At 43.7% G+C, this 57671-nt stretch carries 41 protein-coding genes and 1 pseudogene (1 of these 42 running past the window's edge); 18 read left to right on the top strand and 24 right to left on the bottom strand.

Annotation, left to right across the window (positions count from 1 at the left end):
* Positions 1-940 carry the 5' end (the start) of an ABC-F family ATP-binding cassette domain-containing protein gene (locus H6F77_RS09250; protein ID WP_190487649.1) on the bottom strand. 974 nt of this gene lie to the left of the window's left edge, so the window shows 940 of its 1914 coding nt (coding positions 1-940); its start codon is at positions 938-940; its stop codon lies off the left edge, out of view.
* A 148-nt stretch (positions 941-1088) separates the two neighbouring features.
* On the opposite strand from H6F77_RS09250, the gene H6F77_RS09245 reads away from it, so the two are divergent.
* Together H6F77_RS09245 and H6F77_RS09240 are read left to right on the top strand one after the other, a co-directional pair.
* Positions 1089-1694: a transglutaminase-like domain-containing protein gene (locus H6F77_RS09245; protein ID WP_190487605.1), complete on the top strand. Its 606-nt coding sequence runs from the start codon at positions 1089-1091 to the stop codon at positions 1692-1694.
* 4 nt (positions 1695-1698) lie between these two features.
* Complete coding sequence (locus H6F77_RS09240) at positions 1699-2592, top strand: alpha/beta fold hydrolase (RefSeq protein WP_190487603.1); 894 nt, start codon at positions 1699-1701, stop codon at positions 2590-2592.
* Here the strand turns inward: H6F77_RS09240 and H6F77_RS09235 are convergent.
* Positions 2589-3170: a hypothetical protein gene (locus H6F77_RS09235; protein WP_190487602.1), complete on the bottom strand. Its 582-nt coding sequence runs from the start codon at positions 3168-3170 to the stop codon at positions 2589-2591. The two genes, H6F77_RS09240 and H6F77_RS09235, sit on opposite strands and share 4 nt — an antisense overlap.
* Positions 3171-3269: 99 nt before the next feature.
* Here H6F77_RS09235 and H6F77_RS09230 point away from each other — a divergent pair, with 99 nt between their 5' ends.
* Together H6F77_RS09230 and H6F77_RS09225 are read left to right on the top strand one after the other, a co-directional pair.
* On the top strand, positions 3270-4355 hold the full coding sequence (locus H6F77_RS09230) for a hypothetical protein (RefSeq protein ID WP_242022017.1): 1086 nt from the start codon (positions 3270-3272) through the stop codon (positions 4353-4355).
* A gap of 33 nt (positions 4356-4388) precedes the next feature.
* A complete protein-coding gene (locus tag H6F77_RS09225) occupies positions 4389-5084 on the top strand; it encodes a DUF547 domain-containing protein (protein ID WP_190487600.1) in 696 nt (231 codons plus the stop codon).
* A gap of 27 nt (positions 5085-5111) precedes the next feature.
* Here the strand turns inward: H6F77_RS09225 and H6F77_RS09220 are convergent, their stop codons facing one another.
* Together H6F77_RS09220 and H6F77_RS09215 are read right to left on the bottom strand one after the other, a co-directional pair.
* Positions 5112-5843, bottom strand: a complete 732-nt coding sequence (locus H6F77_RS09220) for a TIGR04283 family arsenosugar biosynthesis glycosyltransferase (protein WP_190487598.1) — start codon at positions 5841-5843, stop codon at positions 5112-5114.
* Positions 5843-6160, bottom strand: coding sequence for a carbon dioxide-concentrating mechanism protein CcmK (locus tag H6F77_RS09215; RefSeq protein WP_190487596.1), 318 nt, complete (start codon positions 6158-6160; stop codon positions 5843-5845). The genes H6F77_RS09220 and H6F77_RS09215 overlap by 1 nt, the downstream gene beginning before the upstream one ends.
* Before the next feature lie 131 nt (positions 6161-6291).
* Between H6F77_RS09215 and H6F77_RS09210 the strand changes: the two genes are divergently transcribed.
* Positions 6292-7641, top strand: a complete 1350-nt coding sequence (locus tag H6F77_RS09210; protein WP_190487594.1) for a cytochrome P450 — start codon at positions 6292-6294, stop codon at positions 7639-7641.
* A 172-nt stretch (positions 7642-7813) separates the two neighbouring features.
* Positions 7814-8557, top strand: coding sequence for a bifunctional 2-polyprenyl-6-hydroxyphenol methylase/3-demethylubiquinol 3-O-methyltransferase UbiG (gene ubiG / locus H6F77_RS09205; RefSeq protein ID WP_190487590.1), 744 nt, complete (start codon positions 7814-7816; stop codon positions 8555-8557).
* A gap of 134 nt (positions 8558-8691) precedes the next feature.
* Here the strand turns inward: ubiG and H6F77_RS09200 are convergent, their stop codons facing one another.
* On the bottom strand, positions 8692-10083 hold the full coding sequence (locus H6F77_RS09200) for a carotenoid oxygenase family protein (RefSeq protein ID WP_190487588.1): 1392 nt from the start codon (positions 10081-10083) through the stop codon (positions 8692-8694).
* 132 nt (positions 10084-10215) lie between these two features.
* On the opposite strand from H6F77_RS09200, the gene H6F77_RS09195 reads away from it, so the two are divergent.
* The gene (locus H6F77_RS09195) at positions 10216-10950 is read left to right on the top strand and encodes a Mut7-C RNAse domain-containing protein (RefSeq protein ID WP_190487586.1); all 735 of its coding nucleotides are present in this window, start codon (positions 10216-10218) and stop codon (positions 10948-10950) included.
* 65 nt (positions 10951-11015) lie between these two features.
* Here the strand turns inward: H6F77_RS09195 and H6F77_RS09190 are convergent, their stop codons facing one another.
* Both H6F77_RS09190 and H6F77_RS27370 read right to left on the bottom strand, forming a co-directional pair.
* Entirely contained in the window at positions 11016-22265 is an 11250-nt protein-coding gene (locus H6F77_RS09190; RefSeq protein ID WP_190487583.1) for a CHAT domain-containing protein, read from the bottom strand.
* A 682-nt stretch (positions 22266-22947) separates the two neighbouring features.
* Positions 22948-26259, bottom strand: a complete 3312-nt coding sequence (locus H6F77_RS27370; protein ID WP_199321251.1) for a class I SAM-dependent methyltransferase — start codon at positions 26257-26259, stop codon at positions 22948-22950.
* A 122-nt stretch (positions 26260-26381) separates the two neighbouring features.
* On the opposite strand from H6F77_RS27370, the gene H6F77_RS09175 reads away from it, so the two are divergent.
* Both H6F77_RS09175 and H6F77_RS09170 read left to right on the top strand, forming a co-directional pair.
* Positions 26382-26681, top strand: a complete 300-nt coding sequence (locus H6F77_RS09175; RefSeq protein WP_190487574.1) for a hypothetical protein — start codon at positions 26382-26384, stop codon at positions 26679-26681.
* Positions 26682-26925: 244 nt separating this feature from the next.
* Positions 26926-28392, top strand: coding sequence for a glycosyltransferase family 4 protein (locus H6F77_RS09170; RefSeq protein ID WP_190487572.1), 1467 nt, complete (start codon positions 26926-26928; stop codon positions 28390-28392).
* A 227-nt stretch (positions 28393-28619) separates the two neighbouring features.
* On the opposite strand, the gene H6F77_RS09165 is transcribed toward H6F77_RS09170, so the two are convergent.
* The 5 genes from H6F77_RS09165 to trxB form a co-directional block, all read right to left on the bottom strand.
* A complete protein-coding gene (locus H6F77_RS09165) occupies positions 28620-28832 on the bottom strand; it encodes a hypothetical protein (RefSeq protein WP_190487570.1) in 213 nt (70 codons plus the stop codon).
* A 78-nt stretch (positions 28833-28910) separates the two neighbouring features.
* Positions 28911-29816 (bottom strand): ABC transporter permease, encoded by a 906-nt coding sequence (locus H6F77_RS09160; protein WP_190487569.1) that lies wholly within the window; start codon positions 29814-29816, stop codon positions 28911-28913.
* A 21-nt stretch (positions 29817-29837) separates the two neighbouring features.
* Positions 29838-31004, bottom strand: a complete 1167-nt coding sequence (locus H6F77_RS09155) for a glycosyltransferase (protein ID WP_190487566.1) — start codon at positions 31002-31004, stop codon at positions 29838-29840.
* Between the two features lie 96 nt (positions 31005-31100).
* Entirely contained in the window at positions 31101-31685 is a 585-nt protein-coding gene (locus H6F77_RS09150) for a class I SAM-dependent methyltransferase (RefSeq protein WP_190487565.1), read from the bottom strand.
* A gap of 328 nt (positions 31686-32013) precedes the next feature.
* The gene (trxB, locus tag H6F77_RS09145) at positions 32014-33393 is read right to left on the bottom strand and encodes a thioredoxin-disulfide reductase (RefSeq protein ID WP_190487563.1); all 1380 of its coding nucleotides are present in this window, start codon (positions 33391-33393) and stop codon (positions 32014-32016) included.
* Positions 33394-33586: 193 nt separating this feature from the next.
* Here trxB and H6F77_RS09140 point away from each other — a divergent pair, with 193 nt between their 5' ends.
* Positions 33587-34915, top strand: a complete 1329-nt coding sequence (locus tag H6F77_RS09140) for a class I SAM-dependent methyltransferase (RefSeq protein WP_190487561.1) — start codon at positions 33587-33589, stop codon at positions 34913-34915.
* Between the two features lie 17 nt (positions 34916-34932).
* Here H6F77_RS09140 and H6F77_RS09135 read toward each other — a convergent pair.
* A pseudogene (locus tag H6F77_RS09135) lies at positions 34933-35643 on the bottom strand (IS1 family transposase).
* A 154-nt stretch (positions 35644-35797) separates the two neighbouring features.
* Here H6F77_RS09135 and H6F77_RS09130 point away from each other — a divergent pair.
* Positions 35798-36328, top strand: a complete 531-nt coding sequence (locus tag H6F77_RS09130; RefSeq protein ID WP_190487559.1) for a type IV pilin-like G/H family protein — start codon at positions 35798-35800, stop codon at positions 36326-36328.
* Between the two features lie 344 nt (positions 36329-36672).
* Positions 36673-38901 carry an O-linked N-acetylglucosamine transferase, SPINDLY family protein gene (locus H6F77_RS09125; protein ID WP_190487557.1) on the top strand — a complete coding sequence of 743 codons (2229 nt, stop codon included), beginning with the start codon at positions 36673-36675 and terminating at the stop codon, positions 38899-38901.
* A gap of 36 nt (positions 38902-38937) precedes the next feature.
* Here H6F77_RS09125 and H6F77_RS09120 read toward each other — a convergent pair whose 3' ends face one another.
* The 3 genes from H6F77_RS09120 to H6F77_RS09110 all read right to left on the bottom strand — a co-directional run bounded on the left by H6F77_RS09120 (position 38938) and on the right by H6F77_RS09110 (position 44613).
* Positions 38938-42741, bottom strand: a complete 3804-nt coding sequence (locus tag H6F77_RS09120) for an FkbM family methyltransferase (protein WP_190487555.1) — start codon at positions 42739-42741, stop codon at positions 38938-38940.
* A gap of 144 nt (positions 42742-42885) precedes the next feature.
* Positions 42886-44163 carry a class I SAM-dependent methyltransferase gene (locus tag H6F77_RS09115; RefSeq protein WP_190487553.1) on the bottom strand — a complete coding sequence of 426 codons (1278 nt, stop codon included), beginning with the start codon at positions 44161-44163 and terminating at the stop codon, positions 42886-42888.
* Between the two features lie 45 nt (positions 44164-44208).
* The gene (locus tag H6F77_RS09110) at positions 44209-44613 is read right to left on the bottom strand and encodes a tetratricopeptide repeat protein (RefSeq protein ID WP_190487551.1); all 405 of its coding nucleotides are present in this window, start codon (positions 44611-44613) and stop codon (positions 44209-44211) included.
* Positions 44614-44769: 156 nt separating this feature from the next.
* Here H6F77_RS09110 and H6F77_RS09105 point away from each other — a divergent pair, with 156 nt between their 5' ends.
* Positions 44770-45573, top strand: a complete 804-nt coding sequence (locus H6F77_RS09105) for a hypothetical protein (protein WP_190487549.1) — start codon at positions 44770-44772, stop codon at positions 45571-45573.
* Between the two features lie 307 nt (positions 45574-45880).
* On the opposite strand, the gene H6F77_RS09100 is transcribed toward H6F77_RS09105, so the two are convergent.
* Together H6F77_RS09100 and H6F77_RS09095 are read right to left on the bottom strand one after the other, a co-directional pair.
* Positions 45881-46294, bottom strand: a complete 414-nt coding sequence (locus H6F77_RS09100) for a hypothetical protein (RefSeq protein WP_242022016.1) — start codon at positions 46292-46294, stop codon at positions 45881-45883.
* 646 nt (positions 46295-46940) lie between these two features.
* A complete protein-coding gene (locus H6F77_RS09095) occupies positions 46941-47426 on the bottom strand; it encodes an allophycocyanin subunit alpha-B (RefSeq protein WP_190487545.1) in 486 nt (161 codons plus the stop codon).
* A gap of 73 nt (positions 47427-47499) precedes the next feature.
* Here H6F77_RS09095 and rlmD point away from each other — a divergent pair, with 73 nt between their 5' ends.
* Positions 47500-48882: a 23S rRNA (uracil(1939)-C(5))-methyltransferase RlmD gene (rlmD, locus tag H6F77_RS09090; RefSeq protein WP_190487543.1), complete on the top strand. Its 1383-nt coding sequence runs from the start codon at positions 47500-47502 to the stop codon at positions 48880-48882.
* 133 nt (positions 48883-49015) lie between these two features.
* Here rlmD and H6F77_RS09085 read toward each other — a convergent pair whose 3' ends face one another.
* Entirely contained in the window at positions 49016-49195 is a 180-nt protein-coding gene (locus H6F77_RS09085; protein ID WP_190487540.1) for a hypothetical protein, read from the bottom strand.
* 111 nt (positions 49196-49306) lie between these two features.
* On the opposite strand from H6F77_RS09085, the gene H6F77_RS09080 reads away from it, so the two are divergent.
* Complete coding sequence (locus H6F77_RS09080; RefSeq protein WP_190487538.1) at positions 49307-49759, top strand: ATP-binding protein; 453 nt, start codon at positions 49307-49309, stop codon at positions 49757-49759.
* Here the strand turns inward: H6F77_RS09080 and H6F77_RS09075 are convergent.
* Positions 49756-50040, bottom strand: a complete 285-nt coding sequence (locus H6F77_RS09075; protein ID WP_190487536.1) for a DUF6439 family protein — start codon at positions 50038-50040, stop codon at positions 49756-49758. The two genes, H6F77_RS09080 and H6F77_RS09075, sit on opposite strands and share 4 nt — an antisense overlap.
* Positions 50041-50080: 40 nt before the next feature.
* Here H6F77_RS09075 and H6F77_RS09070 point away from each other — a divergent pair, with 40 nt between their 5' ends.
* Together H6F77_RS09070 and asnS are read left to right on the top strand one after the other, a co-directional pair.
* Complete coding sequence (locus tag H6F77_RS09070) at positions 50081-50449, top strand: sll0565 family protein (protein WP_190487534.1); 369 nt, start codon at positions 50081-50083, stop codon at positions 50447-50449.
* 105 nt (positions 50450-50554) lie between these two features.
* Entirely contained in the window at positions 50555-51946 is a 1392-nt protein-coding gene (asnS, locus tag H6F77_RS09065; protein WP_190487532.1) for an asparagine--tRNA ligase, read from the top strand.
* 79 nt (positions 51947-52025) lie between these two features.
* Here asnS and H6F77_RS09060 read toward each other — a convergent pair whose 3' ends face one another.
* The 4 genes from H6F77_RS09060 to H6F77_RS09045 form a co-directional block, all read right to left on the bottom strand.
* A complete protein-coding gene (locus H6F77_RS09060) occupies positions 52026-52319 on the bottom strand; it encodes a hypothetical protein (protein WP_190487530.1) in 294 nt (97 codons plus the stop codon).
* A gap of 85 nt (positions 52320-52404) precedes the next feature.
* Positions 52405-52929: a hypothetical protein gene (locus tag H6F77_RS09055; RefSeq protein ID WP_190487528.1), complete on the bottom strand. Its 525-nt coding sequence runs from the start codon at positions 52927-52929 to the stop codon at positions 52405-52407.
* 134 nt (positions 52930-53063) lie between these two features.
* Positions 53064-53357: a hypothetical protein gene (locus tag H6F77_RS09050; protein ID WP_190487526.1), complete on the bottom strand. Its 294-nt coding sequence runs from the start codon at positions 53355-53357 to the stop codon at positions 53064-53066.
* Positions 53358-53378: 21 nt separating this feature from the next.
* Complete coding sequence (locus H6F77_RS09045) at positions 53379-53561, bottom strand: hypothetical protein (protein WP_190487525.1); 183 nt, start codon at positions 53559-53561, stop codon at positions 53379-53381.
* Between the two features lie 146 nt (positions 53562-53707).
* On the opposite strand from H6F77_RS09045, the gene H6F77_RS09040 reads away from it, so the two are divergent.
* The gene (locus H6F77_RS09040; RefSeq protein ID WP_190487523.1) at positions 53708-57397 is read left to right on the top strand and encodes a WD40 repeat domain-containing protein; all 3690 of its coding nucleotides are present in this window, start codon (positions 53708-53710) and stop codon (positions 57395-57397) included.
* The last annotated feature ends 274 nt before the right edge of the window (positions 57398-57671 follow it).

Below are 57671 nucleotides of genomic sequence, written 5' to 3'. Positions count from 1 at the left end.
TGCGACGACCAGGGGTAGCAATATCCACTTTACCATTAACTTGTTTAAACTCTCGCTCCTGCATCTCGTGGACGCGATCTATCCTGGCTTTTTGTTTCGTACTCCGCGCTTTTGGCCCCCGCTTTAACCATTCTAATTCGCGACGCAATACCCCCTGATGCTTGCGCTGGGTGCTAACAGCAGATTCTTCAGCTAAGGCTTTTTTCTCCAAATAATAAGAGTAGTTGCCGGAGTAAGTATAGATGTCGCCTCGGTCGATCTCAATAATGCGGTTGGCGACACGATCCAGGAAGTAGCGATCGTGGGTAATTAGCAGAATTGCGCCTCGAAAGCGATTTAGATAACTTTGCAACCACTCGACCGACAATGCATCGAGATGGTTTGTGGGTTCATCCATCAGCAACACATCGGGTTCTGATAGTAATGCAGCAGCCAAAGCAATCCGTTTGCGATAGCCGCCGGATAGCGTACCTATGCGAGCATTAAAGTCTTGAATTCCTAACTTTGTTAGGATGATTTTGGCATTAGTTTCTACTTCCCATGCGCCAGTAGAATCCATGCGCTGCATGACAGTTGAAAAACGAGACATGAGTTGGCTATCTTCTGGATAATGAGACAATTTGTCTGAGAGTTCCTCATACTCTCGCACCAGATCCATTTGTTCGCCGCTGTCTGCAAAGACTTGCTCTAAGACTGTGTGATTTTCGTCTAAGTCGGGTTGCTGCGGCAAGTATACTACCCTAGCTCCAGAGTTGACTAAAAGCTGACCGTCATCAATGGGTTCTAGTCCGGCAATCATTTTCAACAAAGTTGATTTGCCAGAACCGTTAGTGCCAATTAATCCGACTTTATCCGTCGCATCTAGGCTAAAGCTGGCATCTTTGAGGATTTCCTTGATGCCGAAGTCCTTTTTGACCGATTGTAGTGTGAAGATGCTCATCCAGTTTCTACCGTAAAACTTTAAATTCTCAATTTGTGTCTCCGCCCAAGATCTACGATAACTGATATGCTGTTCTGGGGTTGCAAATATGCCGCCTGTCAGGTTCTGAGTTTCGTGGTGCGATCGCCTGTCCCAGAGTATAAGCAATATGCAATTAAAATTTGAAGTAGATAATCTCTCCCCCTATCTTGCCGCTGATGAAATTATCGATTATAACAGCGAGCATATTCAAAAACTGGCTTATAGCTTATCTGCCACGACTAACAACGATATTGCTCTAGCTAAAAAAGCTTATGAATATGTCAGAGATAATATACCGCATTCGTTTGATATAAATGGAGATATAATTACTTGCACTGCATCAGAGGTTTTGCAATATAACCAGGGTATTTGTTATGCTAAATCCCACCTTTTAGCTGCTATTTTACGATGTCTCGACATTCCCGCCGGATTTTGTTATCAAAAACTTGTTTTGGATGATGCGGATAAGTCTTTATTAACTTTACATGGACTGAATGCAATTTTTTTAAAGAGTATACATAAATGGATTAGAGTTGATGCGAGGGGTAATAAACCAGGTGTGAAGGCAGAATTTAATATAGAGAAAGAGATGCTAGCGTTTTCTGTTAAACCAGAATGGGGTGAGGTAGATTATCCGACTGTTTATGCACAACCTAATAAGAATGTTGTCCAGGCTTTAAAAAAATCTAATAATCGTCAGGATTTAGTTCGTAATTTGCCCTTCGAGTTATAAACGCATGGTTAATAGTTTTCTTCCTCCCGAAATCTCGCAACTGACAGAACCTACCTCGATTGCCCTTGCTCAAAGTATCGAACAAATGGCGATCGCTACTCCCCTCTCTCCACAACCAATTAACACTACCTACGTTCGTCAGGGTAGCGGAGAGACGCCAATCCTGTTACTTCACGGCTTTGATAGTTCTGTCTTTGAGTTTCGCCGCCTGTTGCCCCTTTTGGCACTACAAAATGAAACCTGGACGGTGGATTTGTTAGGATTTGGGTTTACAGACAGACTTGCGGGAATGGCATTTAGTCCAACTGCGATCGCTACCCATCTCTACTATTTTTGGAAAGCTTTAATTGCAAAGCCTGTAATTTTGGTGGGGGCGTCGATGGGTGGTGCTGCTGCTATTGACTTTACCCTAAATTATCCCGATGCTGTCAAAAAATTAGTTTTAATTGATAGTGCTGGATTCGCCAGCGGGCCAAATATGGGCAAGTTTATGGTTCCTCCCCTTGGCTCTATGGCTACTTCGTTTTTGAGCAACCTCAAAGTACGCGATCGCATCAGTCGTGCTGCTTACTATAACAAAACTCTTGCTTCCCTAGATGCCCAACTTTGCGCCGCTTTGCACCTAAAAATGCCGAATTGGAATCAAGCATTAATTGCATTTACTAAAAGTGGCGGCTACACTTCTTTTGGAAATAAACTATCGCAAATTGACAAAGACACGCTAATTTTGTGGGGTCAGTTTGACGGTATTTTAGGTGTTGCGGATGCAGATAAATTCAAGAGAGCGATCGCTAACAGCAAACTTATCTGGATTAAAGATTGCGGTCACGTCCCTCACCTTGAACAGCCGCAAATTACAGCACAGCATATTATAGAATTCCAACACTCACTTATTTAACCCGAAAAGCGATTTAATAGCATAAATTCCAAACGTTGTACGGAACCGATGGCTATCTGAACTAAAGGCCAGCCCACCAAACATATTAATGTAGAAGTGCGATTGCTGATATCTAACCCTTGGCGTACTGCCACAATAACAGCTAGCAAACTCCACACCGCTAAAGCCAATTGAATTGGTTCTCCTAGTAAAGGAATTACTGTTAAGAAGTTCAGCACTTGGGTAGCATAGGCAAAACCAATAGGACTAAGCAAATCTCCATATTTGGCGTGATTTGGTCTTAGCCACTGTCCTATCTTCCAGATGGTTAAAGTCCAAAAATAGTAGCCCAATACTACGCTCAAAACATCAATTACAACCGCTAAAACCAGTATAGGAAGAGGAGGAAACTTGGTCACGCTAATTAATAAGATGACACTGCTGCCCAACGCATGGGACACGGCTGCTAAAATTACAATTGTTAGGGCTAACCTATGTGTTTTAGAATTATTAGCAGCATTTTCGTAAAGATTTGCATCCAAAGCTAGTGCATTCCAAAGTGTCCTGCGTAAATTGTTTTTTGTATCTCCGCCGCTCACGTTGTTTACCTACTACTTGCGATTGATGACAATCTAGATTGACCTAGTGTTTCATAAAGTAAACTACACCAAAAAGGCCAACAATTTCGACGTAATTAAATGTTTGAGTTCCTTTTGCAACTAATTAGATGGCTTCGGGGTGGAACCTTGAGGCTATTAGTTCTAGCTCTTATCATACTCATGGTCTGGGGAATCACTTCACCTGTGGGGACTATGGTATGGTGGCTAAATCAAGGGGCTGAAGGTCTAGGTTTGAAGAAACACAGGCATTTAAGTTTGCCTGCTACCAATAACTCAACACTTGTTGGAAAATCTTCTAATATCAATTGTTACATTATCTATTTGCCAGGAGTGGGAGATTTTTCTGGCGATGAATTAACTGAAGGGGAAGCATACTTTCTCGATCGTTTAGTTCAGAGTCATCCCAACTGCGTAGCGGTAGGAGATGTTTTCCCTTATTCAGCCGCTAATAAAAGTTTAGGAGGGGAGCGATTATTCGCACCAGTATGGCGCTGGGGACGCGAGTCAAAAGGCTGGCAAACAGTAACAGATTTACTGCTCAAAATACGCAACTTGTGGCGATTTGCGATATCGGCAGACCCACGTTATGGAACTATTTATAATCAGGGGATTGCTAATGCTATCATCGACCGAATGAATGCCCAGCATCCAATACCACAATCTCCTGATAAACCTATTAAAATTATTCTAGCTGGTACTAGCGGTGGCATAGAAGTTGCTTTGGGTGCAGCTCCCTATCTTAAGGAGTTGGTAGATGCCAATATAATTATAGTTTCTGCTGGTGGCGTATTTAATGGCAGGAATGGCTTTAATAAACTTGATAGTTTCTATCACCTTCGAGGTCGTAGGGACTGGGTTGAGGATATAGGTGCTGTTGTGTTTCCAACGCGCTGGTTGGTGAATGTGGGTTCGGAATTTAATCAAGCGCGTCTGCAAGGTCGTTATACAGCACGCACTATCGGCCCGCAAACTCATGATGGCCCTCAAGGTTATTTTGGTCAAGATATTGATCGGGAGAAGGGCGTTAGTTATGTAGATTTAACTCTGCAAGATATTAACAAGTTGCCAATTTGGGAAGGAAAAGAGATACCCCACCGCAGGAGAAAACAGGGGGATATTGCCCCTACAAAAAAGGGCGCTGAAATACAGAAGTCTCTAAAGTAGTGCAAGAAGTTAATAAGTTGCGAATTTAGAAAAATGATTAATTTTACTCCTTGGGATAACCTGCTACGCCAGTATGTGAATACGCAGGGGCGTGTCAATTATCGGGCTTGGAAATCTGAACAACCGCAGGCGCTTTCACGGTGGTTGGAGGAGATTTCGCAACTGAATTTAGAAGCTTATACTAACGCGGATGAAAAATTGGCCTTGTGGATAAATTTGTATAATGCGATCGCTATCCAGCAAGTAATAGAAAACTACCCAATTACTTCCATAAGACCGAAAATTTTAGGTATCCCTAACTGGGTTGCCTTCTTGGGGTTTTTTATCAAACCTGTCTATAGTATTGCAGGTAAGCGCTACAGTTTAAATCAGATTGAACATGGCGTTCTTAGACAAGAATTTGATGAACCTAGAATTCACTTTGCACTTGTCTGCGTTTCATTAGGTTGCCCGTTGTTGCGTAATGGTGCTTATTGGCCAGAGAAAGTGCGATTGCAACTTGAAGATGATGCTATCCGGTTTATCAATAACACCGATAAAGTTCGCTACGATTCCGCAACAGGTACTCTCTACTGTAGCCCAATTTTTAAGTGGTACAAGGCGGATTTTCTTAAAGTCGCTTCTTCAGTTCCAGATTACATCAAATCCTACCTAAAAACAGATATACCGATAGGGTCGAATACGCCAATTAGCTATCTGTATTATGACTGGAACCTCAATCAGATATAAATCAGGCGGGCAGGTTCGGGCTACTTTTTAGCGAATATCGTCATAGAACTTTTTGAGGTAGGTTGCATTTACTCCAATACCCCAAAGAAAGCCAATATAAACGTAAATTGCCGTAGCTTTAAGACTACCCCAACGCGCCACGCGGCGATCGCTACTTTGGACGACGCGATTCACTTGGCGTATTCGTCCCCGTTGCACCAACTTAACGCACAAATCAGCTTCTTCCATAATCGGGAGGGCAGGGTCAAAACCCCCGCAATCCCAAAAATCGGCGCGGCGACAGAACATTACCTGATCGCCAAATAACAAGCGCAACCCCTTAAAAAATAGCCGGGGTCGGAAAAGCAGGGGCGCGTAGTAAGTTTTCAGGTAATTATGCAGCGAAACTCCCCAGCGCGTTGTCGATTCACCCGCCATCAGGGAAATAAATCCCCCGCAGGCAACGCTCTTATCTGATAAAGTCTTATCGATAATTGCAATAAGGTCATCTGGCACAGAAGTGTCGGCATGTAGAAAGCAGACAATTTCTCCTGTTGCTGCTTCTGCGCCTTGGTTCATTTGTAGCGATCGCCCCCGCCCATTCGAGTGGATGACACGCACCCCAGATGAGATAGCGATCGCAACCGTTTCGTCTTCACTCCCGCCATCCACTACTACCACTTCCCACGCGGGAGGATCTAAGAGACTAAGCTGACGCAGAGTACGCTGTAGACACTTCGCCTCATTCAAAGCGGGAATGACGATAGAGACGTTCTGCATCACCCCAGTCGGAACTGATCGGTCGATTCTGTGTAGTGGATTGGCAGAACGCACTCTATATTTTCATGGGGACTGGCAATGACGTGGGAGGATAAAAATAAATTTTCCTCGCTAGTGACTCGCTTTATCGCATCAAGCCCAGCGTCAACAGAGACTGTCACCTCCGACACGCTCCCCCGGACAATGACAGTGTAGCGGGCGCTGCTAACTTTTTCACAACCGACCAGCGTCACGCGGGCTGCTTTAACCATTGCGTCTGCTACTGCTAGCGCAGGAGGAAGACCTTTCACTTCAATCATACCGACCGCTGCTGGCATTGTTAATTTCCTAGCTCGTGATATCTAACAACCTAATTGTACGAAGGTTGGGGCTTCTTTTGATTATCTGCCTGTGATTTTTAGCTGCACGTCGCTATGCTAGAAACGAGTTGTGGGAGATGCACAAGAATATGGTTGTCCAAACTAAGGCGCAACTGAAATCCGCAGAAGAGATGCCTGGTAGCTATGGTTTGCCCTACCTTGGGGAGGCGCTGGAACTGTTCGGAGATTTAGAACTGTTTTACTGGCGGCGTTTCGGGCGCTATGGTTCGGTTTTTAAGACGCGAATTTTAGGGCGTAAAGGTGCTTATTTGATTGGCCCCGATGCGAATCGGGTGGTGCTGGTGGAACAAGCAGAGCATATGTCGTCAGAGCAGGGGTGGGCGTTTCTGAAACCACTGTTTGGCAAGAGCATTTTGTTGCAAGATGGCGAGGAACATCGAGCGACGAGGCGGTTGATGTATCCAGCGTTTCATGGCAAGGCGATCGCTACCTACTTTGACACGATCCAAGATGTCGTGCAAAACTTCCTCAAAGATTGGGGCGAGCGCGGTACTATTCCTCTAGATTCCGACTTCCGCAAGCTGACCCTGAGCGTTGCTACTCGCCTTTTTTTGGGAACCCAAACGCAGGGCGAAGTCGAACAGACGAGTAAGTGGTTTACGCAACTGATGGAAAGCAGACTAGCGCTGCTGAAGTGGGATGTCCCTTTTACGCTGTACGGTCGCGGTCAAGATGACCGTCGTAAATTAATAGCTTTTTTGCAAAAAATCATTGCAGAACGTCAGGCTGCGGGCAATTTGCAGGAATCAAAAGACGTTTTGGGGTTGCTGCTGGCGGCGGAAGATGAAGACGGCAACAAGTTAAGCGAAGCGCAGGTAATTAATGAGGCGTTGCTGCTGTTGTTTGCCGGACACGAGACTACAGCCACGTTGCTGAGTTGGGTATTGTTTGAGTTGGGAAATCATCCCCAGTGGCGCGATCGCTTGCGCTTAGAACAAGCTGAAGTTGTCGGTGACGCACCCCTTACCCTATCGCATCTCAAGCAACTTCCCCAACTTACTAACGTACTCAAAGAAGGAGAACGCCTTTATCCCCCAGTTTTTGGCTTTAGTCGCGGCGTTTTGAAAGATATTGAGTATGCTGGTTATCGCATCCCCGCTGGCTGGTTTGTGACTATCTCGCCAATGCTGACTCACCGCCTTCCAGAATTGTACGCCGAGCCGGATCGCTTTGACCCCGACCGATTTGCACCAGGTCGCGAAGAAGATAAAAAACATCCTTTGGCACTGGTGGGTTTTGGCAATGGCCCCCACAGTTGTTTGGGGTTTGAATTTGCTCAAATGGAGATGAAAATTGTCCTTTCTTATCTGCTGCGCCATTATGATTGGACGGTGACGCCAGAACGTTCTGAAATTGCTCCCGTTCGTCAGCCTGGTAAGGTTGAACATAGTCTAAGAGGGCATATTAAGCCTCTGTAATCTTATATTTTTAGGTACGGTAAAGATGCTTATCGGCACCCATCTCTCTTAGGGTATGGGTTGCTTTTAGGATATTTTTATTGCGGGCAATTCACCTGATTTGATATAAGAAATTATTTTTTTGCATAACAAACTTGTATACTATTAGTTTGGTTAAAAATATAACGCAATTATGAAAAAAAATGATTTAAAATTTTATGATTTGAGTGCAGATAGCTGGTGGGAAGAAGATGCTAAAATCTACGCTCTATATCATCTAAATCAACCGCGCTTCGAGTTTTGCGATCGCTTTGTTTCTAATTGGCAGGATTTGAAAGTATTAGATGTTGGCTGTGGTGGCGGTTTCACTTGCGAATTTATAGCAAAAAAAGGCGCTATTGTATCGGGTATAGACCAATCTGCAAAATGTATTAGACAAGCCGATATGCATGCAGTTAGCAGCGGTCTTGAGATTGATTATCAGCAAGGCTTTGCAGAAAGCCTGCCTTATCGCGATCGCGCCTTTGATGTTGTAATATGCGTTGATGTTTTAGAACATATCGCCGATTTGTCTAAAACAGTTAAAGAAATTCATAGAGTCCTCCAACCTAACGGATTATTCTTTTTCGACACAATTAATAGGAACTTAAAATCTAAACTGGTAATGATTTGGCTCCTAGAAAATATCTTGCAAGAAATTCCGCGCGGCGTTCACGATTGGGAAAAGTTTATTAAGCCAGAAGAATTAACCGATTTGCTGCATAAAACTGGATTCAATAGTATAGGCATTAAAGGATTCGACTTGTTTGGTGGGCGATTACACGAAAATATTCTTTCCTATATACGCTATAAAAAAAAGGGTAATTTTAAAGGGCAAATTAATAACAATACATCGTTAATGTATATCGGTAAAGCCGTTAAATCTGATAGCCAATAGTTTCAACTGGTAGCGGAGTCTCAATGCATAGGTTCCCAGTTCGCACGGGGAAGCAGAAAAAGGGGGAACATAGCCCCCCTTTTTACGGGGTGTTGGGCGGATCGAGTCTTATCTAAAAATTATTGGATTTGATATTACCCAGCAATCTGGGAATCGGCAACCCAAGTGCCATGAAAACCATAAGGAACGCGCTGAGGAATGATAACGCGGGCGACAGGTTCCGCAGTCATATCTTTAGCGCTTACTACCACTAATTCAGAGGTTTCTTCTATGGTGTCGCGGACGAAAGTGAGCAGCCAACCATCATCTTCAGTTGTAGCATTAGGACGAGGGACAAAAACGCCTTCACCGCCATAGCGATCGCGTCCGAATTTGTGAGTTTGAGAGGAACCATTTAATAAGTCATACTTGATCAACCCATCAAAGAGGGGCATACTGGTAGGAGCGCTGCGCGAAGTGTAGCCGTATCTAGAATTTCTACCTAAAAGTTGCTCGTTTATACGAGGAAATTCTGAGGCGACATCATCAAGATACTCTTCTTTAATAGCACCAGTCTTCAGATTAAACCGCCAACGATGCAGCAGGGGAATATCGCTCTTACCATCATGGTTATTATTTGACGCTCCAAGTACGGTTGTCCCATTCATACGGCTGGCAATTAAGACAATTTCATCGCCATCTTCATAAGCATTCAGCGTATGGAAGACGTAGCAAGCAGCAGTCTCAAACCAGCCGATATTACTGTTATCTCCGTGTCGAGGAACGATGCCAAAACGACTCGCACGGTTGGATTCAAACATTAAGAGTGGTTCGCCCCGCTGTGCCCTTTGCATGCTAAAAGTTAGGGGCAAATCCATGAAGATGCTGTAATTTTGGGTGATGGCAAAGTCGTGCATCATCACTCCCATTGGCAACTCAATCGGAACCGTCCGCAACAGTTCCCCCTCTGCGGAGACAACGCCATAGTGCAAGTACGGCGGCGCTACTGGGGAGTAGCCAAAGAACATCATTTCGCCAGTTATGGGATCGACTTTGGGATGCGCGGTGAAAGATGATGCCAGCTTGCCACCATAATTGTATGAGCCAACTGTGTCTAAGCTGGGAAGTTCGATAGCGTGTGGTTCTCCGCCTTCCCACAAAGCTAGCAAGCGTCCGGCGTGGTAAACAAAAGCGGTATTCGCTGTATTTCCAGAAACGCGGGGACGGTCTTTAGGGGAACTTCCAAACAATCCCCCCAACATAGCGCGATTAGCATCCCGTTCGCTTTTATATTTCTGTGTCTGCACGTAGCGGTTGCGATAGCTAGCTTTGCCATTGCCAAGATGCACGCCATGCAGCATTCCATCCCCCTCAAACCAGTGGTAGCGATCGCTTGGGGGAAATTGAGGATTGGGGCCATTGCGGACGAACATCCCCGATAAGTCGGCGGGTAGTTCCCCCAGCACCACGAGGTCATCGGCGGTAGTTTCCTCTGATACTGGGGCGAAGTTGTTATCTAGATAGGGATTAACTGCTGTTACTGTCACGATTAGGTTTTGTTAAGGAAGTACATTTAGGCCACTCTTTTACTTTAAGCAACCAGCTAGTTAAGGTGGGCAGTGTTTACCGTACCTGCTAGACTGGCGGCACGAGGTAGCCGTCAGGTGTCGGTAGTCTAGATGAATCAAGCTGATTTTCGCTTCCACCCAACGTTCAATCATTTTCTACCCCCTAGTAGAAGAGAGATTGCTTTTACTCATTTCTTTGATGGTCGAGTTTCCATCAAAGACACGATCGAATCTTTGGGAGTGCCGCATACAGAAGTTGACTTAATTGTGGTTAACGATGCGTCTGTAGACTTTTCTTATATATTGCAAGATGGAGACAAAATTAGCGTTTATCCCGTTTTTGCGGCAGTTGATATCGAGCCTAAAGTACATCTGCGATCGCAACCGCCGACACGGTTTGTGTTGGATATTCACTTGGGCAAGCTAGCAAATTCGCTGCGGTTGTTGGGTTTTGATACGTTGTATCGCAATGATTATGAGGATGAGCAATTAGCTAAGATATCGAGCAGTGAAGGGAGGATATTGCTAACGCGCGATCGCGGCTTGCTCAAGCGCAGTCTCGTCACGCACGGCTACTCAGTCCGCGAAACTAATCCCCAACTCCAAATAGTTGAAGTTTTGCGACGCTTTAATTTATTCGGAGCGATTTCCCCATTTCGACGCTGCATTCGCTGCAACGGTACTTTAGAATCAGTTTCTAAAGAAGCCATTATCGACCAACTGCCACCCCAGACTCGGCAAAATTATGATGAATTTAGCCGCTGTCAATCGTGCAATCAAATATTTTGGAAAGGTACACACTATCAGCAGATGTTGCAATTCATTGAAAGCGTAAAGCAAGGATGATATCACCTCGGTTTAAATACGCTATTCTCCCCCTTTTACCATTACCTATTACCAGCCTTTTTACTTTACCAAGGGCTGCCAATCATCGTAAAACCTGCCCAGAAGTAGGGATGGGAAAGGTCTTTTGTTTCCAGCTTCGCCACTTCCGAAGACAGCGCTATATCGCCAGCAGCAGTATGCAATTTACCCCCCTCTAGGCGCACGTTTCCTTTCAACATTGCTAGCTGTGCCTGTCGCAAAGCCTCCGCCTTAACCGGGGCTTGTTTTAAGTGTTGGTAGAAATCGGTCATAAGTCCCAACGTGCCCGCATCGCTGACGTACCAAAGGCTTGCAACCGCAGATTTTACTCCAGCTTGCACGGCTAACCCAGCAAACCCTAACTCAGCCTTGTTGTCATCTCCCACAGCTGTACGACAGGCACTTAAAACAAGCATTTCCACTGCTGGATTTTTCAATTCTAATTCTCGCAATTGATCTAAACCCAGCTTTTTGTCATAAAACTGAATGTAAGAGTCGCTAAGTTTTCCGGCTTTAAATTCGCCATGAGTAGCTAGGTGGATGATTTGGAAGGGATGCAGGCGGCGTTGAGCCTTGAGATTTTCTAAAGTGAAGTCTTTGTTGAGGAAAAACTTATTGTTAGATTTGACTTTTTGCGCGATCGCTTCCAACTCTAACGGTACAGCTGGTAAAGGATTTTGGTCGGCAAATTCTGATGCACCCATTGCTAAGATGTTGGCGTTCTTGATGTCCACGTAGCGGGTGTCAGTTAAGCTGAAACTCGGCATCAATCCAACGCTGTACTTTTCTACTATGAATTTTTCTCCATCATGGAGAACTGCGACTGGCATACTCCGCAATCCACTATCCATAATGAATGCCATATTTTGGATGGCTTGTTTTTCCAACTCTGGCTCTATGGGTGCAATCAACCACTTATAAAGTTGTTGGGCATAGGGCAAATAACTTTTGCTACCGTTTTCCGCTTTATCTTTAGTGGTAATTTCGCTACGCACTTTTTTAACTGTTTCTAAAACCTTGGCTCGTGTGGCTTCAGAAACCCGCGTCACCTTCGCGCCATTTGCTGTCACTACTACCAATTCCAGTTGGTCGTCTGCACGCTGCGTAGCTCCGGGAATGTCAGACACTCTGGCTGGCACAAAGGTTGCATAAATGAAGCCAGATTTGATGTTAATTTGGGTTTCAATTCTACGCAGTGTCTCGCGGTCATCACCTGGCGTTCTGATGGCAGTCTTCCCTGTTTGACCGAAATAGTTATCAAATTCCGAAGTTATTTTGCTTTCAATCGTACCAACTTCTTTGTCAAGGTCAACTTTAGCAGATGTCGTGGCAGTTATTGGTAGTAAATTTAGCCCGGATGCTGGTAGCAAATTCTCTGCTTCTCGGCGGGGAATTAGTTGAATGTTGCCGACAATATGGCGACCAACTAATGTTTGGGATGGCAAAAGCGTACCGTACAAAGGCGAGCCTGTTGTTATAGCTCCAGCAGTACCGTTCTTTCTGGCATCTCCGATTATAAATGGATTTATAACTGAGCCTCCGCCATGCCGAATGGTAATAAATCCATCTCCTAAACCACCACCAGTAGAAATGCTGGCTAATGTGCCTTGTTTGTCTGTGAATGTGCCGATAGCTTTAAAAAATCCATCGGTTGTGATGTCAACAGTTCCGCCAATTGCTGCTATTCCGCTTTGAGCATTTATGGAAAAAACTTGAATGTGGTTTTGAGGCGCAATGCTGAAATTATTATCAGGATTAGCGAGAGTAACATCGCCAGCTTTGCCGATGGTGGCGCTAGAGTCTATTACACCAGTTGTAATGCGATCGCGTGCTTCAACGGTAATTGCTCCGCCACCAGTTGTGCCTTTTGATATTACATCGGCACTTTGTACTCCTGCACCACTCTTGATGGCGATCGCGCCTCCAGCATCTTTAGAACTTGAGTCTATCGTCCCACTCTTAGTATTAATATCTCCCTTCTCGCTACTAATACTAATTTCTCCACCATCCGATTTAATATTGGCCGTCGCAATACCCTGATATCCTGTTAAATTAACCTTTCCTCCATCAGAATTTATTGTGCCTGGAGTGGTATTAATTACTCCGGCATCACTCTTTATACTAACGTCGCCCTTTTTCGAGTTAATATTGCCAGTCGCCACATCCCTTTGAGCAGTTAAAGTCACCTTACCGCCGTCAGAATCTATAGCGCCACCAGTTGTATTTATTGTCCCTGCATCAATACTAATATCGCCCTTTTTCGAGTTAATATTGCCAGTCGCCACATCCCTTTGAGCAGTTAAAGTCACCTTACCGCCATCAGAATTTATAGCGCCGCCAGCGGTATTTATTGTTCCCGCATCAATATTAATATCGCCTTTTTTCGAGTTAATATTGCCAGTCGCGATATCCCGTTGAGCAGTTAAATTAACCTTCCCGCCGTCAGAATCTATTATGCCCTTAGCGGTATTAATTCCTCCCTTATTGCTAGTGAGGCTAATATCCCCATTCTTCGAGGTAATATCGCTAGACACAATATCACCATTCGCGGTTAAATTTACCTTACCACCACCAGAATTTAACTCACCGCTACTGGTATTAATTGTTGCTCCCTGACTGTTGAGGTTAATTTCGCCATTTTTCGAGGTAATGTTGCCAGTCGCGATATCCCCAGCAGCAGTTAAATTCACATTGCCAGCACCAGATTCCAATGTGCCTTTAGTGGTAGCAATTCCTCCCTTATTGCTAGTGAGGTTAATTTCTCCATTTTTCGAGCTAATGTTGCCAGTCGCGATATTTCCAGCAGCAGTTAAATTCACTTTCCCGCCGTCAGAGTCTAACGTGCGGCTAGTGGTATCAATTCCTCCCTTAGCGTTATTGACGTTAATTGCCCCACCCTGCGAAGTCACATTGCCAGCGTTCAATTGGGAATTAACGGCCAAATTCACATCGCCACCACCAGACTTTAACTCGCCTGCATTAACAACTTCGCCCTTCAAATTAATTCCACCGCTCGAAGACGAGACATCGCCAGTTTTTACATCGATGTTTCCCGTTAAATTTACCGCTGCACCGCTGTTGATGCTGCCACCAACCTGAATATTATTCGCATTTAAATCAATACCCGACTTAGTATTAATATCTTGCAGAGAAGTCGTACCACCAGCTAACTGCGTCAAACTGCCAGCTTCTATGCTTGATTTTGCAGTTACATTTTGGGCCTTTTCGATTAATATGGCACCCAATTCTTTGCCTGTTCCAGCACCTACAGGTTTGGCAAAATAAATGTTACCCGTGCCTGCAATCATTCTGAGTGGATTATACTCGTTTTCCTCGCTATCAAGGGTGCCATTAAAAGTGATATTACCTCCACCCGTTGCGCCAGTGTCGAGCAATGTAGGATCGGTGAGAGTGACATCGCCATTAAAAGTAATATCGCCGTCTAAGGTTTTAATTGTGCCTGATAATAGGGTACGCAGGGCGTTGACCGTGACTTGCCTATAAACTTCGGCGCTGCTGCCTTTTAAAGTGGCATTTTCACCACCGATAATTACAATGCCCGAACCATCACCTACGTCAAAACTTTTCAGACGATAAGGCTTTCCGACATCACCTTTAAAGATAGCTTGACCTTTACCAGGAGCGAGGATAAGTGCCTGAGCATTATCAGCTATACCGCTAACATTTCCTGTAAAGATGATGTCAGCGCCTGGAGTGTTTGATGTGTTAGTTATAAGCGAAACATCCGTATGAAGCCAGACAGTTTTACCGATGGTAATGGGTTGCCCTTGTGTGGTGATGTTTGCAAACAGCTTTGTTTCCGCGCCGTCTATAGTAATTGAAGCATTACCTAACCCCGCGATCGCTCCTTTTACATCTATTGTGCCGCTCTGAGTTTGTATTTTCAGCGGATCGCTTGCTTCAATGCGATTAAGTATAGCGATCGCTCCTGTCCCTTCAATATTGATAGCCTTAAATCCATCTTTCAATGCAGCAATATCCTGGGTTGTTATATCTATCGCAGTTGTACCTTCAGCCCCGGCGATCGCTATATCTAATCCAGTCGTTTTGGGTTGCAGTAGAACATCGCCGCTACTGCTTATCGAATTATTTCCCCCTTTAAAATCAATTTCATCAGCACTCAAACTAATATTGCCCGTCACTACCGCAGTGCTGTTAAAAGTGACATCTTTCGCATTAACAGTAACGCCGCCATTAACAGTAGTGACAGCACCGTTGAATTTAATGCTATTGCTACTTAAATTAATTCCCTCTGCACTGTTAGTATTCAGCAAGCCAAAACTATTCGTGCCTGTACCTGCGTTTTGACTGATACTACCAGCAGAAATTGCACCCGTTGTCACGTCTTTGGCATTGTTAATAACTAACTGACGCAGTGGGGTAATACTGCCAACAGCACCCTTTACGCTAATATCTCCGCTTCCTGCTGCTAGGGTTAAAGCTTGTTGGTAGGGCGTTGTTCCATCAATAGTGCTGGTGAAAGCGATCGCGCCATTTTTACCACTTGTATTTAGACCAATATCGCCAGTTAAAACAACAGCACTGTTAAATTGAATGCCGCTGCTGGTAATGTCTCCTGCTGTATAAACATTACCAGTGCCAATTTGTTGAAATGCTCCCGCCGCAATCGTATCTGCTGCGGCGGCAATCGTTAAGTTACCGCTATTATTTATAGTGAAACCGCCAGTTGTGCTGTTAATACTGTTGGTGAAATTAAAGTTATTGCCACTTAGGTTAATGTTGCCTGTTGTCTTCAGCGTGCCCTTAAAAATTGTGGTGCCACCTCCTGCAACTTGCGTAATGTTATTTGCTGAGATCGCGCCCGTTGTCACATTGTTCGCAGCGTTGATAATTAGATCATTTGTGGCGGTTTCCCCGTTGAGGTTAAAGTTATTACCAGCTAGGTTAATATTACCTGTTGCGTCCAGTTTGCCGTTAAAAGTTGTCGTGCCTCCCCCTGCAACTTGCGTGATACTAGCAGCTGTAATTGAGGCAGCTAATACATCGTTAGCACTATTTATAGTCAAATCACCTAATCTTACATTGCCTACAACGCCATTGAAGGCAATGTTACCTGTGCCAGCATCTAAAGCCAGATTTTTGCTACCGTCAACTGTGCCATTGATGGTGATGTCAGCACCACTGGTAGCGCGTGTTTTGAGTTCAACGTTGTTACCGAGTAAGACATTGCCATTAATAGTAATATTTTGGTTTTCTGTGCTAATTCCTGAATTTAGGGTTGTCGCACCGTTGAGAGTAATAGAGGCGTTGCCTTTTCCGATAATTCCTGTTGTACCTTGAACTGCGATCGCGCTTGTGCCAGAGATTAAAGTTACTGGATCTTTAAAGTTTGCCGAGTCTACAACAATTGAGTGGTTTTCGCCCGACTTACCAATCGTGATGCTGCTAAATTTATCTGCTAATGCTCTAAGATCTGTGTCGGTAAGACTTAGAATCCCACTTACATTTGAGTCGAAACCAATATTAATTGGTACGTTGTCTGCATTTGGTTTTATTACTAACGTTCCCCCATCCTTGCTGCTGACAGAATTATCCCCGCCATTGAAGTCAATTTCATTCCCAATTAAGGTGCGGTTTCCTGTTAGAATCACGCTGTCACCATAAATCTGGCTCATTGTTGTGGTGACATCGCCGTTGAGCTTTGTTGTCCCTTCCTTATTTGTTGTCAAGTTGGCGGCGTTTACTGTGCTGTTGAACTGAGTTGTTCCGCTACTATTTGCTATCAAATCTCCCAGCGCTGTAGTACTGCCGACTGCGCTGCTGAAGGTGATGTCGCCCCCTCCTGAACTCGCGGTTAAGTTCTTGCTGCCATCAACTGTACTGTTGAAAGCGATCGCTCCTCCACTTTTAATGGTGTCAAAAGACACATCTCCAATTAGAGTGACAGAACTGGAAAATTGAATCGATGCAGCGCTGATATCCCCACCTGTGGAAACGTTACCCGTGCCGTTTTGCAAGAATGCTCCTGCTAGCTTCATATCTGCCGCAGAATCCAACGCCAGCATTCCGCTGTTGGCGATCGCTACTCCACCAGCAGTACTATTGACAGCGCCATTCAAGTTAAAATTATTACCAGTAAGTTGAATATCGTCCGTTGTCTTCAGTGTGCCTAGTGTAGTAGTACCTGTTCCTGCCATCTGCGTGATGGTTGTGGCAGCGATCTCTTTTGTGTCTACGTTGTTGGCACTGATGATAGTGAAATTGCCTAATTCGGCTGAACCATAGAGCTTAATATTGCCGCTTCCTGCTGTTAGGGTAAGGTTTTGGTTGCCAGCGATCTTACCATTGATAATGATATTGCCGTCGTTAGTATTGTTATCGGTATCAAGGGTAATTCCTGTCGCTAAAGTGACACCGCCTGTTAGAGTAACGTTGTTGTTAGCTGCATCAGAAGTAATAATATTGCCGTTGAGAATAATGCCGCTACCACTAATATCTACAGTTTTAATTTCATTTGCATTACCAATAGCGCCTACACTAACAGTGCCCGTGCCTGCCTTGAGAGTCAAGCTTTCATCGCTGTGTCCGCGTACCGTTCCCAGAGAAATATCGCCACCATTACTATTAACAGTTAAATCAGAATTATCGGCGAGTTGGATTGGTGCAGAATTGAAAGCGATCGCATCATTGCTGGAGGTAAAGGTAGTAGCGCCACCCTTGTTAATATTGAATGCTGCCGCTGCGGTGTAAGCCTGAGCGTTGGCGTTGTAGGTATCGCCAGTAAAATTGATGCCTCCTGTTGCATTCAAAGTCACGCCGCCGCTAATACCCGCTGCACCAGCACCAATATTGCCGATAGAAATGTTAGCACCGCTAATATTTAAGCTGCTTAAAGCGGTATTGCCGCCAATAGTGTCGCTGACAGTTATATACCCAGTTCCTGCTATCAAACTCAGGGCTTTTGCCCCATCAATTGTGCCCTTGATGTCGATTTTACCCGCACCACCAATACTTGTGTCGAGCGTTACATCGCTATTAGCAAGTAATACATTCCCCTTCAGAGTAAGTGACGCATTATCCAAAGCTAAAATCGACGCATTCAATGCAATGTTGCCTGTCGCTGTTCCCCGCTGGATAACCGCTGAGTCCTGGAATAATACGTCTTTTGCTATTGTAATACTTCCCGTACCGTCATTACGTCCAATGATGATAGAGTCGAAACCATTGATGATGCCCAATGTTGTTGCATTCAAATATAAGGTATCAGCTATTGCCGAGTCGGAAATGGTGATATTTTTACTTGTTGTCTTGGTTTGAAGCTGAAGCTTGCTGCCAGTTGATCCTATTACCGTAGCTGCGAATTCAATTGATTTGTCTGAAGTCAGGGTGAGGGTGTTGTTACCAGGTTTCAAGGTGGAATTAAACTTGATTTCCCCATCTCCTGCATCAAGCTCTACAGCTCCGTTTAGGGTGACATCATCACCATAAATTTGGCCAATTGTTCCTGTTGTCGTTACTTTGCCCTTAAGAGTTGTACTTCCTAAAGGATCTGTAGTTAAATTTCTGGCTTTTATCTCCCCATTAAACTGAGTTTCGCCCCTGCTAGAAGCTACCAAATCTCTCAGCGTTGTGGTATTTCCTATTGCACCGCTAAAGATGATATTGCCGCTACCTGCTGTCAAGAGCAGGTTTTGATCGCCAGCGTTAGTACCGTCAATATTTCCAGTGATGCTGATGTTGCCGACGCCCACAACACCCGTGCTAAGTGTAACTGTGTTAGCAGCGAGTGACACGTTGCCTTTGAGGTCGATATTTTGGCTTGCTGTAGTGATACCTGCGTTCAGGTTTATTACTGCACCTTGGAGAGTAATAGATGCGTTGTCGGTTCCGTTAATTCCTGTTGTACCCTGAACTGCGATCGCGCCGCCGCCAGCCTGAATTGTAACTGGATCTTGGAAAGTAGTTGAATCAACAACAATTTTGTGGTTTCCACTCAGCTTACCGATAGTAATGCTGCCAAAACCATCAGCTAAAGCTGCAATATCCACAGTGCTAATGTGCAGAAAATCGTCACTGTTGGTTAACTCGGAACCACCAATGTTAATAGGTGCATTGTCTGCAAGTGGCTGTAATACCAGCGTTTTACCCTTGGCGGTGCTGACCGAATTAAGGCCGCCATTGAAGTTAATTTCTTTCCCAGTCAAGGTGATGTTTCCTGTTACTACCACCTTGCCACCATAGCCGTGACTTCCCTCTGTTGTAGTGACATCGCCATTGAGTTTGGTTGTCCCACCTGCATCTGTTCTCACTCTGGCGGCTTTGACTGTACTGTTGAACTGAGTCGTACCGCTAGTGGTTGCTGTCAAATCTCCCAAACCTCTTTCATTTCCGATTGCGCGGCTAATAGTTATATTGCCAGTGCCTGCTGTCAAAATCAGATTTTTTGCACCATCAATTGTGCCGTCGATTTTGATGTCACCTTTGATGTCACCGCCTGTGCCTGTGTTGAGCGTGACATCTTTATTGAGAAAGACGTTGCCATTGATAGTAATATTTTGCTTGGCCGTAGTAATGTTTGCATTTAGACCTGTCCCCCCAGCGAGGGTAATTGAGGCGTTATCTGTTCCTGTAATTTGTCCATTTACCGCGATCGCTCCCCCATTTTGAATCGTCACCGGATCTGTGAAAGTGACACCAGCAGCATCAATGGCGATCGCTCCACTTCCATCAATTCGTCCTATCTTGATAGAACTAAAGCCATTTTTCAAAGCATCAATATCTGTTTTGGTCAGCTCTAATGTATCTGCGGCGGTATTATCGGCACCACCAATAGAGATATTTTTAGTATTTGTATATGGTTGGAGGGCGATATCGCCCTTGCCAATTATCGAATCCTTTCCCCCCGTTAAGTTAATTTCGTCCCCAGTTAGGCTGATATTTTCTGTCACAGTAGCATTGCTGAGGGTAATGCCGCCACCACCAATAATTTCTAAGTTTTTAATTTCGCTACCGTTGCCAATCGCACCCGTGCTGACAGCTCCCGCGCCTGCGTTTATCGTTAGCTCTCTGCCATTGGTGCCACCTTTAATCGTGCCCGTATTGAAAGCGATCGCACCACCGTTAGAACTAAAGGTGGTAGCGCCACCGTTGATGTTAAAGTTTGTCCCAGCTGTGTAGGTTTGAGCGTTGGCGTTGTAATTGTTTCCAGTAAAGTTAATGTTGCCTGTTGCATTCAAAGTGGTATTGCCGTCAACACCTGCGATCGCAGCGCTACCAATATTAGCAACCGTTATATCATTGCCGCTGATATCCAGACTGCTTAACGTATTAGTGTCGCCAATTGTGCCACTAATACTAATGTTGCCAGTTCCACCATTAATACTTAAGGCTTGCGTACCATTTATTTTTCCCGTATTAAAGTTAATATCATCGTTGCTCGAAGTAAAATTGGTCAGCCCTGCACCATTTATATTGAAGTTTGTCCCAGCTGTGTAGGTTTGAGCGTTGGCGTTGTAAATGTTTCCAGTAAAGTTAATGTTGCCTGTTGAATTCAAAGTGGTATTGCCGCCAACACCTGCTCCACTAGCACCAATATTGCCGACAGAAATATTATTGCCGCTGATATCCAGACTGCTCAGGGGGTTAGTTCCGCCCACCACACCGCCGATATTGATGTTGCCAGTTCCAGAGATGAGAGCCAGATTTTTGCTCCCATCAATCGCGCCATTAATACTTATATTTCCATTGCCAAAACTGGTGTTTAAGGAGACATCATTTCCCATTATTGCGGCGTTGGTAATACTCAGGTCGCCCTTTAACTTAATTGAGGCATTTAAGTTGACGAGTGGAGCGGCAAAAGTAAGATTGCCTTTATTGGCATTAGCACTCGCATCGATATCATTACTAACAGTTAGCGAAGTCGTAGCATTGTATGTGACATTAGCTCCGTTAAGTGCCGCTACCACCGCTGCGGGAGTAATATCTCCACCCACATTCGCAACAACAAATGTCGCTGGATCTAACAGCAATTCACCAGTCACCCCATTAGGCGCAAGCAAATTTACAAACCCATCAAATTTTAGTGTTTGCTTGCCCGATACTTCCGCAAATCCACCGTTACCCGCCTCAGTTCCGCCTCTGGCTGTAATATTGCCGTAGAAGCGATTTGCATCATCTGCCCAAACAATTACTTTACCGCCATCGCCGTTAATGCGGGCATCTGCGGAGATGTAAGAATCGCTGCTAACGTAAGTATTTAATGCTGTAGGTACTGTGCCCTTACCTTGATAATCGCCGCCAATTAGTACCGTCCCGCCGCCATTATTCCCATTAGCATTAATATTTGCAGCAAATAAACCGACTTTTTCACCTAAAATTTGTACTGTTCCGCCATGCGTACCTGATACGTCCAAAGTGCCGGACACAATAGCACTACCTGCGTCTCCTGGTATCCCGGTTGCAGAACCCGTTAATACTACTTCGCCTTTGCTATTGACGCTGACATTGGTTGCATGATTTGCACCCCCGCCAGTCAACAAAGTTGCTATAGAATTAACTGGAGATGTCCAATTCTCTGGTTGAGTGCCACTTGCTGTTAGCGGTTGAATCTCCAAACTCAGCAGATGCCCCGCTTGAGTGATCCGCACGATATTTTCACCAGGAACGGCAGCTAGAGCAATATTTCCTCCTGGTGCTGTCAACTGCCCCGTATTTACAACGGTTCCGCCCAATAATGTTAAATTTTTTCCCAGTTCTAGGGTTAAGTTACCAGCATTAATAATGCTTCCTGGCTGACTCATCGTGAAAGCAAAATTACTGGGGGTATTTACCAGTTCGGCGTAGTTATTAGTACCGATGGCACTGAACCAATTACTACCAAAACCAATACCGTTGGCAGTCGTAGCCGTGAAGTCTCCATGCACGTTAAGTCTGGCGTTAGTGCCAAACACAATTCCTGCCGGATTCATTAAAAATAAGTTCGAGTTCCCACCCGTAACCTGAATCAGACCGTTAATAATTGAGGCTTCGCCGCCATTAACGCGCCCCAAAATATTTTTAATTTGTGGGTTAGAAAGAAAGTTGGCAATCTGATCCGAAGTCAGGCCAAATTTGGTGAAGCTGTGGAAGAGATTGCCGCCATCTTTAGATAACTGTCCGCCGCTAATATCGATGCGGTTTCCATCAGGAGTAACGACTGTAGCAGTGCCATCAGCCGCTGGGGTAATCGATTGCGCTTTCACCCAACCGCCGCCTGTTGTTGTGGCAACTAACAGTATTGCTAAAAATTCACTAATTTTTATAATTATTGATTTCACAGGGCTTCTCCTGAATAAGATTTGATGCCGCTTAAGACCTCTTTAGCAGCAGCCTAGAACGGCTGTAATGTTCGCTATGCCTGATAATTCGAGTAATGGTGGCCGAGCCGTAATTGCTACTGCTGCCTCCCTGACAAGCCTAGAGATGATGCGCTTGTTCGCACCACAATAAGCTGCTTTATGCCGAGTATGTCACAATTATCTGACATACGTCAGTAGTTTTGCGTAATGTTTACTAAATCTATATATCTACAGATAGATGATTTTTTCTTGCTAGTAAACATAAGCGCTAAAAGGATTTCCGCGAACCATGCACGAATAGGTAATTATTTTGTGAAGTTTTAATAAAAACTCCTCCGTAGTGTCCCTTATACCTTAAAATTATCTTTTTTTTAGGTTAAATGCTTAATTAAGTAGGTCGCTCAAAATAAACTTAAGCTCCCATTATCATCGGAGCGATCGCTCTGTAAAAAATATCGAATATCCTTGGTCACAAAACGCATTACTTTGCATAAAAAGCAAGCGTTGCGTAAGTCTTAATAATGCTAGGTCGTTGCATTGCAACATTGTCCTTCTAGGTTAGCGAAATTTATCTGCTAACTTAGTTACTTTTTCGCATAATTAAGCTTTACAATAAGCACTCGAAGACAAGCAAGCGATCGCAACTAGATTTCAACAGTAACTACTTGAGCGAAATTCCTTTTTCCGATTGAAAAATTCGCTGATTGCTAAACTTGCTTATGTCAACTGAGGGCACCCCTTCCATCCCCGCTTCTATAATTGCTGTTGTATTTTCATTGCTCATTAGAAGGCGGGTAGCAATTTGGTTATGGAGAGATTTCCATTTCATTTTACTAAACTCATCAATCAAGGAAATTTCTGCTTGCTCGGCCACATCTAAATTTGCTTCGTATATAATTTTCATGGTTACGCTAGATATAGCCAACTCTGCCTCTTCTTTAGAAATTTTGCTAGTTTCTATGAGTAGAGTCATATGGCTTCTATCGGGATGAGTCAGAATAGCTCTAAGAGCGTTTTCTAGATCGGCAAGCAATAACTCTTCAGGTTGCTCCCAGTCTGGGAATATAATCAAGTTGATTTCTCTTAAATTTAGCTCTTCCTTTAAAAGAGAATGTTGCAGACGAGCTAACATCTCTTCTGCTATTGCCAACCCAGGTATTACTTTTAAGGCTGCCCGTGCCGTTTTCTGGGCTAAAACTACATCACCCATCTTCTCTGCTGCTTGAGCTAAGTACCAGAAAGTTCGCCAATGTTCGCACTCAGCATGAGTAGAATCTTCTTTACGAAACCATACACCCGTATCATCAATAATCCGAAGAGTAAATGACAAGCCATGAGAACGTTCAAATTCATGTAAGGCTTTCCTACAGCCCTCCAAAAAACCATAATCATCGACCTGGATAATCCCGTCATCTACAACTTGCTCGAAGAGGGTATTAAATATATCCATAGTTAATTCATACCAATCCCCATCAGCATGTAGTAAAGCAATATTGTTTATTTCTGACTTAGACTGAGGCAGTGTATGTGAAAATAATCCCTGAACAGGCACAACAATATCTCTAACATCTAAGGCTCGACAGACTAAATCTAAGCCCTCAAGTATTGGAGCTTTTAAAGTCCCTGCTCCTAAACCTGTGTCATTCGCAGGTATTCCATTATGTTTATCAACATCAGTAGGCTCCGGCATCCCTTCAAATGTGTCAAAAGCATACAATAGTCGTGGGCGGAGACTATAGCGTTTGATTACGAATGCTAGGAGCGCTGCTGAGCCTCCTCTGCAAGTTCCACACTCTACGAAATTTCCAGTAATATCATCTAAACAGATTTGCTTTGCCAACGAGTAGAGAGAGAATAGTCTGGCTTCACTAAGCAAGGTGTAGGGTCTAATAGCAGATAAAAGTTGTTGAAATTCATCATTGCTATCGCTGCTAAGTATTGCATTACCGCCTTGTGCAACTACATAGTGTTTTATACTTTTTTCAATATCTCCTTTATGCCAATAAAGCCAGCTGAGGTATTTATTTGCTACTCTTGAATTAGAATTGAGTATTGCCGCGTTTTGAAATTCATCAAATGCACCATTTAAATCACCTTTTATGAGTAAATATTTACCTCTTTCATTTAATTTAACTAATTTTTTCCCATCACCCTCATAGCCGTCATTGATATTGATATTGATTTTTTCAATAATATTAATAATACTCTCTAAAATAAAATCCATTTTGCCTATTCGTGTATTTTCTTTGCTACCTATACTAATAGGGTGTTGTTGCAAATGTTCTGGTAAATGCCATTTTATATTAGGGTCAGGTTCATGGCTAAGGGGTTCAATATTTCCGCGCCATGCAACGCCCATAATTTGCATTGTTTGATATATCATGGTTTGCCATCCCTTTCCCTTTAGATAATCTAAGCCTTGGGCTACATCAGGGGAAGCTAAATCATGAAAAAGGATAATAGCATCGTCTTCTGCAAATTTTTCCGCTGCGATCGCATCGTTCAGCGGGCCTGGAGCATCGTGATTTCCATCAATAAAAATTAATGCCCACTTGCCTTGAGAATGAACAGCTAATTCCTCTATCTTCGCAGGGCTATAACCAGGTATGAGATTGACGTGGCTAAGAACGCCAGCAGCTTCCAGCGAGTTCCTTACACTTGCGTAGAATCCTGGTTTTTCTAATAAGGGGACAATGACATCTAGCTCAACTCCTGCTAATGCTAAATGGCAGGCTGACCAACCAAGCCAACACCCTATTTCTAAGGCTCTCTTTCCCTTAAATTTTAAGGCAGTATTGTAAAGGATGTGAACTTCATCTCGATTGGCAAATCCAATTAAGGGATAGCGCTTGTCTACATACCAGTTATGGGGGATTTCTCCACGCAGATAAGGCCACGCACAACTACTGCGATCGCCAGCAATCATATTGGGGAAACAACGATCGGGCTGAATAATTGCCAATCCTGGTGAAACATAATCCCCAACTGGCAAAAAACTACCGCCGCTAGTTTCAGTATTCTCGTATGCTGCCTGTTCATGTGTAAATATCTGCCCTACTTGCGGTTTGCCAGACCCACTTATTGAATCGTTCATTTCTACACAACTTGCGGGGGATTGTTCCGCATAGCGTACATTTACTTCGACTTCATCCTTGTCAGTTGAGCGCAGTTTTACTCGGTCATATTTCTCGACAGTTAGGTGCAAAATTCCGATAGATGTGTGAGGCAAGTAGGGTTCGACGAGACAGCCTTCCTTTTTATTCCAAGCTGGCAAACCATAGTGGCAAGTCCAGTTACACCAAGCTGGAAGCATTTCAGTTTTGTTGAACAATTCACAATAAACTGCTAGATTTAGTGCAAGCTGGTCTGTATAAACAAAGCCTGCGGCTTGCAGCCCTCGATCGAGCCACTGCGCCCATGCTTGCCAGTGCGGCGCGTCTTTATGGAGCGCAAAAACACCAGCGTTTAACGTAGGATAGTTGCATACCTTTTCTGCTATTTCTTCGCCAAAATTAGCTTTATAAACGTTATAATTCCATTCCCAAGATTGAGGTAGACGCCCATACTGTTGTAGGCTACCTCGGTCAATTTCAGGAACAATTGCTAATCCTCGGTGTGAGGCTCCTTGAATGAATAAATCAACCGCTGTCCAGTTTTGAACCCAAGCGTCGGCATCAATCCAAAAGTAGATGTCAAAATTGGGGAAGTATTGGCGCAAGAAGGGACGCACTAATAGCCCCTTCACATATTCAGGAGTCTCATTTCTGGCCGGAAAGTTAAAATCCCAATCAGCCTGTTTTATTGAATCTACTTTACCTTGTAGCCACTGGAGCTGTTCTGGAGTGCAGCCTAAGTCGAAAAACCCAATAATAGCGTTTTGCCCCTGTGGTTTTTGTCTAATAGACAGAATAGTACCTTGAACCAGTTCAAAGTATTTAGCGTCGGCAGCGGTAATAATAATGAATGACTGCACGGTGTCTTCCTCTAATTCAGCTATCTCAATTTCTAATTTGCCTGCAAGTGAGTTTGGAGAGCGAACACGAAAGTTGATGTCTTTGCTTTTCTAGCCTAAGCGGCATCAATGAATTACGCGACTTGTATACAGTAAACTTGCCAAAATATTATGAATTCAACGATTGCGAAGCTGAGTCACATGGCTTAAGTATAACTCTAGATGTTTCTGCCCAGACTCAAAGAATTAGCTACATTCCCTTGGGGCTAAGAGAGCCGTTCGGGTTTTATGTGGGACTAGGATACCGACAGCAATGGCGACGATCGCGCTTGGGTATTTTAATGCTATGTTGGAGCCTCAATAGACCCGCACTTGGCTACCCAAGACATCTCCAAGCATACCCAGAAGAAATTATAGATATTTTAATAATATGCCTAAAATAGATAAAAACGACATTATTAGCATTCTGCGTCAGCGGCTATTTGTTGAGATTTAAGCAATAAATAATGTTGTTAAATAATGTAATTTAAATATACATATATTAAGTATAACCCCCTATAAACGATAGTTTGGTAAGCGAACCATGCCAAAAAGGGCAGTTTTAGAAATTTAATATTTAAAGTAGCAAATATTACGGCAAGTGGTAACTCTAATTGAGAAAGGGTAGCTAGTTTTGGAGGAAAATTTATGAAAATTGCATTTGCAGACTTCACAGGTACCGACTACAACGTTGAAAGCGCCTACCAAGTGCCGCTGGGAGGTTCTGAGTCAGCCTGTTGTTACCTCGCTGAAGCACTGGCCTTACAGGGACATGAGGTATTTTTACTGAACAATAGCTCAATAGCAGGGATGTCTCGCGGCGTGATGTGCCTGCCCTGGAGTAAGGTGTCTGGGCAATTGCTACAGTCCCTAGAAGCTTTGATTGTACTAAAGTTTGCAGTAGAAGGAGTGCAAATCCGGTCTTCTATAGGAGAGAATACTCGGCTAATTCTCTGGACTCAACACGCTCACAACCAGCCAGTAATGCAGCAGTTGCAAAATCCTGCTCAACGAGATATTTATGATGGAATTGCAATGGTGAGCGATTGGCAGCGCGATCGCTTCCATCAGGAATTTAACATCGATATTACTCGTAGCTTTGTTTTACGCAACGCGATCGCACCTGCTTTCGGCAAGCTGTTCCCCGATAGCACCCCCATACTCGCGCACAAGTCCAAACCACCGATTCTTGCCTACACAAGTACACCTTTTCGAGGTCTCGATATCCTGCTCGAAGTTTTCCCCAGGATTCGCAAAGCAGTACCTGGAACCAGACTTAAAGTGTTTTCGAGCATGAAAGTTTATCAGTTTGCTCAAGCAGCCGATGAGTCTGAGTTCGGCGTGCTATACCGCAAGTGCCGGGAGACAGAAGGAGTTGAGTACATCGGTTCCATCCCACAACCAGATCTTGCCCGCGAACTCCGGTCAGTTACAGCACTAGCCTATCCCAACACCTTCTCCGAAACCTCGTGTATTGCTGTGATGGAAGCAATGGCAAGCGGTTGTTTTGTTGTTACCAGCGACTTGGCAGCATTGCCAGAAACCACTGCGGGATTTGCCCGTTTAATACCTATTGAAGGCGGCTGGGAAGCATACAAAAACCGTTTTTTTGAAGAGACTGTCCAGGTTATTAGAGAATGTACCGCAGCGGACAGCACAAATGCCGAATCTCATCTTCGGCGGCAGGTTAATTACGTTAATAGCGAATATACTTGGTCAGTTCGCGCTGGGAAGTGGGTTGAATGGTTAAGCAGTATTCAGGCAAAAACTGCTATTTCTGCCGATTTGCAGCAGCAGGCATACCAATGTTTAATTCACGGTAAATATAGTCAAGCAACGACTTTCTACGAGGAGGCGATTGAGGCGTGTCCAGAGGTAATGTCCAACTACTGGCATCTAGGGTTGACATTCCTTTTGCAAGGGCAAGAAGCACAAGCCCAAGCTACCTGGATGTTACCAATGATGGAGGCAGATACAGAGCAAGTCAATTTGTGGACGGCAGAAATAGTGCAAGTGCTACAAAAAGAAGCAACGCGACGAGAAGCAATGGCAGACTATCAAACTGCGGCGCTAATCGAACAATACATAGTTGAACTTACGACAAATTCCCCTTAATACTGCTTTTTGGCTAATTCAAACACCAGTTTTTTGAGCTAATAATCATGTTTTTTCAGCGTTCGCTCAACCGAACTCATCAGGTTAGGTATTACCCAAAGTTTGCCCAATCGGTTTTCGGTATTGCCCACATAAAATATTCCTGGCTACCCTAGAGCTTTTTTGTTTTTTTCTCTCAAGCTGCGAAAACTATTTCTAGCTCCCTAAATTTGTGGAATGACCCGCAGTTAATTTTCCGCAGACAACATTTGACTAAGGTTATAATTAACCTCTTCATCCGGATGACCGGGTTTGATGTGCAACTGAGCCACTTGGGTTGAAGTGAGACTTGGTTGCGCCTGCGGGGATGTCACTGGAGCCGCCCTTAGTATGCCAGCGACGGCGATGGAAAGCATAAAACCACCCGCGGCGGCGCCAACTAAGGAAATATTGTCTTTCATTAAAATCTCCAATTAGAAAAATAGCCAGTTTGTTTAGTGTGGGCATTGCCCACCTTACTATTACTAAGATAATTGACTTTACTCAGGGGATTTTTGGTTCCAATTTTCTCGCCGCAGCCGGGGATTGACAAACTCGCTCAAGCCCTCTCCTACTAGAGACAATCCCACCACCATGAGTGTCAGCGCCAACCCAGGGAAAAGCGCTGTCCACCAAATTCCCGTAGGGAGGGCGTTGAGAGCCTCGCGTAAATCTTGACCCCATTCTGGCGTTCCCAGAGGCAAGCCCAAGCCCAGAAATCCCAAGCTGCCTAGTATTAAAATGGCATCGGCGGCGTTGAGGGTGAAGAGTACGGGCACGCTCTGAATTACGTTGAGAAACAGGTAGCGCGAGAGAACCGTCCAGGTGGATGCGCCCATTGCTTGAGCGGCTTCGATGAAGAGTTCGGTTTTTACGCTGGCGGTGTGGTTGCGGACGACGCGGTAGTATTGGGGGATGTAGGAAATGCTTAACGCGATCGCTGCATTCAATACCCCCCGCCCCACTACAAAAGCCAGCGTTACTGACAGCAGCAACCCCGGCAGAGTATAAATTGTATCCATCAAAAACAGCAGCACTCGATCTATCCTTCCCCCCACATAACCGCTGAGTAAGCCAAGGGGAACACCCACTACTAGACTCAGCGCCGTAGCCAGAATCACCACTTGCAAGGCGGCTTGGCTACCATACAACGTCCGCGAGAAAACATCGTAGCCTTGGCGACTTGTGCCAAACCAATGACGTGCGGAGGGTGCTTCGTGAATTGGGTTACTGAGTTGCTCGAGGGGATTTTGCAACCATCCCCAAGCCTGAAACATGGGAGCAAATATTGCTATCAGCACAAACATTAGAGTAATAACCAATCCCACCGCCATCATCTGCATAGAGAGACTGGGACGCCCTGAAAAACGCAAAAATCGGGGGAGCGATCGCTTAGTAAGAGTCATCGATAAATTGTTTGGTTAAAGCTATGCTTGAGTATCTAAGACTTCTTTAATTTTGTCTATTTTTTCCCTTGCTGCTATGAAGTTAGCATCAAAAGAAAGCGCTAGTTCAAACGCCGCTAATGCCTCCTGCCAGTGTTGCATATCCATATAGACGCAACCGAGATTGTAAGCAGCGTGGCTTGTCATAACATTTGGGTTAAAGGGTTCTCCTTTGTAGTAGCTGCCGTCTTGGCCTAATTGAAGACACCTCTCAAAGTAGGGAATTGCCCCTAGTAGAAATCCTAATTCCGCTAAAGTTATACCACCGAGTTGGAGCAGAGGTGGGAAATTTGGACACCATTCAAGCCCTCTATGACAAAGTAATCTTACAGTTTCATAATCCTTCTGTTTAAGTGCCTCTAATCCCAGGTTGTAGGCCCAGGTTGTAACTGAACGAAATTCTTGGGGTCGAGTTCCATCAAGCAGACTTGGAAGCAGCTTTTCCCAGGCGTCTGAGTAACATTCTTTGACCTTTTCCATCTGTTGGGTTTTCTGATACGCTTCGGCAAGGGCATGCAAAAGCATTAGATCGAGACCTTCTTCCTGTCTAATGCTTTCCAAAAGAGGGATATTCCGGTTTATATGTTTTTGTAATAACTTCCCTTTGCCATAGCCATAATGCAAAATAGCCAGACTTTCTTCTAGGTAGCTGCATTGATCCTGACTAATACTTTGGTTCTGATACTTCAAAAACTCGTGGAAGCGGCCTACATACGTGATATCTGTAAGGTTACGGAACAGCCTTACATGCCATCCTCCTATGATCTTAGCACCATCATAGGCATCCTTTAGGCTCAATGAATATGCAATAATTTTCGATTTGTAAGTTAGTTTCTCTCGAAAATTATTTGACTTAACGACTAACTCTTCGTCAGCATCCAACATTAAAATCCACTCACCAGCTGCCTGGGAAATAGCATAATTACGAGCAGCGGCAAAATCATCGCACCACTCAAAATAGCTAATCTTTGCACCATATTTTAGCGCTATTTCGGGTGTATTATCCTGAGACCCAGTGTCTACCACAATTATTTCATCGACATAAGATTTAACGCTAGCTAAACACCGCGGCAAATTCTCACGTTCATTCTTAACAATCATGCAAAGAGACAAGATGGGCTTGGGGGAAGCATCTAGGAGTTTGTCCATACTATGTACCTCGCCTTTATACTATCTTTACGCCGTTCGGATCCGGGGGCCATATCTATACCTTGATCGCAACATAATAACAATGTAGTTATTATTTTAAAGTAAAATAATTTCAATTTTAGGCGGAATATACAATTCCTTTTGGGGCTCTCGTATAGGCTTAATAGCTCTCAACTCAACAATCATTTCTTTGACGATATTTCTAAAGGTGTGGACTTGCCACAAGATTTCTTCTGTTGTTTCTCCTTCATGTCTATCAGCTTCAACCCTTAAAAATATCTTTTCTGTTAACCAGTCTCCTCTGTATCCATAGTCTGCTCTCCAATAGGCTAGCTGCTCAAAATATTGAAAAGAATTTAAAAAATATTGTCTTACATGAGTTGGATCTTCAAAAGCATCATCACTCGCTCCATAAGGAACTCTAAATACGGCCTTAGCATCTTGTTTCGCAATCCTATGAATTTCTTCCATAAAAGGCAAAGGATTGTGTAAATGCTCAATTAAATGGCTGGCTAAAAATTCATCAATGCTATTATCTTCAAAAGGCAACTTTTGATTTCGGCAATCATCTAGATCGGCAACAATATCAACACCAGTAAGAGATATATAGTCTAAATTTATCCAACCTTCTAAAATATTTCTTCCACATCCCAAGTGGAGTTTTTTAATGTCTGTTGTCATATTCGAGCGCCCTAGTCTGTGTAGAAGGAAACATTAATTTATCGTTAGATTGTAGAACGCACCTTAGTATCCTTACTATATTCGCTATTTACTGATTGCTTACAGCTTTGGGGAGTACTCTCTAAAAGTGCGTTGTCAAAAAGCAGGATAGGCAGGGGTTGGAAAGTGGAAAGGGCTGCCCACGTTCATTACTATACCAAGTAGCTAAATTACAGGAACAGCCCATAAAAAGGCGGCGGTAGAACCTCATGAATCAGACAGAGGGGCTTTTGGTGGGGGAAAACCGCTTGAGCCTAAAACTTATCTGCACCTGATTTCTAGGATATCTCTACAGATATTGTTCAATAACCTGACGGAACTGGCTCTTTTGCTTGACGCCTTTTAGTTCAGCCACTAAGTCTTTGTTCTTAAAGAACTGCACTGTGGGCGTCCCGGTGACACCACCATTCTCGGCAATTTCCCGCTCTTTGTCGATGTCAATTTCTACAAAGTGAATTTTACCGTCAAATTCATCTACCACTTTGTTTAAGATGGGCTTGAGGGTATGGCAAGGCCCACAGTTGGGGGAGACGTATTTGACCACGAGCAGGCGATCGCTATCATGGTAAAGCTTCCGCAACGCATAGCCCCCCTCATGCCGTGTGGCATTCGGATCAAACGCCTCCTCTGGTGTTAGATTAGCTTTCTCAGCACCAGGCTTTGTAGGTGTATCCGGTGTTTCAGATGTCTGCATCTGCTGGCGATACTCCTGGATCAGATTATTAACAGAAAGCCAACGTTCTGCTAACATTGCCGCCATACAACCAGTACCCGCCGCAGTAATTGCCTGACGATACTCATGGTCTTGTACATCGCCAGCAGCAAAGACACCCTCGATGCTGGTTTCTACGGAACCATGTTTAGTTACGATGTAACCCACTTCGTCTAGTTCCAGCTGACCCTTAAATAGAGAAGTGTTGGGTTTATGACCAACCGCGTAGAACAACCCCTTCACCGCCAGATTGCTCTCCTCACCAGTCTTAGTATTCAGGAGTTTCACCCCATTCATCCGGTCATTTTCACCCAGGACATCAATTGGCTGGCTGTTCCAGTGAACCGTAATTTTGGGGTTATTCAAAACGCGATCCTGCATGGCTTTACTTGCCCGCATCTTCTCTCCCCGCACCAGCATATGAACGTGAGAGCCATACTTGGTAAGGTAAACCGATTCTTCCGCCGCAGAGTCACCCCCTCCAACCACAGCGAGTTCCGCGCCGTGAAAAATCGGAGTTGCACCATCGCAGATAGCGCAAGCCGAAATCCCCCGACTCCAAAAGTCATGCTCGCTGGGTAGCCCTAACCGTTTCGCCGTCGCGCCAGTTGCAATTACAATGCTGTGAGTTCTCACTTCCCGTTCCTCAGAGCGGACAATAAAAGGACGCTGGCTCAAGTCAACCGATATTACATCTTCGGTTACTAACTCAGCCCCCCAGCGCTCTGCCTGCGCTTTCATTCTATCCATCAATTCCGGCCCCGTAATCCCCTCTGGAAAACCAGGAAAATTCTCGACTTCCGTCGTGGTCATTAGCTGCCCGCCGGGTAGCCCCCCAGCTTGAAAGCCTTCAAACACAAAGGGTTTCAGGTTGGCCCGCGCCGCATATATGGCAGCGGTATACCCAGCAGGGCCAGAGCCGATAATCACCAAGTTCTCTACAGTTGCGTTTGCCATGTAAATTATATGAACTCATAACGACTACGTTTTATTTATTATAACTGTGTTCGCTAGAAATGGAAATCTGGGAAAAAGCGGGGTATGCAGCTTAGCTTAGTTTACTTTTAAGCTAAAAATGGAAATACTTAAGGTTAAGTGCCCCGTCTAGTCAATTCAAAGTAATATAAAAAAGAATTGGAGATAAACAAACATGGAAAAACAATCAGCTGAGTTCATAGACAAAATACGTCAGCAATTTGAAACTTCTCCGTATCCTAGGATTCCCCTAGAAACATCTGCAAAGAAGCACAATAAGCTGTATATTCATAACCTTATTACAGCTTACTATTTAAGGAATCAACAAGTTATAGATAACGAGAATAAAGCGATATTAGATGCAGGCTGCGGCAGCGGTTACACGTCTCTGATTTTGGCAGAAGCGAATCCAGGCGCGAAAATCGTGGGGATTGATATATCAGAAGAATCTATCAAGCTAGCGAGAAAACGATTGCAGTATCACGGATTCGATAAAGCAGAATTCTATGCTCTTTCAATCGATGAAATACCCAGCTTGGGTATTGAATTTGACTACATTAACAATGATGAGGTTCTCTACCTGCTGCCCGATCCTGTGGCTGGGTTGCAAGCAATGAAGTCAGTTTTGAAGCGCGATGGTATTATCCGTACCAATTTGCATTCGGCACTGGAGCGTGTTGGTTTGTTCCGCGCTCAAGAAGTATTCAAAATGATGGAATTGATGGATGCCAACCCAGGAAAAGACGAAATTGAATTGGTTCGGGAAACGATGAGATCGCTGAAAGATGATGTCTTGTTGAAGCAAATAACTTGGAGAGCTGAATTGGAAAAAGACGACGAGATGATTTTAATGAATCATTTATTACAGGGTGATAAAGGTTATAGCATTCCTGAAATGTTTTCGGCATTGAGAGCTGCCGATTTAGAGTTTGTTAGTATGGTGGATTGGCGCTCGTGGGAATTGATGGACTTGTTCAAAGAACCGGATAACTTGCCAATATTTTTAGGATTAACCCTGCCAGAAATTTCCATAGAACAACGGCTGCATCTATTTGACCTGCTACATCCTGCGCATCGTCTGCTTGACTTTTGGTGCGGTCATCCTTCCGAGGATAAATCCTTTGTGCCAGTTGCTGAGTGGACAACAGAAGACTGGCTCCAAGTAGGGGCGCATTTACATCCTCAACTCAGAACTCAGACGTTTAAAGAAGACCTGATTGCACGCCTGAACAATTCACAACTGTTTGAGATGAATCGGCATCTGTCTGTGGGTAACAAGACTCTGCTAGTGGAAAGTACGATGGCATCATGTCTCCTACCCCTGCTGGAGGGGGCGCAGTCTGCGGTATCGCTGGCAAAGCGGTATCATTCGTTGAGTCCCTTGCAGCCCGTGACGTTGGAGCCTATTAGTGAGCCGGAAGCAATGGAGGCGATCGCCAGTCTGCTGTCCAGGCTAGAGAGTTTTGGGTATGTACTGCTCGAACGCTTACCCCCGGAGGATTAGAGAAAAAAAAGGTAGTGCTACACAAGTAATGATGCATTGTAGTGATGGATGAAATACCAGATGGCACTAATGTGATTTTCCAACGATTTGGAAAAGGACAAGGTTTTTCGCACTAATCGGGATACACGTTGTCTCAATGTATTGTTGAAGCGCTCGATTTTGTTGGTTTTTCCGGTTTCCTTGCCGACAGTGAGATGTCGTTTGCTCGGGAACACTGCCCCATACGCTGCCCAAAAATCCGTATAAGCCACCGCACATTGGCGATAGACAGGAGGCAAAGATTCCCATAATTTGCAGGCTGCGGCTTCATCGCGTGCGCCAATGTAAACCCCTACAATCTCACGGGTCTGTGCATCAAGCGCCAACCAGACCCATTGCTTATTACCTCGGTTGTCCACAAATGACCATAACTCATCGCATTGAATCGTTAGCCTCCCCTTTTTTTAGGTGTCACCTGCACGCTTCGGGGCACCTTGGCATATTTCTCATTGACATAGGGAAAGCAACCATTGTTCTGAAACCTGGACAGCACGGGCAATGCCAGCAAGAGAAATACGTTCTAGCAGCAAGCGATTAATCAGTTCCCGTGTCGCTTGGTCAATCACTTTTTTAGTTGGTTGTTCCACAAACTGTCGTCCGCAGTCCTGGCATTTGAACCGTTGTTTACCGTTGTGGATGCGACCATTTTTGACCGTTTGGCAAGAGGCACAAATAGGGCAAACAGGCATAGGAGAAAAACAGCAAGAGAATCTACTGCTCCATCATTACATCTTGGGCACTACAAAAAAAAATTTGCAGGGGGTGATATGAAATCGAGTGGAAGTGGGTAAGTTAAATCTAGAAGCGAGAAATCAAGCATCCCCCCCCCAAGGAGAAACTTCTATGAAACTCGATTTACAAGCCAAGTTCCTGCAACACCTCAACAAGAAAAAGCAAGATCAAGGTTTCACCCTGATTGAACTGCTGGTCGTTATTATTATCATCGGTATTCTGGCTGCTATTGCTCTACCCTCATTCCTCAGCCAAGCGAACAAAGGTAAGCAGTCGGAAGCTAAAACCTATGTAGGTACGCTCAATAAAGGCCAACAGGCTTACTACACAGAGAATTCCAACTTTAGTGACACGATCTCAGACTTGGGTGTTGGTATTAACACTAGCACTGTAAACTACAAGTACACCACAGACGGAACCACTGCCACCACTATTGCAGGCAACTTTGCGATCAGCAAGGCTAAATCAAACTTTGCAGCCCTGAAAGGCTATGCGGGACGGGTGGAACTGTACCCTTCAGGTAGTACCAGTGAAGCAACCAGTGTTGCTATCTTGTGCGAACAGAAAACGCCAGCAAAAGACACCGCAGACGACCCAACGAGTGGTACAGCGTGTAATGGTTCTCAAAACCAAGTTAAGTAATAGTCTATACTTCTTAGATACGTTTGCAAAAGCAACTTAGGGTTGGTTTTTCCAAAGGAGCGGATAGGACGCCTGTCCGCTCCTTTGAATTGTCAGCATAATGAAATAGTTGACATATTCATATGGCATCTAAACCTAATTTTTCATCATACCAAGTTGGGAATGATATTATTGTTTAAGGCCAGTCCGAACGCAGTACGCTATGCAGTTCGGGAAGTTTTAACATATCCGAGCCGCTAGAGGGAAAACGGTTTGCGCATAATGACAATCAAAGGCGACTTGGTATCATTGCGCAAAAACTAGCAGGTATTACAGCATTATTTTGTGGCTGTTTGCAAAATTATATGACCGACGTAAATAGTATAGCTAATATTGATAATTGGCAATACCAAGCACATCAGCTCCTCATTCAAGGGGACTACACGATGGCTGCAAGCCTGTATGAGCAGGCAATTGAGGCAGAACCAGATGTGAAGTCCCACTACTGGTATTTGGGGCTACTGCTTCTGCTGCAAGGGCAAGAAACCGAAGCTCAGACAGCTTGGTGGCTGGGAATGGCACAGGGCGATCCAGAGAAAGTCGAACTGTGGACATCAGACCTGGTGAAGGTTTTGCAAACAGAAGCCGAGCGGCGGGAGTCTTTTGCAGACTATCAAATGGCTTGGGCTATCCGGCAGCATATGAGGCAAGTTTCTCCCAGAGATATCAATAACCTACTGCATATAATTCAGCTTTCTATCAATGTTGAAAAATTTACAGATGAAGATTTAACATCTTTAGGAATTATTAATTTTCTGTCAACCGAGGAATTGGTAGCCGATGCCAATTTATTGTTACAAGTTCTGGAAAGTATTTTAGATTACGCTCCTGGTGAGCCATCAATTCTAAAATTTGTTGAAGCTTGCTTAGGCCATGCCCATCCACCTGAAGCATTTACTGATGTGATAATGCTTGCAGCCATAAGTATTGCTTACTCGTTGAGGCGGCCTACGTTAGCATCAGATTTGGCTGAACTATGTTTACGCCTAGAGCCTAAAAACATAAAAATCTTAATGCACTTGGCAGCTTTTTATCAAGATTCTCGTCAGTATAGTAAGGGTATCGAGACAGCAAAGCTTTGTTACACTTTGGCTAAGACACTCCCAGAGCAGGCTTTTGCAAATTCTATAATAATTAGAAGTTTTATGTCGGCAACTGGCTATTGGGAAGAAAGCTGTTTAGCCGTACAGCGACAGTGCTGGTTATTGAATTCAATAATAAAGCACTGGCCTCTAAATATCGACGGAGTGTCCACTTTACGTCTTTTTTTATCAACATTTTTTCTTCCATATTTTACAGATAATCCTAGCTATAATCGTCCCATTCAAAATAAAATAAGCCAGCTAGCTCAAAATAATATTGAAATAATTTCAAAAGAATTAGTAGCAGAATACCGATTTTCATCAGTGCCCCGGCCACTTAAGGCCTCAAGTAAAGTTTTGAAAATAGGTTATATTTCCCATTGCCTGCGTAAACATTCAGTTGGCTGGATATCTCGCTGGATTTTTCAGCATCATAACCGAGAGCAATTTCAGATATATGCCTATATGATCAATCAATCTCATATAGGTGATTTTTCACAGCAATGGTTCGTTAAGAATGCCTATACAACTTATGTATTTAAGTTAGCTGGTACAGAAGTTTTGGAGCGAATCCAACAAGATGAAATTGATATTATTGTCGATCTCGATAGTATCACTCTTGACTCTTCATGCCAAATCCTGGCTATAAAGCCTGCCCCGATTCAAGTTACTTGGCTCGGTTGGGATGCTTCGGGGCTGCCATCAATTGACTACTTTATTGCCGATCCTTATGTCTTGCCTGACTCTGCACAGGATTATTATACAGAAACAATCTGGCGACTGCCCCAAACGTATGTTGCAGTGGATGGGTTTGAGGTGGGTGTGCCTAGCCTACGACGCGATCTTTTAAATATCAATAGTGATGCTGTCGTATATTTTGTAACTCAGAAGGGATATAAACGTCATCTTGATAATGCGCGGTTACAGATGAGGATTCTGAAAGAAGTGCCAAATAGCTACCTCCTCGTTAAAGGTGAAGCTGATAAGGAAAACACAAAGACCTTTTTTGAACAAGTTGCAGAGGAGGAGGGTGTCGCTTGCGATCGCCTGCGATTTTTGCCCTTCGAGGTTTCAGAAGAAGTTCATCGAGCTAACCTGGGCATTGCTGACATAGTTCTGGATACCTATCCCTACAACGGAGCCACGACAACCCTAGAAACTCTGTGGATGGGCATTCCCTTGGTGACGCGAGTTGGGCAACAATTTGCTGCTCGTAACAGCTACACCATGATGATGAATGTCGGTGTAACTGAAGGAATTGCGTGGACAGATGAAGAGTATGTAGAGTGGGGAGTTCGCTTAGGGAAAGACGCAGCTTTGCGCCAGCAAATAGCCTGGAAATTGCGCCAATCGAGGCAAACAGCACCCCTATGGAATGCCAAACAGTTTACCCGCGAAATGGAAAAGGCTTACGGACAGATGTGGCAAAGGTATGTTGAATCCAGTCAATAATTATTTCTTCGCCTAGCCGCACCACGCCAAGCCTGTCTAGGCAAGTTTAATGCTGCTGCTAAAGCTATATAGGTCAAAGGTGGGAATATTTTCTGCTTTTACGGCTGCGATCGCTTGTTGATTTTCATCCTCCAGAACAATTCGACCATGAAGGCGGGGGAATAGAGCCTCCCACTGAATTGCCGCCAAATTACCTATGAGGGAAATTTGTGACCCTTCGCTGACATCCAAATCTTCTTGCATGAGAAGATTCATGGCAGCACTAGATAAAACGAGGTTGGCATCGTCATCAGAAATATTGTCGGCGTGTATCAGCAGAGTTATGTGACTTCTATCAGGGTGAGTGGCGAGCGCCCTGATAACGTGCTCCAATTCTAAGGCAAGCGACTCTTCTGGCTGCTCCCAATCCGGGAAAGCGATTAAATTAATTTCCCCCACTTTTAAAGGCAGAAGAGTCGCGTCTATCAATGCAGAACTCACCGTTTTCGCCATTTTTGACCACGAAAAATTTTTCGCTTGTTCCAAGCCAGCAGCAATTAATGAGCTACGAACCTCCGGCTTTTGGACATCGCAAAGGGCATTTGCAAGCCCATTAATATCAGCGTCATTCACATATAAAGCTGCTTTCCCTGCAACTTCAGGAATTGAAGAATTGGGGCAAGTGATTACGGGACAACCACAGGCGATCGCTTCAAGAACTGGCAACCCAAAACCTTCATACTTCGACGGATAAACCAGTGCTACAGCGCCCGAATAAGCTGCTTTTAGTTCCTCATCGCTCAGTTGCAGCATATGGACAACACTACCCGATGTATGGACTCTAAACTCATCTTGCAGAAAGCCTCCACTACCCGTACAGACAATCTCAAAACCTTCTTTACTGTGAATTTGACCAAAAGCTTGAAAAAACAAAATAGTATTTTTATAACCGCCTGTACCGACAATAATAAAGTAGGGTTTTGAGATGCCGTACTTTGTCTTAAATTGATTAATCTCCTCTAGACTGGCGGGCGAGAAAGTGCTTTTAACTCCGCAGGGCGCTACTGTTACTAACTCTGGGGAAATATGCGGGAAAAACTTAACCAAGTCACGAGCCGTACTTTCAGAAATTGCTAAATATCCAGATGCCTCTTGAATTCCGTGATTCTTTTCACACCACATGGGATTAGCCAGATCCCACTCCATAACTTCTGGAATCATGTCATACGCCATGAACACGGAAGGCGTTGAAAGAGGTGTTGTGTAGTAAGTGGAGATAAATAAGTCTGCATCCTGTTCATCACACACTTCTTGTAGCATTTGGCGATCGCCATCAGTTGCGCCATAATCATAAGGCGGCACAGAACGATAATGAATACCAGGAATTTTGGGGGAAGTTCCAGCCCTATCAAGTACAACAATATGCTGTGCAAAACCATTTTCTGCCCATTCTTCTAGCAATGACTGCCAAACCCGGGCTATTCCGGTTTTATACAACTGGAAAAATACACCATCAATAATAATTATTGGCGATATCTTTTTAATGGTTGCTTTTTGTCTCAACTGAGCATCCGGTTGCAGGAACTGCCAGACATTATCTTTTTCTTTCTTTGCAATTGGTAGTACACCGCACGACGTAGCAGTATCAACCATAGTTTCATCCTGAACCCACCAAAAATATTTGCTCAGTAGAACTGGAAATTTAGTTTCTCTCTGCAACTCTGTCCACTGCGAGACAGCGTTTGCATAACCGTAGTATTTTTCTTTAAAGTTCAACTGCTCTGGCGTCACATATGCAAAGTGCTGAAAAATTAGTCCGTGTTTTTCTGTTTCTTCGTGCCTAAAAGGATTAACCTTGGCAACATCAAGCCATTGGCCATTTAACAAAGGCTGGGCTAGTACAGGCGGTTCATGTGCTACCCACACTGTTCCTGGCTTATATCTCCAAGTTCGCAACCAATCTTGTTGAGGATTCTGAGCATAACAATTCCGAGTGCTAATAACTAAATTTTCGCCTACAAAATACCAGCACCAATAGAAAGCTGCTGTTTTATCAGGATTGTTGATAAACATTTGCCGAGCTTGGCAAATCTGCTCGATAGTCCATAATTCATCGACATCAACCTGCCACAGCAAACACTCTTCGCGGATGTTAGAAATGGGTTCGTTTACCATTTCCCGCTTTCCGTTCCAGAAGATACCGTCTGGCTTACGATAAACTGTTACATTATCCGGATATAGTTGTGCAAGTTCGTCTATATACTCTGTTGTGCCGTCCTGGCTCCGTCCGTGTCTATGGATTTCATCATTGATGATACCGCCTAGTGGCAAACTCCAGGCGGTATCATGTTTTAAATCAGCTACACCCTCAACAATGTGCCAATGCCAGTTGAAAGGCAATTGCTTAAATATTTCAATATGGTAGCGAATAAAGGGTTCGCCATTAAGAACAATTGTGAAAAAATGAATTGGAAGACAAGGAAAAGCAATATAATTTTCATAAAAAGATTCTGAACCTTTTACTTCTTCTCCTATTTCTCCATTGCTTGTTATTCGATGGCACTCATATCCATTTTTTATTAAAATATCAAATGTATCTTGTCCTTTTCTATTCAATCCTTCCAACATTTTTTGCGAAATTTCAAATTGTATGAAATCTATACACCTTTCCCCTAAAAGCTGCGTAGCTCCGTGAAGCACGTCACTCTCAGCGCCTTCTACATCAATTTTCAGATAACCAATCTTACTTATATTTTGCTGTTTACAAAAAAAGTCTAATGTAATTGCGTCAACAATTTCGCTTTTGATTATGGGAACATAGCCTTTAAGAGTTTGTGGATTTAGCATTTGGGGCTTGCCGATGCTATTCCAAACGGAATACTCTTCTGCAAATTCGTTAAATTCAATTTGTTTGTTTTCTGAGAATACGGCTTTTTGGAAGGCATAAATATTCCTACATACTGAGTTTTCTACTCGGTTTTGTAGCTTTTTGAAAGTGCTTGATGTTGGCTCAAAAGAATAGACTTTTCCAGAACTGCCGACTAGGTTGCTGAATAAAATTGAATAATCACCGACATTCGCTCCAATATCAAAAACTGTCATTCCTGGTCGAACCATGTTCATCACCAAAAATTGTTCAACCTTCTCCTCCTCAAACATAAAATTGTCAATATCATTACTTCTCTTAAATATAGAATAACCGTTACGTAGTAAAATATTTTGCTTTTGCAGTACATATTTTTTATCTGCAAGTAACCTCTGATGAGTCTTATAGTTTTTAAATGTAGTAATATCATCAAGCAAAATAAATTTTGCTCCATACACCTCCTCTAGTTCAACACTACCAGTAAATTCCGAGCCATCAATCAGCACTACATCGAAAAAATCAATATTGTTTTCCTGCTTGATCTTTTTAATACCATCGCTGGCTACTCCAGAGTTTTTTACATATTCAATATCCTGCCGTAGCCACCCCAACACTTGTTCTAATGGATAACTGTTTAAACCTGTCGGCGTGCCGCTGTAAAATTTGATAACGTCGCTTTCGCTAGGAAACTTTTCTATAGAAACAGAAGAAACGTTGTAACACTTTATAAAAAAATCATTTTCGTACCTTTTCTGTAGTTCTGCAAATCGGGTCTTGGAAACCTCCATGCAGAACAGCATTGGCTTGTTTGCGTTTTCCCGCAAACCACTTACAAACGCTTCAGTGCTTCCCTGACCAGATGAAGAGCCAATTTCTAAAATTGTTTTGATGTCTTCGTGCCGCGCAATCTTGTGAATCGCCGCATAAAATTCATCATTTTTGATCTCGGGAGCAATAAGACGGTTGAGTTCAGAATTGGAATAATTCTCGCTCATAAGACAAACTTCCTCTTAGTGAAAATTTACGAAATAAGGCATGAGCTATAGACACTAAAATATAAATTATATAGGTAAATCCATAAAGCCTATATTTATTTATATTACCTTTATGCTACCAAAAGAGCCTATATGCTAAACCTATTAAATAGTGCAAATAAATTTACCTTCATATTGACTGAAAAAATTATTTAGATATTCTAATGCTTCTTGAGGAGATAAGCTGTGAATATCTTCCATATCAGCATTCCAAGGAAATTTTTGTTTTCTATCGTCCCGATCAAGATATCCTTTTTTATATGCTTGCTCTGGCGTTAGCGAAGGTTTATTAGTGATTTCTTTAGGTATCAAAAAAGCATTATTATAATGTAACTCTACAAGTGCATATTCATACCTTTCACAAAGGATATTAAGCTGAGAAATGCTTTGCCCAAAAAAATGATTTTCTTCCCAAAAATAGTTTTTATCCCATTTCACAGTAAATTTTAAAGGGGGAGGTATGCTTTCATTTATTTCAACACATACAATAGATGGACGGAATGAGCTTAAAACTTTGTCTAATACAAAATAATCATATCCATCAATATCAAGACTTAAGAAACCAATTTTTTTAGGAACTTGATGTGAATTTAATATATTAACTATATTATCCGGTGTAACAAGGCACTTAGCCAAGTCAACATTGACAGAATCACGATGAGCGTATGCTAATTTAGTAAATTTTATACTATCACATTCTACAGCCAACCCAGACCATCCTCTACGGTAAAGGAAATAAGTGTTTGACATAGTTATACCATCGCTGGCACCTATGTCTACACAATATTTATTTTCTATATAAATTTCTTTTAACAATTTATCAACTACGCTTTCTTCATCCAAATAGGAGTGCTTAGAATCCTCATCTATATTTTTAAGAGGTTGCTCGTAAGCTAAAATATTTTTTATACATTGCAATAATAAATGAGAATCGAGAGCAGATTCTTCAGTATGCAACAAGAGATCAATAATTCCTAAAGCATTTATATCTTCAATTTGGAAAGTTTCAAGCTTGATAGAAACTTGAATAATATGTAGCAGGTTATTAATATCTGTTGGGGCAATCTGCTTCATGTGCTGTCTGATTGTCCAAGCGGTCAGATAATCTGCTAAATCCGCTCGCCGAATAGCTTCTGTTTGTAAAACCTGCATTAGCTCTGCTGTCCATAAATCCAATTGTTCTGATCCGCCCTCTGCCATCGCAACGAGCCAAGTAGTCTGAGCTTCTGTCTCTTGCCCTTGTAGCAGAAACATTAACCCCAGATGCCAGTAGTGGGACTTGACGCTGGGTTCTGCTTCGATTGCTTGTTCGTAGATCTTTGCTGCCTCAGTGTAGTTCCCTTCAAGCAGATATTGATGAGCTTTGCGCTGCCAATTAGCCATAAACTTGTATGAGTGTTCCAAAATCCTGCGAAGTTATCTACTTGATTAGCGATCGCCCGCTTTGTTAGTCTTACCCGTATTACCCGCCCGCTGTTTTACCTCAGTTAGCAGCGCCTTGTAACTTTCCCGGTCGGGATTTAGCTTAACTAGCTTCTCCAAAGGTTCAACAGCACCTTTCAAGTCATTCATTGCCAGCCGCGCCTGCACTAGACCCTGTAATGCTACCTGGTTCTCTGGTTCTCTGTGCAAAACGAGTTCATAGCCGCGTGCTTGTGCTTGCAGTTGCTTGTCTTGCGCCTCCGCCTGTGCTGTCTTAGCATTTTGTTTCGGTTCGTTCTGGGGAGTGTTGAACATTCCAACGAATCCCAAGGCTGTAGAGCCTACAAACGCGACGATTGATACGATAATAAAAATTCGGTGGAGCGGTTTCTGAGATGTAGTCTCGGACATATCCAACACAATAACGCTTATTGTTTTTACGTCCTGTCATACACGCTCTGGTTGATTGCCAAGGCGGGTCTAGAGGGCGCTATATTTAAACTACCCAATTAACAGCCGATAGCGATCGCTTTCCAAAAACTTTCTTGAACTCCATAGGGTATGTCAATGTTCCGACCTAAGCTAAGTCAATCCCTAGTGGCGTCCATCGTAGCCTTGGCGTGTGTTATTGCCGTGCGGGCGCTACAGATACCTCAACTGAATCAACTTAAATTTGCAGCCGCAACTGCTTCGCCAGAAGCTTTCCACCAAGAAGTTGAGTCCGAAAGATTACGTCTTAATCTACTCAACAAAGCTCCTGCCCTTGGTTTTGATAATTTGCTGGCAAATTGGATATTTTTGGGGTTTTTGCAGTATTTTGGCGATGAGCCAGCACGTCAAGTTACTGGCTACGAGCTCAGCCCAGCATACTTTGACATCCTTGTGGAGCGCGATCCACTTTTCTTAGAGGCATATACTGGTCTTTCTACCAGCATTTCCCTATATGCAGCTAGGCCAGACAAGTCTGTAGAGCTTATGGGAAAAGGCTTACAGGCAATGTCTCCTAAAGCTCCCCTCAGATCTTATTATGTTTGGCGCTATAAAGCAATTGATGAGTTGTTGTTCTTTGGAGATGCTCAAGCATCAAGTCAATCGTTTGATAAAGCAGCAGAGTGGGCGAGCGTTTATTCTGACGAAGAAGGTAAGAATATAGCAGCAGCTTCTCGCAAAACAGCGAAATTTCTTATCAGCAACCCTAATAGTATCAAGCCAATTCAAGAAGGTATTTGGGCAAGTGTTTTAACGAACGCGGCTAACACGGACGATCGGCGGACGCTCAAGACTGCTATCAGCCGGATAGAGGCGCTGGGTGGCAAAGTTAGCAAGACCCCAGAGGGAAACTGGAAGGTTGTACTGCCTAATAAAAGCTAAAAGGGTGCGATCGCGCCTTATATCGATGTGCCAACTAATACTAGCTGCTACAACTTTCTTCACAAAAGGCCTAAAAAATAAAACAGCCCCACAGAACAAACGCTGTAGAGCATGAGGACAGTTAAACGCTTTTCTTAGTTTCAGCAATTTTTATCGCTACGCGCTGCCTCTTTGTGACGGTATCTACAGTGTCCATTCTTCAAGTCTTCAGGTGAACTAGATTGCTACGCAGAATGGTAATAGCGGAGCGATCGCCCGGAAGTATAAGCTATACGCTTAACTCAAAAACGTCAGGCTACGAAGCAACCTAGCGCCAGCAGTTGGCTGAAATACCTAGATGCACGCTCAAGCCAACACTTAACCCAGCCAGTGAAACCATAGCGAGAATCCAAAAGGCTTTGATGTCAGTGTAACCCGCTGCCTGAAGGTCTAGCCTGACTAAGGCACCCGCTGATGCCAAAACTAAAACGCGGACAAAAAGCTCAATCCAGCACAGCATGACAACTGTGCCAAAAGCCCCTAAGATCACTGAACTAAAAGCTCTAACATCTGATTGCAGCAAATTAGTCAAACAGGTTTGAAGGCTAGTCAAAGGGGCTGTCAAAGCCAAAGCAATTAGCAACACTAAACTTGCCTCTAATAACCAAACCCGCCAGTCGCAAGAGGCAAACAACCAGCCAAAAACACCATATGTAAGCAGAAGCAGTGCCAGAGATGGCATCAGCATTTTCTTCACGATCGCATGGCACGTAAAAATTACCTATAACGAGTTTACAGCCCACTAATAGCAGACGGCGGATATCTTTATTTATGCAGTGGGGGTAAACTATGGGATCGCTCTGTAAAGTAAAGCACGTATCACTATCGGAAACAATAACAAAATCAGTCGCGTGGTGAGGAAAATCCGGCTCAACAGCCTATGCCGCAATTACTTTACTTTGGGCGATCGCTTAGAAACAAAGCAGCCTCTTGTAGACTAGGGTACGAACGTAGCGCAGCTTGCACTTGCCAGTTTTGGGCAAGTATACGCACTTTTACTCTGCGCTTGTGGTGATGAATATCACAAAAGGAAGATGATTGAGATCGCAATTTCCCTCAGTCAAACCGGGCATACTAGGAATTGACTGAACTCTAGCCGAGTCATCAATAGGGAACACACGACCAGCCGACAGATTCTGTACAGAGACTGTCGGTTTTTTGTTTTAGCTATACTTTTTTAAGTGTCGGCATTTGGCAAGTGCGATCGCCCATCGTATCGCTGCTTACTATTAATTAAAATTTTGAGTGCTGAGTCAAAAGGCTGGGTAAAAAAACCAGGCTTCTGACTCAGCACTCAACAATATATTCGGATTAAGCTAAATCAACAATCAGGACATAGCCTGAATAATGTAATCAAAGTAGGGAGCTGCTGCCAGTGCATCTTCCTCGCTGAGTAAATCAAGAGAAGCCTTTTTCATGCAACGTATTGATTCAGCCATACCAGGCACGGGGACGCCGAGGGAGTTATACATTTCCCGCACGCCAATCAAACCAATTTTTTCAATCGGCTCCTTGTCACCAGCCAGTACGCCATAAGTAATCAGACGCAAGTACCAGCCATAATCGCGCAGGCACAGCGCTCTTTGCCGCTCACCGTAGGCATTGCCTCCCGGCGAAATAAAGTCAGGGCGCTTCTGCCAAAGCTGCTTGCTGGCTTCCTGGACAATCTTTTTCTCATTTTCAGCCAGCGTGGCGGCAATCCGCGCCCGCTGTATCCCGGTTTGCAAAAAGTCTTTAATGCTCTTGAGTTCCCCAGAGGTGGGATACCTCAGTTCGTCGTCGGCTTTGAGAATAACTTGGCTAATTACAGTCATGGATTTGCGATATTGGAGATATCATCTGTTCTGTAGTTTAACGACTTTGATGCTCACAAATAAAGGGGGATCTATGTCAGCTCTCACGCTGCCCACCGCTGAAAACGAGTGGCAACAAGGTCAACTGGTGGAGGTGGAAATTACCGACCTAACTGACACTGGCGACGGAGTAGGTCGCTTTGGCGGTAGAGTGGTTTTTGTCCCGGACACAGTTCCGGGCGATCGCGCTCTTGTCCGGTTGGTACGGGTAAAGCCTCAATACGCCAATGGCAAGTTGCAAGAAATTCTGGAAGCCTCCCAAAACCGCATTCGTCCGTCCTGTATCGTTGCTGATAAGTGTGGCGGCTGTCAGTGGCAGCACATCACCTACGAATACCAGCTAGAAGCCAAGCGCAATCAACTTATACAAGCACTCGAACGCATTGGCGGCATACCTCAGCCGCCAGTTGCACCAGTTCTATCAGCTGGCGATTCTTTGGGTTATCGCAATAAAGTTACTTATCCCTTAAAAAGGTCATCAACAGGTAACGTACAAGCTGGCTACTACCAAAAAGGCAGCCACCACTTAATAAACCTGAATCAATGCCCAGTGCAAGACCAGCGTTTGAATCCCCTACTAGCAGAAGTTAAGCAAGACATCCAAAAGCGGGGTTGGGGTATTTATGACGAAAAGCTGCACCGGGGTAAGGTGCGTCACCTGTCGCTGCGTATTGGGCGACATACTGGCGAAATTTTGCTGACTTTGGTGGTAAAAGATTGGAATTTAGCGGGGATCGAGGAACAGTCCCAGGAGTGGTTGACTCGTTATCCCCAATTGGTGGGGGTGTCGCTCAATTGCAACCCTGACCGCACGAATGCAATTTTTGGTAACGAAACTCGTTGTATTGCTGGTCAGCCTTACTTACGGGAGCAGTTTGGTGGGTTGGAATTGCAGTTGCGCTCAGATACTTTTTTTCAAATATACACAGAGGCAGCCGAGGCGCTATTGCAAGCGATATTCGACCAACTGAATCTGCAAGGAAATGAGTTGTTAGTTGATGCCTACTGCGGTATTGGGACTTTTACGCTGCCTTTGGCGCAAAGGGTGCGCGAAGTAATTGGCTTGGAGGTGCAGCCAGAAGCAGTAGAACAGGCGCGGATAAATGCGGAGATCAATGGGATTACCAACGTGACATTTCAGGTAGGAGCGGTCGAGACTTTGCTGCCAAATCTTGACATCAAGCCTGATGTTGTGATGATAGATCCGCCGAGACAAGGATGCGATCGCGCCTTCATCGAAAGCCTCGTGGAAATTCAACCCAGTCGTATTGTCTACATTAGCTGCAAGCCAGCCACACTAGCGCGGGATCTTAAAATTCTGTGCGAAACTGGCGGCTACCAATTAACACACGTACAACCTGCGGATTTCTTTCCCCAAACATCTCACGTTGAATGTGCAGCCTTCTTAGTGCGCTGAGATCCGCACCAATTTGGCAGCGTCCGGACTCCGGACTCTGCCAAGTTGGTGTTTTAAGGTAATTTTGTTACAATAGTAATAGTGAAAGACTTTATTAACTTTGGGTAAAATTACACCCAATAGAAGTTAAAAGCTAGCGCCCGTTTGTCGCTAACCGTCGGAAAGCCTTCAAAGATGCCATACCGTCTTCTGGTGAAGCAGTCCAACGGAAAAGGCAGTCGCTGTCCTCCCAACATAAAGTGAGAGTATCGTGGAACCAGCGGGAATTAACTCTTGTTAAGTTAAGTAGGCGCAAAGGTTGCCTGGACATCATCTAGACACGATCCCCAAAGTATGGGGTAGAGATGATGATACCAAGAAACCCAAGGCGGCTTAGCCTGGGAGAGTTATAAAGTCTACTGAATTAAAGCTAGAGGTTTTTTGCGTGATTGCTATCTCACAGCGTCCAGTTGCAAGGGATTTAGGCACTATTCGCTTCGCTTCTACCCTGTACCTATGTCCCATCCTGGATTTGCTGCTTGCAAAGATTCCAGATAAATGGCAAGCGGAACTAAGACTAGGGCTGCAAGAAGCCTTAGTTAATGCAGCGAAACACGGCAATAAACTCGATCCTTGTAAGACTGTGGTTGTGCGCTTCTCGCAAGTAGAGGGGCATTATTGGTGGATAATTTCAGACGAAGGTGAGGGCTTTTGTCCAAAGCGCGACAGCAATCTCGATCCGACAGAATATCTACCACACGAAGAGGCGGAAAGTGGCAGAGGTATGTGTATCCTCCACCAAATCTTCGATCAAGTACAGTGGAATTCTCAAGGGACAGAATTAAGACTTTGCAAACAGGTGGGGAGCGGTAAAAGGCGGCATCCCCTATTGCATTAATTACTTCGGTGTCCGTGAGTTGGGCACGGAGGCGCAGAAATAGATTTGTCTAGCCATCCAGTTGCCATGTTGAATCGGGCGATCGCTTCTTCTGGTTGATCTTTCAGGAGAAATACAAGTGCAGCGGCGGCTTGTTCGCCAGCACGAGATTTGCGATTAGACTTTAGGCGATGCCAATCATTGGGCGCAATCGCCAGGCGTTGTGCTAAAGCTTGAGCTAATTCCAGGGTAGTCAAATCCGAGAAATTCTCTGTTTTAGAAAGCTGAGTTGGTTCGGGCATACTGTAGGCAAACGCGCATTTATTATCTTTAATCTACTGCATGACCCCTCCAATCGAACCGTCTCCGCCACCGCCACAGGATGAAGCAGAATTTGAGCAAGCGATCGCAGAAGTCGAAGAAGCACTGATTGCCCTCAAAGAACGTTATGCCCAAGTGCAGCAGGATCGGCAGCGTCAATTTGAACTCAAACAGCGTTTAGACGAAATACAGATAGACTTACGCAGAACGCGATCCCAGCAACTTAAAGCCGAGTTGACGCGAATCAACAAAGAGCTAGAAACTATAGAACTCAACCTGGAAAGCCGTCTGTTTAGTATCGAGAGCTTGAAAGAACCTTTTTGGCTAGCCGTCCGCTTTGGAGGAATTGGCATTGTTGTAGGCTGGATATTAAAGTCCTGCGCTGGCTAGTACGGTAGAACGAACGGCTATGGCAGCAGTTTAACCAGAACGCAGATAATTCGGCGTTTGTCAGTATTTGTTTTGGAATAAGTAGTTTAGTTCTCGGATAACAACATGGTAAACCGACGCATTGCAGAAATCTTGCGGAGTGGGCAGCCTGATGAGCAGATAGCGATCAAAGGCTGGGTACGCACGAGACGGGAATCCAAGGGATTTGCCTTTTTGGAAGTAAACGATGGCTCATCTTTGGCTAACCTCCAAGTGGTATTGAATGCAGATATGCCAAACTATGCTGAGGTAATCAAGCAGTTAAATACTGGTGCTTCTCTCGAAGTTGCTGGTATTTTAGTGGCTTCTCCTGGAAAAGGGCAGCGGATTGAGTTACAAGCGTCAAATGTGACAGTATACGGGGACGCAGATCCAAAGACATATCCGCTGCAAAAGAAAGGACACTCGTTTGAATTTTTGCGCGAGATCGGGCATTTGCGATCGCGCACCAACTCGTTTGGCGCAGTATTTCGAGTACGGAATGCTTGTGCCCGCGCTATCCACCAATTCTTTCAAGAACGCGGTTTCTTATGGATTCACACCCCCATTATCTCCGCTAGCGACTGCGAAGGTGCAGGGGAAATGTTCGCCGTCACCAGCTTCAATTTAAAGGATGTTCCCCTGACAGAAGCTAAAGAAGTAGATTATAGTAAAGACTTTTTTGGCAAGCCAGCTTATTTAACAGTAAGCGGACAGTTGGAAGCCGAAGTTATGGCGATGGCTTTTAGCAATGTCTACACATTTGGCCCTACTTTCCGTGCAGAGAATTCTAACACTTCGCGTCACTTAGCAGAGTTTTGGATGGTAGAGCCAGAGATGGCTTTCTGCGACTTGCAAGGTGATATGGATTTAGCAGAAGCTTTCCTCAAGCACGTTTTCAAGTACGTGATGGAAACTTGCCCGGAAGATATGGCATTTTTCAATGAGCGGATTGATAAGTCAGTCTTGGCTACGGCTGATAATATTATCAATAATCAGTTTGAGCGCTTGACATATACAGATGCGATCGCGCTTTTGGAAAAAGCAGACAAGCAATTTCAATATCCTGTCAAATGGGGCTTAGATTTGCAGTCAGAACACGAGCGCTATCTAGCTGAAGAAGTATTCAAAAAGCCCGTCATTCTCACTGATTACCCCACAGAGATTAAAGCTTTTTATATGCGTTTGAACGATGATGAGAAGACAGTTCGCGCTATGGATATCTTAGCTCCCAAAATTGGGGAAATTATTGGGGGATCGCAGCGCGAAGAACGTCTTGATGTACTAGAGCGCAGAATTAAAGCTCAAGGGTTAAATTCAGAAGATTATTGGTGGTATTTGGATTTACGCCGATATGGAACTGTACCGCACGCTGGTTTTGGTTTGGGGTTTGAAAGGCTAGTGCAATTTATGACAGGGATGGGGAATATTCGCGATGTGATTCCATTCCCGCGTGCGCCTTTGACTGTAGAGTTTTAAATTAGTAGGGCTGGCAATGCCAGCCCTAATTTCTACAAGTTTGCGTTTCAATAAAGAGTTATCAACACCAGAAAAATTTCTAAATATGTAATAGATTTTTCAAATATGTAATAATCTTTTCTCTGAGAATCTTATCAGTACATTCCAGAGAAAGCCCTGCCATACTATCATAAGCTAAAGTGACTATGCTCCCCTCAATCTGTAGGTCGATATAAATTTGATCGAATCCTACGATCTCTTGGGTTTTAGTCGCATTAAAATCAGCGATTAAATCGGCTTCTAAATCAGACAAAAATGAATCTGTTTCGGCTTCATCGATAATAATTATTGATTCATCGGGTTTGGTGTAATGGGGAATTTGCCTAATCTTCATTGTTTCTCCTCTGCAAATGGAGATAAATAACGGTTATCAGGGGATTTACGAGAAGAGGACACGAAAGAGGCGTGTCCCCTACGGGTTATTTTACACCAAATCTTTTGTTTGTCTCTTTATCCGGTGTCATTGCTTTGGCCGCAATTTCTTCCCAGGTATAGGCTTTAACTGTTCGTAAATAGTCGAGGGTGGGCGCAATACGATCTTTATACAGAGCTAAATTTCGGTTATAAATTTCCTGACGTTCTTTGGTAGGAGTGACAAGCTGATATTTTTCTCGTTTTTCTATGCGTAGGTTATAAAGTACAACAGCAATTTCTTCGGTAGTTTTGCCTTCATTGGTCATTTTCCTGTAAATAAAGGATAATCCTTTGACCTCCCAATTGTAAGCCCAGCGAATTAAACCAAGAAACTTGGTACGCGGAAACCAGGACTGAGAGAGAAGCGAGAAGGATGTGTCATCAAGACAATAGAGGAAATTGCAAATTGGATAGATTAAGGAATAGATGATAACACAAGCCAAAAGATAGGCGAAAGTGATCGTGGATATGCGAAAAGTTGTTAATTTTACAAGCATGATAGCTGAGGAATTTGAAGCAGTTTTTAACATGGTTCTTTCTCCTAAGATCATTTTTTGTGCAAAACCAAGAATTTTGTTGTGGGATAAGAAAGAAACCGGGTTCCTTTAAATTCGTTAGTGTATTTGATAGTTTTACAAAGAAAAGCCCGGTTTCTCAATACGTCTTATTTGTGCTGTTGGGAATAAGTTTCTTCGGGGTTGGGAGAGTGGACTTGTTGAGGTTGGGTTGTAAGGATAATCCCCAGCACAATGAAGAAGATTCCTAAAATCGTAATTACCCTTGAGCCTTGTACTTCTTCCTCCAAAACTTCTTCTAGGTCAACTTTGTTAATTTGAGAACAGCATTTGCAGCAGAAAAGTTTTTCTTTGGGCGAGTTTTCTGTGTCGATCTCTATCCATTGACAAGGGGGCGGATTAAGATGAGGATGAGTCGTGAGAAAGGGACATTTAGAGCGCATAATGTTAAGGTCTCCTATTAATCAGTCAGTACCGCCATAAGACTTATTGAGAGAGTCGTAGTCGTTTTTCTCTTTCAATAAGATCTGCTGAAAGCAAGCTTTTAGGTCTTCAATTTCGGCAAGAAGCGCCATCACTTTGGTATTTTCCAAGTCAACGGCGCTGCTGTCTTGCGGCAAAGCATTCGGAGATGTGTCAGAGGTCATTAGAGTTATTTCTTGGTGGACTCTTAAATTGTCAGCTTAAATTTCTGAACCGCTGACTAGGCAAAGGTTTGTTAGTGTAGAATTTTTGTATGCTGACTGTTCAACTTGTGTTCAGCTAAATAAAATCACTTATAATCAACTGCAAAATGGCACGAGTAAAGCTTAAGGCATCTTCAGATGGTCTTCAAAAAGCCAACACAGCTTTGCGCCGCTTCTCAAGCAAGACGGAGTTAGCAGACACAGCAGAGCTATCTCGCACAACGGTTCAAGCATTTTTTGCGGGTAAAGAAATTAGTTCAGAAAGCTTTCGTAAGATTTGCCAAGTGCTAGACGTGTCTTGGGAAGCGATCGCTGGTATAGAGACAGATGCACTATCTGTTACCCCTACAGAGTCAGATAAGACTCAAGAGGGTCAGTCTAATACCTCTATACTGACTAAAAAGCCTGTAATTCCTGAAATATGCCCCTATAAAGGCTTATCACCTTTCACAAAAGAAGATGCAGCCTTTTTCTGCGGGCGAGATAAATTTACTAAAACCTTAGTGGATACCGTACAACAACGACCTTTCCTAGCTGTGATTGGTAACTCTGGCAGCGGTAAGTCTTCAGTGGTTTTTGCCGGACTCATTCCTAAATTAGAGGAACTGGGAGGATGGAAATTTATTACTTTCAGACCTACAAATAATCCCTTCTTTCAACTAGCTAATGAGCTGTTATCATTGTTAGAGCCAGAGATGGATAAACTGGCATGTATTACTCAAGCTAAAAAATACGCCAACAATTTTAAAACAGGTGAATTAACTCTAAAAGATGTTTTAGATGTCAGTTTGCAAGAAAATCAATCTAAGCATCGGTTTCTGATTTTCGTAGATCAATTTGAAGAAGTCTATACTCTTTGCAGCGAAAAAAATGAACGAAATATTTTTATATCTCAATTACTAGAAGTTATTAATACAGAACGTGAAACAAAGACCCCTAATATTGTTTTGGCAATTACTCTCAGAGCAGACTTTTATGGACACGCAATAGCGGATCAACGTTTAGGAGAAGTATTGCAAAAATGGAAACCAGAAACTATCCTCGCAATGAAGCAAGAGGAATTACAAGCAGCCATTGAAGAACCCGCGCGAAAAGTCAATCTTAAAATTCAGGATGGATTGACAACAAAAATCTTAGATGCAGTTAAAAATAACCCTGGTGAGTTACCGTTACTAGAGTTTTGCTTAGAAAAATTGTGGCAAAACCAAAGTAATAGTCAATTAACAATCGCTGCTTATGATGAAATCGGCGGAGTTGAGAAAGCCTTAGCTAATCATGCTGAAGAAATTTATCAGGAATTAAAGGAAGATGAGCAAAATAGAGTTAAGCATATCTTTACCCAATTAGTGCGTTTTGGCGAAAATACCGATGATACTCGTCGCATAGCTACCCGTGAAGAAATTGGGGCAGAAAATTGGGAGTTAGTTACTACGTTAGCTAATGCAGAAGCTCGTTTAGTGGTTACAGGACGCGATGAAGACAAAAAACAACCGACTGTTGAAGTAGTCCATGAAGCTTTAATTAGAGGATGGGAGCGTCTGCGCGAGTGGATGGAAGAAGATCGGGAATTTCGGAAATGGCAAGATCGGTTACGCGCTGAAAAAGATAGATGGGAAAATAGCGTTAAAGATAATGGTGCTTTGCTACGAGGAGCGTTATTGGTAGAAGCTCAAGACTGGTTAAAACAAAAAAGTGAATGTATTCAAGATCCCAAAGAAAGAGAATTTATTCTAGCCAGTCGTCAGTCTCAGGAACAGCAAGATATCGAACGAATTAAAGAGTTATTGAATTTATCTCAAAAGGAATTACAGTTAAAACAACAATTAAGTTCTTTAGTGTTTGCTGTTAAAGCAGGCATCAAATTGCGTAATATTCAGGAGCCTTCAGAGGATTTAAAAAGAAATGTTATTGAAAGACTACAGCAAGGAAACTATGAAATTAGTGAACAGAATCAGCTCGGGTACACTAGAGAAGTAAATGGTGTTGCTTTTAGTCCAGATGGTTCAATGATTGCTTCAGTAAGTGACGATCGGACTGTCAAACTTTGGAACTCAGATGGCAAACTTCTAAGTATTTTTGAAGGACATATCGATGCGGTCTTGAGAGTAAGTTTTAGCCCTGATGGTCAAAGGATTGCTTCTGCTAGTGCTGATAAAACAGTGAGACTATGGAGCCTTGAGGGGAAGCTATTGCAAACTCTAGAAGGACATAGTGATCGGGTCTATGGAGTAAGTTTTAGCCCTGATGGTCAAAGGATTGCTTCTGCTAGTTTTGACAGAACAGTAAGATTGTGGAGTGTTGAGGGAAAGCAGTTGCAAATCCTAGAAGGACATACTGATCACGTCTGGGGAATAAGTTTTAGCCCTGATGGTCAAAGGATTGTTTCTGCTAGTGCTGACAAAACAGTGAGATTATGGAGCATTGATGGAGAACTCTTGCAAACTCTAGAAGGACATAGTCGTCATGTCTTGGGAATAAGTTTTAGCCCTGATGGTCAAAGGATTGCCTCTGCTAGTTCTGACAAAACGGTGAGATTGTGGAGTGTTGAGGGGAAGCTGTTGCAAACTCTAGAAGGACATACCGATCGGGTCTATGGAGTAAGTTGTAGCCCTGATGGTCAGAGGATTGCTTCTGCTGGTGCTGATAGAACTGTGAGATTGTGGAGTGTTGATGGAGAACTCTTGCAAACTCTAGAAGGACATACGGATCGGGTCTATGGAGTAAGTTGTAGCCCTGATGGTCAAAGGATTGCCTCTGCTGGTGCTGACAAAACGGTGAGATTGTGGAGTTTTGAGGGGAAGCAGTTGCAGATCCTAGAAGGACATAGTGATCGGGTGTGGGGAGTAAGTTGTAGCCCTGATGGTCAAAGGATTGCCTCTGCTAGTTCTGACAAAACGGTGAGATTGTGGAGTGTTGAGGGGAAGCTGTTGCAAACTCTAGAAGGACATACTGATCGGGTGTGGGGAGTAAGTTGTAGCCCTGATGGTCAAAGGATTGCCTCTGCTAGTTCTGACAAAACGGTGAGATTATGGAGCGTTGATGGAGAACTCTTGCAAACTCTAGAAGGACATAGTGATTATGTCTTGGGACTAAGTTTTAGCCCTGATGGTCAAAGGATTGCTTCTGCTGGTGCTGATAAAACTGTGAGATTGTGGAGTGTTGAGGGGAAGCTGTTGCAGATCCTAGAAGGACATACTGATCGGGTCTGGAGAGTAAGTTTTAGTCCTGATGGTCAGAGGATTGCTTCTGCTAGCTTTGATAAAACAGTGAGATTATGGAGCGTTGAGGGGAAGCTATTACGAACCCTAGAAGGACATACTGACCAGGTTTGGGGAGTAAGTTTTAGTCCTGATGGTCAAAGGATTGCTTCTGCTGGTGCTGATAGAACTGTGAGATTATGGAGCGTTAATGGAGAACTCTTGCAAACTCTAGAAGGACATACTGACCAGATCAATGAAGTAAGTTTTAGCCCTGATGGTCAAAGGATTGCTTCTGCTGATGCTGATAAAACTGTGAGATTGTGGAGTGTTGAGGGGAAGCTGTTGCAAACTCTAGAAGGACATACTGATCGGGTCAATGAAGTAAGTTTTAGCCCTGATGGTTCAAGGATTGCTTCTGCTAGCTCTGACAAAACAGTGAGATTGTGGAATATTGATCCTGATGATTTAATTTTAGATTTAGATGAGAAACTGAATAACTTACTCAAAAAGGGTTGCCTTTGGATTCGTGATTATCTCAAAACGAATCCTAATGTTAGTGAAAGCGATAGAAACATCTGTGATGATATTTGTCTTTAAACTTGGCGTTGTTAAAAAGCTAATAGTCACTAGGGTAAAATCGCCTATTTCTCACATTTAAACCAAGATGAAATGCTTTAATGTGGTTTACTGTTTCCAGCCCTCCCAGAGCTTTATTCAAACCGTTGCCAATAGCGCTGTGCAGCTCTTTTTCGATATAACCCACATTCCGCACCCACAACTGTCACAATCGGAAATTACGGAGATAAAAAGGCTATTTTTGTATAAAAAGAGACATTTTCCTTCACAAAAGAGATTCCAGCCGCGATGAACG

This window comes from Microcoleus sp. FACHB-831 (genome assembly GCF_014695585.1).
GTDB lineage: Bacteria > Cyanobacteriota > Cyanobacteriia > Cyanobacteriales > FACHB-T130 > FACHB-831.
The sequence above is the reverse complement of the archived record's forward strand: the minus strand, read 5'-3'. Positions and strand labels throughout refer to the sequence as shown.

Coding starts and splice junctions, on each gene's coding strand:
- H6F77_RS09245 (WP_190487605.1), top strand. CDS start 1,089: ATGCAATTAAAATTTGAAGTAGATAATCTCTCCCCCTATCTTGCCGCT.
- H6F77_RS09240 (WP_190487603.1), top strand. CDS start 1,699: ATGGTTAATAGTTTTCTTCCTCCCGAAATCTCGCAACTGACAGAACCT.
- H6F77_RS09230 (WP_242022017.1), top strand. CDS start 3,270: ATGTTTGAGTTCCTTTTGCAACTAATTAGATGGCTTCGGGGTGGAACC.
- H6F77_RS09225 (WP_190487600.1), top strand. CDS start 4,389: ATGATTAATTTTACTCCTTGGGATAACCTGCTACGCCAGTATGTGAAT.
- H6F77_RS09220 (WP_190487598.1), bottom strand. CDS start 5,843: ATGCAGAACGTCTCTATCGTCATTCCCGCTTTGAATGAGGCGAAGTGT.
- H6F77_RS09215 (WP_190487596.1), bottom strand. CDS start 6,160: ATGCCAGCAGCGGTCGGTATGATTGAAGTGAAAGGTCTTCCTCCTGCG.
- H6F77_RS09210 (WP_190487594.1), top strand. CDS start 6,292: ATGGTTGTCCAAACTAAGGCGCAACTGAAATCCGCAGAAGAGATGCCT.
- ubiG (WP_190487590.1), top strand. CDS start 7,814: ATGAAAAAAAATGATTTAAAATTTTATGATTTGAGTGCAGATAGCTGG.
- H6F77_RS09195 (WP_190487586.1), top strand. CDS start 10,216: ATGAATCAAGCTGATTTTCGCTTCCACCCAACGTTCAATCATTTTCTA.
- H6F77_RS09170 (WP_190487572.1), top strand. CDS start 26,926: ATGAAAATTGCATTTGCAGACTTCACAGGTACCGACTACAACGTTGAA.
- H6F77_RS09165 (WP_190487570.1), bottom strand. CDS start 28,832: ATGAAAGACAATATTTCCTTAGTTGGCGCCGCCGCGGGTGGTTTTATG.
- H6F77_RS09160 (WP_190487569.1), bottom strand. CDS start 29,816: ATGACTCTTACTAAGCGATCGCTCCCCCGATTTTTGCGTTTTTCAGGG.
- H6F77_RS09155 (WP_190487566.1), bottom strand. CDS start 31,004: ATGGACAAACTCCTAGATGCTTCCCCCAAGCCCATCTTGTCTCTTTGC.
- H6F77_RS09150 (WP_190487565.1), bottom strand. CDS start 31,685: ATGACAACAGACATTAAAAAACTCCACTTGGGATGTGGAAGAAATATT.
- trxB (WP_190487563.1), bottom strand. CDS start 33,393: ATGGCAAACGCAACTGTAGAGAACTTGGTGATTATCGGCTCTGGCCCT.
- H6F77_RS09140 (WP_190487561.1), top strand. CDS start 33,587: ATGGAAAAACAATCAGCTGAGTTCATAGACAAAATACGTCAGCAATTT.
- H6F77_RS09130 (WP_190487559.1), top strand. CDS start 35,798: ATGAAACTCGATTTACAAGCCAAGTTCCTGCAACACCTCAACAAGAAA.
- H6F77_RS09125 (WP_190487557.1), top strand. CDS start 36,673: ATGACCGACGTAAATAGTATAGCTAATATTGATAATTGGCAATACCAA.
- H6F77_RS09120 (WP_190487555.1), bottom strand. CDS start 42,741: ATGAGCGAGAATTATTCCAATTCTGAACTCAACCGTCTTATTGCTCCC.
- H6F77_RS09115 (WP_190487553.1), bottom strand. CDS start 44,163: ATGGCTAATTGGCAGCGCAAAGCTCATCAATATCTGCTTGAAGGGAAC.
- H6F77_RS09110 (WP_190487551.1), bottom strand. CDS start 44,613: ATGTCCGAGACTACATCTCAGAAACCGCTCCACCGAATTTTTATTATC.
- H6F77_RS09105 (WP_190487549.1), top strand. CDS start 44,770: ATGTTCCGACCTAAGCTAAGTCAATCCCTAGTGGCGTCCATCGTAGCC.
- H6F77_RS09100 (WP_242022016.1), bottom strand. CDS start 46,294: ATGCCATCTCTGGCACTGCTTCTGCTTACATATGGTGTTTTTGGCTGG.
- H6F77_RS09095 (WP_190487545.1), bottom strand. CDS start 47,426: ATGACTGTAATTAGCCAAGTTATTCTCAAAGCCGACGACGAACTGAGG.
- rlmD (WP_190487543.1), top strand. CDS start 47,500: ATGTCAGCTCTCACGCTGCCCACCGCTGAAAACGAGTGGCAACAAGGT.
- H6F77_RS09085 (WP_190487540.1), bottom strand. CDS start 49,195: ATGATGTCCAGGCAACCTTTGCGCCTACTTAACTTAACAAGAGTTAAT.
- H6F77_RS09075 (WP_190487536.1), bottom strand. CDS start 50,040: ATGCCCGAACCAACTCAGCTTTCTAAAACAGAGAATTTCTCGGATTTG.
- H6F77_RS09070 (WP_190487534.1), top strand. CDS start 50,081: ATGACCCCTCCAATCGAACCGTCTCCGCCACCGCCACAGGATGAAGCA.
- asnS (WP_190487532.1), top strand. CDS start 50,555: ATGGTAAACCGACGCATTGCAGAAATCTTGCGGAGTGGGCAGCCTGAT.
- H6F77_RS09060 (WP_190487530.1), bottom strand. CDS start 52,319: ATGAAGATTAGGCAAATTCCCCATTACACCAAACCCGATGAATCAATA.
- H6F77_RS09055 (WP_190487528.1), bottom strand. CDS start 52,929: ATGTTAAAAACTGCTTCAAATTCCTCAGCTATCATGCTTGTAAAATTA.
- H6F77_RS09050 (WP_190487526.1), bottom strand. CDS start 53,357: ATGCGCTCTAAATGTCCCTTTCTCACGACTCATCCTCATCTTAATCCG.
- H6F77_RS09045 (WP_190487525.1), bottom strand. CDS start 53,561: ATGACCTCTGACACATCTCCGAATGCTTTGCCGCAAGACAGCAGCGCC.
- H6F77_RS09040 (WP_190487523.1), top strand. CDS start 53,708: ATGGCACGAGTAAAGCTTAAGGCATCTTCAGATGGTCTTCAAAAAGCC.